Annotated in this window: 51 protein-coding genes and 9 pseudogenes (1 of these 60 only partly in view); 34 read left to right on the top strand and 26 right to left on the bottom strand. The window is 68.7% G+C overall.

All coding sequences use genetic code 11. The features are described from left to right. Positions 1–191: 191 nt before the first annotated feature. Together G3I60_RS04645 and G3I60_RS45105 are read right to left on the bottom strand one after the other, a co-directional pair. A complete protein-coding gene (locus G3I60_RS04645; protein WP_164292116.1) occupies positions 192–746 on the bottom strand; it encodes a hypothetical protein in 555 nt (184 codons plus the stop codon). 27 nt (positions 747–773) lie between these two features. Further along, the gene (locus tag G3I60_RS45105) at positions 774–1,235 is read right to left on the bottom strand and encodes a hypothetical protein (protein ID WP_239069472.1); all 462 of its coding nucleotides are present in this window, start codon (positions 1,233–1,235) and stop codon (positions 774–776) included. A gap of 729 nt (positions 1,236–1,964) precedes the next feature. On the opposite strand from G3I60_RS45105, the gene G3I60_RS04630 reads away from it, so the two are divergent. The 4 genes from G3I60_RS04630 to G3I60_RS04615 all read left to right on the top strand — a co-directional run bounded on the left by G3I60_RS04630 (position 1,965) and on the right by G3I60_RS04615 (position 5,023). Continuing rightward, positions 1,965–2,318, top strand: coding sequence for a hypothetical protein (locus tag G3I60_RS04630; protein ID WP_164292117.1), 354 nt, complete (start codon positions 1,965–1,967; stop codon positions 2,316–2,318). Positions 2,319–3,016: 698 nt separating this feature from the next. Further along, the gene (locus tag G3I60_RS04625; RefSeq protein WP_343240738.1) at positions 3,017–3,634 is read left to right on the top strand and encodes an expansin EXLX1 family cellulose-binding protein; all 618 of its coding nucleotides are present in this window, start codon (positions 3,017–3,019) and stop codon (positions 3,632–3,634) included. A gap of 97 nt (positions 3,635–3,731) precedes the next feature. Next, positions 3,732–4,262, top strand: coding sequence for a SigE family RNA polymerase sigma factor (locus tag G3I60_RS04620; RefSeq protein ID WP_164292119.1), 531 nt, complete (start codon positions 3,732–3,734; stop codon positions 4,260–4,262). After that, positions 4,259–5,023: a hypothetical protein gene (locus G3I60_RS04615; protein WP_164292120.1), complete on the top strand. Its 765-nt coding sequence runs from the start codon at positions 4,259–4,261 to the stop codon at positions 5,021–5,023. The genes G3I60_RS04620 and G3I60_RS04615 overlap by 4 nt, the downstream gene beginning before the upstream one ends. A gap of 52 nt (positions 5,024–5,075) precedes the next feature. Here G3I60_RS04615 and G3I60_RS45100 read toward each other — a convergent pair whose 3' ends face one another. The 3 genes and pseudogenes from G3I60_RS45100 to G3I60_RS04600 all read right to left on the bottom strand — a co-directional run. Continuing rightward, entirely contained in the window at positions 5,076–5,258 is a 183-nt protein-coding gene (locus G3I60_RS45100; RefSeq protein ID WP_343241916.1) for an RICIN domain-containing protein, read from the bottom strand. A gap of 498 nt (positions 5,259–5,756) precedes the next feature. Further along, the gene (locus G3I60_RS04605; protein ID WP_164292122.1) at positions 5,757–7,508 is read right to left on the bottom strand and encodes a cellulase family glycosylhydrolase; all 1,752 of its coding nucleotides are present in this window, start codon (positions 7,506–7,508) and stop codon (positions 5,757–5,759) included. A 169-nt stretch (positions 7,509–7,677) separates the two neighbouring features. Continuing rightward, positions 7,678–8,199, bottom strand: a pseudogene (locus G3I60_RS04600) (X2-like carbohydrate binding domain-containing protein); the annotation flags it as partial. Between the two features lie 263 nt (positions 8,200–8,462). On the opposite strand from G3I60_RS04600, the gene G3I60_RS04595 reads away from it, so the two are divergent. From G3I60_RS04595 to G3I60_RS04570, 6 genes are all read left to right on the top strand, one after another. Beyond that, positions 8,463–9,473 carry a GlxA family transcriptional regulator gene (locus G3I60_RS04595; RefSeq protein WP_203672283.1) on the top strand — a complete coding sequence of 337 codons (1,011 nt, stop codon included), beginning with the start codon at positions 8,463–8,465 and terminating at the stop codon, positions 9,471–9,473. Continuing rightward, entirely contained in the window at positions 9,470–11,188 is a 1,719-nt protein-coding gene (locus G3I60_RS04590) for a thiamine pyrophosphate-binding protein (protein ID WP_164292123.1), read from the top strand. Before G3I60_RS04595 ends, G3I60_RS04590 begins: the two co-directional genes overlap by 4 nt. Then, a complete protein-coding gene (locus G3I60_RS45095) occupies positions 11,160–11,813 on the top strand; it encodes an SRPBCC family protein (RefSeq protein WP_138357018.1) in 654 nt (217 codons plus the stop codon). The genes G3I60_RS04590 and G3I60_RS45095 overlap by 29 nt, the downstream gene beginning before the upstream one ends. After that, positions 11,810–12,826 carry a 3-oxoacyl-ACP synthase III family protein gene (locus G3I60_RS04580; protein WP_138357017.1) on the top strand — a complete coding sequence of 339 codons (1,017 nt, stop codon included), beginning with the start codon at positions 11,810–11,812 and terminating at the stop codon, positions 12,824–12,826. The genes G3I60_RS45095 and G3I60_RS04580 overlap by 4 nt, the downstream gene beginning before the upstream one ends. Positions 12,827–13,095: 269 nt before the next feature. Next, positions 13,096–14,193: a GDSL-type esterase/lipase family protein gene (locus G3I60_RS04575; protein ID WP_164292124.1), complete on the top strand. Its 1,098-nt coding sequence runs from the start codon at positions 13,096–13,098 to the stop codon at positions 14,191–14,193. Positions 14,194–15,151: 958 nt separating this feature from the next. Further along, the gene (locus tag G3I60_RS04570; protein ID WP_343240739.1) at positions 15,152–15,709 is read left to right on the top strand and encodes a GNAT family protein; all 558 of its coding nucleotides are present in this window, start codon (positions 15,152–15,154) and stop codon (positions 15,707–15,709) included. Here G3I60_RS04570 and G3I60_RS04565 read toward each other — a convergent pair. Continuing rightward, a pseudogene (locus G3I60_RS04565) lies at positions 15,710–16,647 on the bottom strand (transposase); the annotation flags it as partial. Positions 16,648–16,870: 223 nt separating this feature from the next. Between G3I60_RS04565 and G3I60_RS04560 the strand changes: the two are divergent. The 6 genes and pseudogenes from G3I60_RS04560 to G3I60_RS45085 form a co-directional block, all read left to right on the top strand. Beyond that, positions 16,871–17,458, top strand: coding sequence for a hypothetical protein (locus G3I60_RS04560; RefSeq protein WP_164292078.1), 588 nt, complete (start codon positions 16,871–16,873; stop codon positions 17,456–17,458). Between the two features lie 165 nt (positions 17,459–17,623). Beyond that, positions 17,624–17,713: pseudogene (locus G3I60_RS45090) on the top strand (integrase core domain protein); the annotation flags it as partial. A gap of 258 nt (positions 17,714–17,971) precedes the next feature. Continuing rightward, entirely contained in the window at positions 17,972–18,769 is a 798-nt protein-coding gene (locus tag G3I60_RS04555; protein ID WP_164292126.1) for a maleylpyruvate isomerase family mycothiol-dependent enzyme, read from the top strand. 778 nt (positions 18,770–19,547) lie between these two features. Then, the gene (locus tag G3I60_RS04550) at positions 19,548–20,744 is read left to right on the top strand and encodes a terpene synthase family protein (RefSeq protein WP_164292127.1); all 1,197 of its coding nucleotides are present in this window, start codon (positions 19,548–19,550) and stop codon (positions 20,742–20,744) included. A 62-nt stretch (positions 20,745–20,806) separates the two neighbouring features. Further along, positions 20,807–21,115 (top strand): carbohydrate-binding module family 14 protein, encoded by a 309-nt coding sequence (locus tag G3I60_RS04545; RefSeq protein ID WP_164292128.1) that lies wholly within the window; start codon positions 20,807–20,809, stop codon positions 21,113–21,115. A 922-nt stretch (positions 21,116–22,037) separates the two neighbouring features. Next, positions 22,038–22,121: pseudogene (locus G3I60_RS45085) on the top strand (IS3 family transposase); the annotation flags it as partial. A 128-nt stretch (positions 22,122–22,249) separates the two neighbouring features. Here G3I60_RS45085 and G3I60_RS04530 read toward each other — a convergent pair. Next, a pseudogene (locus G3I60_RS04530) lies at positions 22,250–22,449 on the bottom strand (transposase family protein); the annotation flags it as partial. A 685-nt stretch (positions 22,450–23,134) separates the two neighbouring features. Between G3I60_RS04530 and G3I60_RS04525 the strand changes: the two are divergent. Next, positions 23,135–23,497, top strand: a complete 363-nt coding sequence (locus G3I60_RS04525) for a helix-turn-helix transcriptional regulator (RefSeq protein WP_164292130.1) — start codon at positions 23,135–23,137, stop codon at positions 23,495–23,497. Next, the gene (locus G3I60_RS04520) at positions 23,494–24,588 is read left to right on the top strand and encodes a TIGR03086 family metal-binding protein (RefSeq protein ID WP_164292131.1); all 1,095 of its coding nucleotides are present in this window, start codon (positions 23,494–23,496) and stop codon (positions 24,586–24,588) included. The genes G3I60_RS04525 and G3I60_RS04520 overlap by 4 nt, the downstream gene beginning before the upstream one ends. Positions 24,589–25,087: 499 nt before the next feature. Here G3I60_RS04520 and G3I60_RS04515 read toward each other — a convergent pair whose 3' ends face one another. The 4 genes from G3I60_RS04515 to G3I60_RS04500 form a co-directional block, all read right to left on the bottom strand. Further along, a complete protein-coding gene (locus G3I60_RS04515) occupies positions 25,088–25,747 on the bottom strand; it encodes a hypothetical protein (RefSeq protein WP_164292132.1) in 660 nt (219 codons plus the stop codon). Next, positions 25,744–26,256: a SigE family RNA polymerase sigma factor gene (locus G3I60_RS04510; RefSeq protein ID WP_203671976.1), complete on the bottom strand. Its 513-nt coding sequence runs from the start codon at positions 26,254–26,256 to the stop codon at positions 25,744–25,746. Before G3I60_RS04510 ends, G3I60_RS04515 begins: the two co-directional genes overlap by 4 nt. Positions 26,257–26,549: 293 nt before the next feature. Next, entirely contained in the window at positions 26,550–27,485 is a 936-nt protein-coding gene (locus G3I60_RS04505) for an MBL fold metallo-hydrolase (protein ID WP_164292134.1), read from the bottom strand. 12 nt (positions 27,486–27,497) lie between these two features. Continuing rightward, positions 27,498–28,823, bottom strand: a complete 1,326-nt coding sequence (locus tag G3I60_RS04500) for an MFS transporter (protein WP_164292135.1) — start codon at positions 28,821–28,823, stop codon at positions 27,498–27,500. Between the two features lie 307 nt (positions 28,824–29,130). Here G3I60_RS04500 and G3I60_RS04495 point away from each other — a divergent pair, with 307 nt between their 5' ends. Both G3I60_RS04495 and G3I60_RS04490 read left to right on the top strand, forming a co-directional pair. After that, a complete protein-coding gene (locus tag G3I60_RS04495; protein ID WP_164292136.1) occupies positions 29,131–29,691 on the top strand; it encodes a TetR/AcrR family transcriptional regulator in 561 nt (186 codons plus the stop codon). Between the two features lie 714 nt (positions 29,692–30,405). Further along, entirely contained in the window at positions 30,406–31,068 is a 663-nt protein-coding gene (locus G3I60_RS04490; RefSeq protein WP_164292137.1) for a DUF6461 domain-containing protein, read from the top strand. 158 nt (positions 31,069–31,226) lie between these two features. On the opposite strand, the pseudogene G3I60_RS04485 reads toward G3I60_RS04490, so the two are convergent. Further along, a pseudogene (locus tag G3I60_RS04485) lies at positions 31,227–32,027 on the bottom strand (IS5 family transposase); the annotation flags it as partial. A 168-nt stretch (positions 32,028–32,195) separates the two neighbouring features. Between G3I60_RS04485 and G3I60_RS47030 the strand changes: the two are divergent. The 5 genes and pseudogenes from G3I60_RS47030 (at position 32,196) to G3I60_RS04460 (ending at position 35,533) form a co-directional block, all read left to right on the top strand. Next, positions 32,196–32,546 (top strand): SUKH-3 domain-containing protein, encoded by a 351-nt coding sequence (locus G3I60_RS47030; RefSeq protein ID WP_164292138.1) that lies wholly within the window; start codon positions 32,196–32,198, stop codon positions 32,544–32,546. A 255-nt stretch (positions 32,547–32,801) separates the two neighbouring features. Then, positions 32,802–32,948 (top strand): annotated as a pseudogene (locus G3I60_RS45080) (helicase); the annotation flags it as partial. 322 nt (positions 32,949–33,270) lie between these two features. Next, on the top strand, positions 33,271–33,660 hold the full coding sequence (locus G3I60_RS04470; RefSeq protein WP_164292139.1) for a hypothetical protein: 390 nt from the start codon (positions 33,271–33,273) through the stop codon (positions 33,658–33,660). 398 nt (positions 33,661–34,058) lie between these two features. Continuing rightward, entirely contained in the window at positions 34,059–34,256 is a 198-nt protein-coding gene (locus G3I60_RS04465; protein ID WP_164606501.1) for a hypothetical protein, read from the top strand. 80 nt (positions 34,257–34,336) lie between these two features. After that, complete coding sequence (locus tag G3I60_RS04460; protein WP_164292140.1) at positions 34,337–35,533, top strand: hypothetical protein; 1,197 nt, start codon at positions 34,337–34,339, stop codon at positions 35,531–35,533. A 484-nt stretch (positions 35,534–36,017) separates the two neighbouring features. Here the strand turns inward: G3I60_RS04460 and G3I60_RS04455 are convergent, their stop codons facing one another. The 3 genes from G3I60_RS04455 to G3I60_RS04445 all read right to left on the bottom strand — a co-directional run bounded on the left by G3I60_RS04455 (position 36,018) and on the right by G3I60_RS04445 (position 39,522). Then, positions 36,018–37,466: a WGR domain-containing protein gene (locus G3I60_RS04455; protein WP_138351638.1), complete on the bottom strand. Its 1,449-nt coding sequence runs from the start codon at positions 37,464–37,466 to the stop codon at positions 36,018–36,020. Positions 37,467–37,672: 206 nt separating this feature from the next. Further along, a complete protein-coding gene (locus G3I60_RS04450; protein ID WP_164292141.1) occupies positions 37,673–38,509 on the bottom strand; it encodes an ABC transporter permease in 837 nt (278 codons plus the stop codon). Then, entirely contained in the window at positions 38,506–39,522 is a 1,017-nt protein-coding gene (locus G3I60_RS04445; protein WP_164292142.1) for an ATP-binding cassette domain-containing protein, read from the bottom strand. The genes G3I60_RS04450 and G3I60_RS04445 overlap by 4 nt, the downstream gene beginning before the upstream one ends. Positions 39,523–39,643: 121 nt before the next feature. Between G3I60_RS04445 and G3I60_RS04440 the strand changes: the two genes are divergently transcribed. Continuing rightward, a complete protein-coding gene (locus G3I60_RS04440; protein ID WP_164292143.1) occupies positions 39,644–40,351 on the top strand; it encodes a TetR/AcrR family transcriptional regulator in 708 nt (235 codons plus the stop codon). 48 nt (positions 40,352–40,399) lie between these two features. Here G3I60_RS04440 and G3I60_RS04435 read toward each other — a convergent pair. Beyond that, a pseudogene (locus G3I60_RS04435) lies at positions 40,400–40,558 on the bottom strand (SAM-dependent methyltransferase); the annotation flags it as partial. A gap of 239 nt (positions 40,559–40,797) precedes the next feature. On the opposite strand from G3I60_RS04435, the gene G3I60_RS04430 reads away from it, so the two are divergent. From G3I60_RS04430 to G3I60_RS04410, 5 genes are all read left to right on the top strand, one after another. After that, positions 40,798–40,977: a hypothetical protein gene (locus tag G3I60_RS04430; protein WP_164292145.1), complete on the top strand. Its 180-nt coding sequence runs from the start codon at positions 40,798–40,800 to the stop codon at positions 40,975–40,977. Positions 40,978–41,236: 259 nt separating this feature from the next. Continuing rightward, positions 41,237–41,737: a SigE family RNA polymerase sigma factor gene (locus tag G3I60_RS04425; RefSeq protein WP_203671974.1), complete on the top strand. Its 501-nt coding sequence runs from the start codon at positions 41,237–41,239 to the stop codon at positions 41,735–41,737. A 17-nt stretch (positions 41,738–41,754) separates the two neighbouring features. Next, the gene (locus G3I60_RS04420; RefSeq protein ID WP_164292146.1) at positions 41,755–42,402 is read left to right on the top strand and encodes a hypothetical protein; all 648 of its coding nucleotides are present in this window, start codon (positions 41,755–41,757) and stop codon (positions 42,400–42,402) included. A gap of 258 nt (positions 42,403–42,660) precedes the next feature. Continuing rightward, positions 42,661–43,269: a hypothetical protein gene (locus tag G3I60_RS04415; protein WP_164292147.1), complete on the top strand. Its 609-nt coding sequence runs from the start codon at positions 42,661–42,663 to the stop codon at positions 43,267–43,269. A gap of 178 nt (positions 43,270–43,447) precedes the next feature. Then, positions 43,448–44,344: an aminoglycoside phosphotransferase family protein gene (locus G3I60_RS04410; RefSeq protein WP_164292148.1), complete on the top strand. Its 897-nt coding sequence runs from the start codon at positions 43,448–43,450 to the stop codon at positions 44,342–44,344. A gap of 416 nt (positions 44,345–44,760) precedes the next feature. Here G3I60_RS04410 and G3I60_RS04405 read toward each other — a convergent pair whose 3' ends face one another. The 7 genes from G3I60_RS04405 to G3I60_RS46695 all read right to left on the bottom strand — a co-directional run bounded on the left by G3I60_RS04405 (position 44,761) and on the right by G3I60_RS46695 (position 52,822). Then, positions 44,761–45,054, bottom strand: a complete 294-nt coding sequence (locus tag G3I60_RS04405; protein ID WP_164292149.1) for a DUF1330 domain-containing protein — start codon at positions 45,052–45,054, stop codon at positions 44,761–44,763. 112 nt (positions 45,055–45,166) lie between these two features. Beyond that, complete coding sequence (locus tag G3I60_RS04400) at positions 45,167–46,621, bottom strand: MFS transporter (RefSeq protein WP_164292150.1); 1,455 nt, start codon at positions 46,619–46,621, stop codon at positions 45,167–45,169. Between the two features lie 26 nt (positions 46,622–46,647). After that, positions 46,648–47,106 (bottom strand): MarR family winged helix-turn-helix transcriptional regulator, encoded by a 459-nt coding sequence (locus G3I60_RS04395; RefSeq protein WP_239069471.1) that lies wholly within the window; start codon positions 47,104–47,106, stop codon positions 46,648–46,650. A gap of 207 nt (positions 47,107–47,313) precedes the next feature. Next, positions 47,314–48,081, bottom strand: a complete 768-nt coding sequence (locus G3I60_RS04390) for a phosphotransferase (protein WP_164292820.1) — start codon at positions 48,079–48,081, stop codon at positions 47,314–47,316. Between the two features lie 306 nt (positions 48,082–48,387). Then, positions 48,388–48,828 (bottom strand): hypothetical protein, encoded by a 441-nt coding sequence (locus G3I60_RS04385; protein WP_138351650.1) that lies wholly within the window; start codon positions 48,826–48,828, stop codon positions 48,388–48,390. 182 nt (positions 48,829–49,010) lie between these two features. After that, positions 49,011–50,063 (bottom strand): hypothetical protein, encoded by a 1,053-nt coding sequence (locus tag G3I60_RS04380; RefSeq protein ID WP_164292151.1) that lies wholly within the window; start codon positions 50,061–50,063, stop codon positions 49,011–49,013. 1,328 nt (positions 50,064–51,391) lie between these two features. Further along, positions 51,392–52,822 carry a polysaccharide deacetylase family protein gene (locus G3I60_RS46695; RefSeq protein ID WP_164292152.1) on the bottom strand — a complete coding sequence of 477 codons (1,431 nt, stop codon included), beginning with the start codon at positions 52,820–52,822 and terminating at the stop codon, positions 51,392–51,394. A 792-nt stretch (positions 52,823–53,614) separates the two neighbouring features. On the opposite strand from G3I60_RS46695, the pseudogene G3I60_RS04370 reads away from it, so the two are divergent. Further along, positions 53,615–53,752: pseudogene (locus tag G3I60_RS04370) on the top strand (protein phosphatase); the annotation flags it as partial. On the opposite strand, the gene G3I60_RS04365 reads toward G3I60_RS04370, so the two are convergent. Beyond that, the gene (locus G3I60_RS04365) at positions 53,739–54,131 is read right to left on the bottom strand and encodes a hypothetical protein (protein WP_164292153.1); all 393 of its coding nucleotides are present in this window, start codon (positions 54,129–54,131) and stop codon (positions 53,739–53,741) included. The pseudogene G3I60_RS04370 and the gene G3I60_RS04365 sit on opposite strands and share 14 nt — an antisense overlap. Beyond that, positions 54,122–54,325: a hypothetical protein gene (locus tag G3I60_RS04360; RefSeq protein WP_164292154.1), complete on the bottom strand. Its 204-nt coding sequence runs from the start codon at positions 54,323–54,325 to the stop codon at positions 54,122–54,124. Before G3I60_RS04360 ends, G3I60_RS04365 begins: the two co-directional genes overlap by 10 nt. An 82-nt stretch (positions 54,326–54,407) precedes the next feature. On the opposite strand from G3I60_RS04360, the gene G3I60_RS04355 reads away from it, so the two are divergent. Next, positions 54,408–55,229 (top strand): class I SAM-dependent methyltransferase, encoded by an 822-nt coding sequence (locus G3I60_RS04355; protein ID WP_164292155.1) that lies wholly within the window; start codon positions 54,408–54,410, stop codon positions 55,227–55,229. Between the two features lie 164 nt (positions 55,230–55,393). Here G3I60_RS04355 and G3I60_RS04350 read toward each other — a convergent pair whose 3' ends face one another. Then, the gene (locus G3I60_RS04350; RefSeq protein ID WP_203671969.1) at positions 55,394–56,146 is read right to left on the bottom strand and encodes a hypothetical protein; all 753 of its coding nucleotides are present in this window, start codon (positions 56,144–56,146) and stop codon (positions 55,394–55,396) included. A 465-nt stretch (positions 56,147–56,611) separates the two neighbouring features. On the opposite strand from G3I60_RS04350, the gene G3I60_RS04345 reads away from it, so the two are divergent. Beyond that, on the top strand, positions 56,612–56,619 hold the 5' end (the start) of the coding sequence (locus tag G3I60_RS04345; RefSeq protein ID WP_343240740.1) for a class I SAM-dependent methyltransferase. The gene runs 844 nt beyond the window's last position; the window shows 8 of its 852 coding nt (coding positions 1–8); it begins with the start codon at positions 56,612–56,614; its stop codon lies off the right edge, out of view.

Raw genomic sequence — 56,619 nt, 5'->3', positions numbered from 1 at the left:
GCAGATCAGGGGCCCCTCCATGGCGGTGGTGAGGACCAACGCCGGGTTGATCAGTCCCGTTGCGCCTCGTGGGAGACCGGCTGTCCGCGTCGGCGGGAACTTCGGCGGGTGATTCGCCTGGTCATGAGCGTGATCGCGGCCCAGGTGATCAGTGATTCCGATTCTCTGAACTAGGCCTGGCTGCTTGCCGCTCAGGGAGTGCCCGTCGACGTGTCGATGGATGCTGCGAAGGCCGCGAGGGTAGTGAAGTCGTCGTTCCGCAGACCGATCCGCGGATTGACGTGATGGAGCAAGGAGGGTGCGCGGTGGTTGGCAGCCACGTGTGCATGATCCGCGTCGCCCTGTTCGTCGTCCACCCAAGCGAACGGTCGGCCGTTGGCGTACCCCACCAACGGCTCGGACTTCCAATGAACCCCATCAGGGCGCTCGTTGAGCAGAGCGTTACCGAAGTCGACGAACGGCAGTTCAGGCAGACCGAGCACAGGTCCGATCCACCTGTTCGCGTCACTCATCCAGGTTGTGGCCCAGCAGATCTCGTAGCCGAGAGCCAGCAGCGCACGCCCGTGATCGGGGTTGAGCCATACACGCAGTGGCCTCCTGTGGGTCCGCAGTCTCCCGGGCTCCCCAGCTGCCCCGCTCTCCTGTGGGACGCGGAGGGTGGTGTAGCCCTCGGGGCGCTTCTCAGGCTTTGCCGCATACGGATTCAGGGGTCCGTCGACATCGAGGAACAGCAGCGGCCGACCCATGGCACCCCCCGAATCTTCGCTCCCGATCTACTCAGTCGCCGAAGCATATCCGTCTTCATGTATCGCTGGCGCGTCCGGCGATCTGGGTGAAGCCGGGCATCCCGAGATCGACCGCTGTGGCCGTGCGGGCTGTGGCGGCGTCCATCTGGGCGAGCTTCTCCTCGGCTCCAGCGAGGCTGGTTTCGAGGCCTTCGACTTCGCCGAGCCAGTCTTCCTGCTTGGCTTCGGCGATGCCTCCATGAGGTTGTCGCGGATCTCGACCAGCCGGGGCCGCTCGACGGGGTCAGGTCGGAGCATGGCGCATCGCAAACAGGCGTGCTCATGAATGCAAGGCGTGGAGAAGGCCCGGCCGCAGGTGCCGATGGAGAGCTTGCGCTTCTCGTTGTAGAGCAACGGCAGATACCTGGCGAACAGCTCCTCGCGCGCCCGGTCGTCACCGGCCTGCGCCGCGACAACCAGCCCCGCGTGGTCCGCATCCGTGAGTTTCATTGCCACTCCCTCTGGGGAGCGATCCGCTCCGTACGGCGCCACACCTTGGCGTCGGCAAAGGTATCCTCTGCGCCAAAGGCAGGTAAACGGGAGGGCCGCTGGAGCATCGGTTCTCTCGATGCTCCGGCCAGCCAAGGCGCCAACGCTGTCACCGTGGATGAGACGCTGTTCAATCGCCGCTGACTCCGGACTGGCGCGGCAGATGTCTTCATTGCCCCGCTTGGGTAGGCAGGCGACTGCGGCGAGGGCCTGAGGCGTGCGCGGCTTCAGACGCCCTGGGTGCGTCCGTCCGTTCCGTGCCCTGGGCCGTCCAGGTCCACAACGGCGGCAGATTCTCCTGCAATGGCACGATGCCCACCGACCGCGGCGCCGACGTGAAAGGCATCGGCCCGCCGGGCTGAGCCGGCGGGCCGATGCCCGATCATGTGTCGTTCCCGGTGGTGGGGCCGGTCGGTCCTCGCCGGTGAGCCGCCGGATCTGGTTCTTCTTGGTGGTCAGGGTGCTGCCGGTGTCGCACGTCCACTGGTGGACGCCTGCGCCGCGTGCGGTGGAGATTTTGCTGACGTCGACGCACTTGCCGCTGTTTCCGGCGACCAGTTGGAAGTCGTGGCTGTTGCCCGGTGCGGTCACCGCGCGGACGCACTCGGCTCGGCCCAGTCCGCCGTCAAGTAACGAGGATCCCGGCCAGCCGATGAAGCACACGACACAGTTGCCGGAGCGAAGATCATCGTGGCTGACGGCGCCCCTCTCGGAGCCATCAAGGGAAACCGTGTCACCTTCGGCGCAGTCGCCTTCACCGCCGGCCACGCCGCAGGCGGCCGTACGGTGCTGACAGCCACCACCACCTCTTGCCCGGCCCAAGCCCCGCCCGGCCCGTCCCCGGCCGCGGTCGGCAAACCCACCTCCGCCCCGTCGGCTCCCGCCGCCAAGGCCGGTGACGACATGGCCAGGAACGGCAGCGGCGGCTCAACGACCGTGTGGACGGCCGCGGGCCTGGCCGCTGCCCTCGCCGTCGCGGCGACGGTGTTCACCGCCACCCGCAGCCGTACGCGTCCCCGTCGCACGGCGCGCCACGGCCGCTGACAGTTGCGCACCGAACGGCCGCAGCACCGCCCTGACAGGGACTGTCCTCAACATTGCGTATGCCCCGGTGTGGCCTGGATGGCGTGAGACGTGGCCTCTGCCGGGAAGGATCACTCACGGGGATCAAGGACGAGCTCCCCGCTACAGCTCGAACATCGTACGAACGGGGCGGAGTGCCTCCGCGTCCGCGACACGCATATCGTGCTTCAGCAACTACGAGCTATGCGTGACCCTTCCGGGCGTTGCGGCCCCCCGTTTCGGAGTCACCGGTGTCGCCGCCCGCCCCGGTCGCGGAGATGCCGGCATCGGATCGGCAACCTTTTCGCCGCCGGCGGCCACTGAGAGGTACATCGTCGACTCGATCAACCGAACGGATGGGCATGAGAACAACGAACCACCGCGCTCCGAAGCCGCGGCGCGGGCGCGGGCCGGCCATCAGCATTGCGTCGGCGCTGATAGCCGTCGGGGTTCTGGCCTGTCTGGCCATCGCGCTTCTCCCTGGGAGCAGGGCCGATGCCGGGCGTCGCGCCGGCGCCTCCGTTGCAGCTGCCCCAGCGAGCGTCCCGTCCGGTTCCGGGTCTTCGGCCGCGGCGGCCGGCGCCACGACCGCATCGGCGCGGCCGCCGGTCACAAGCTCGCCGCCGTCAGCCGGCGGTACCCGGACACCCGCGGCCTCCAGTACCGCGCGAGCGACATCCTTGGCGGGACGGATCAAGCCCGCGGTCAGCTACAAGGGAGTCGCGACCTCCTATGCCGCAGGTGACGGCAATGGTGCCTGCCTGTACGGCCCGTCCAGTGATCTCATGATCGCGGCGATGAACCACACCGACTACGAGTCGGCCAAGGCGTGCGGGGCGTACGTGCTGGTCCACGCCGCCAACGGGGCCTCCATCACGGTGCGTATCGTCAACGAGTGCCCCCTGCCCTGCGCGCCCGGGCAGCTCGACCTCAGCCAGCAGGCCTTCGTCAAACTCGCCAATCCCTCGCTCGGCCGGATCCCGATCACCTGGACGCTGCTGAGCCCCACCGCGCCCAAAACGATCTCCATCCGGTACAAGACCGGGTCCAGCCGCTGGTGGTGCGGCGTCCAGGTGATCGGCCACCGGAACCCGTTGGCGGTGCTTGAGCTCCGCACCGCCAACGGCTGGCGGCGGCTGCCCCGCGCCGACTTCAACTACTTCCTCTCCACCGACGGTGGCGGATGCGGCGGGGCGATCAGGGTCACCGACATCTACGGAGAGCGACTGACCGTTGACGGGATCGCCTTGAAACCGGACGTCGCGCAAGCGACCCGCGTTCAATTCGCCCGGCATTGACCGTATGTCAACCCACCGTCGGGCTGCGGTGACGGGCACTGTTACGCTCCAGGCGGTTGTTAACGCGCACATCGCAGGGAGAGGGCGAACGAGGGAGATGCTCCTCGATGACGCGTCCGCGGAGTTCCACGACTTCTTCGAACGCCACCACGCCGAACTGGCCCGTCTCGCCCACCTCCTGACCGGCCAGACAGACGCCGCCGACGACCTCGCCGCGGATGCCCTGGTCGCCCTGTGGCAAAACTGGGACCGGTTCCGTACGGCACGCCACCCGCTCGCCTACGCTCGCGGCGTGGTGGCCAACCTGGCGCGGGAACGGATCCGAAGTGCAATCCGCGAGCGACGCCGGATCGTGCTGTTCTGGTCCCGCACTCCCGAAGGGGTGGAGCCGCAGGACGTGGCGGCCGTGCTGGACGTCCGTGCGGCACTCGACCGACTGCCGTTCCGCAAGCGAGCGTGCGTGGTGCTGCGCCACGCCTTCGACCTGTCGGAGAAGGACACCGCGATGGCGCTGGGCATATCGATCGGCACGGTGAAAAGCCAGACCTCGAAGGGGATGGCCGAACTGGAACGGATCCTTGGCGCACGAGCGGCCGGGGAACTGGCGGCGGGAAGGAGGGCTCGGTGAACGACGAGATCAGCCGACGGCTGCGCGAGGCCGCCGAGGCCCACCAGCCCGACCGCGCGAGGATGCTGGCGCGCACGGAGCGCGGCGCGGCCGGCGCCACCATCCGGCACCGCTCGCCGTCGATCACGTGGTCATGGCCCAAGGCGGCACTCGCCGGCCTCGCTACCGTCGGCATCCTGGCGTCGGGTGGTTTCGCCGTCGCCGGCATCGTCGGAAAAGCGTCGCCGGCGCAGACCGCCACCGCTCCCGCCGTCCCGACCTCGGCCGGCACTTCCCGTCCGGCGCCGTCGACCCACACCACCACCGGTCCGAGCCCGACCACCACCCCCGGCAGCTCGCGCCCCACTCCGTCGACCGGCAACCGGATCCAGAACGGCCCGCTGTGGTCGAAGGGCTCGGTGGACCCGCACAGCACCGTGTACTGGACCCAGAGCAACCTCGCTCTCAAGACCACCCGGCCGCTCACCTCGCTCACGGTGGAACTGCGCATCGCGCAGACCGGCGGCGTGCGGAACACCGGCAATTGGCGCACGCTGCCGAGCGACGACTTCACCGTCACCGTCCGGGAAGCCGGCGGTGCGCTGGTCTACCGCTGGGTTCTCAAGCCCGGCCGCACCGTGCCGGCCGGGCAGCACGAGTTCGCCGCCCAGTACAACCACACCACCGGCGTGCGCAGCGCCACGGACGACAGCTACCGCGTCGATGGGCGGACCGCGGGCGGCTCCGCCGCGGTCTGGGGAGGATTCGCCCCGGCACATTAGGGTTCGGGGCCGGGGCCCCGCCGCTGCCCCAGCCCCAGCCCCGAATTCCGTGTCAGTTCTGCGCGCTCCACCGCTGGTTCGCTCCGCCGGAGGAATTCCACAGCGGGATCTTGGTTCCGTTGGCGGCACCTGCACCACTGGCGTCAAGGCACAGTCCCGACTGCACCCCTGTGATCGTGCCATCGGAGTTGATGTTCAACTGTTGGCTCGCCTGTCCGTTGCAGTCCCGGATCACCACCGCGGTGCCGTTACCGGTTCCCTGGCCCGAGGCGTACCGTCACCCGCACCACGTTCGTGAACGGGTCGGTGTTCTCGTCCCACGCCTTCTCCAGGAGCCAGGCACGTGTTGCCGTAGACCATGAGCTGCTTGCCCACGGTGTAGGCCGTGCGCTTGATCTTCACTCCGGCCTGGCGCCGTACCGGCTGGGCAGCCTGCCCCCAGTCCGACGCGCCGTCGAACTGCGGGTACGGATCCCAGACCGTGTACACACCAGCAGCCGCGGAGGCGTCGTCCGAGCCTACTGAGGACGACCCTCCGCAGGCGGCGGCCGTGAACATGACCAATCCGATACCCAGCGACGCGACGGCGATCCGCCACCGTATGGATGTCTTCCTGGCGTCTGTCCTTGTCGCCCCAGGGCTTCTCCCTTCGAAGAGGCACCGGGCACGGTCGTGGCCAGGGCTCCGCCGAAGCCGGAGTGAATCACGCGCAGGCGCCGGCCCCAGCCTGCCTTCAGGAGGTCTTGCCGGTCACGGTGGATCCCGACTTCGTCACGTAGTACGTCACCTTGGCGCCGCTCCAGAAGTGGAAGGTGACCGTCACGCGCGCATCGGCCTTCACCGCGTCGAGGAAGGCAGGAGTGAGACGGATGACCTGCTTCGCGTAGTCGGGCACGAAAGCGGCGTTGAACTGCTGGTACGGGGTCCAGTCGGTCGGGCCGGCGCTTCTGCCGTCGGTGTACGTGGCGCTCATCGTCGCCAGCACGTCCCCGCGGAACTGGGTGGGGATCCGGAACGCATCGGCCGCTCCGGTCGTGGCCGACTGCACCGGGGTGCCGTAGGTGATCACCTGGATCCGCCAGGGCACGCCTTGGGAGAACTCGGCCTGGAGCGTCGCATTGACCCCATCGGCGCGCTGGCCGACCAGCCGGGTGAGTGTGGCCGCCTTCAGGGTGAGCCGGCTACCGGAGAGGGTGTAATCCTTACCGTTGACCAGCTTGGTGGTGCCCTGCTTGAGAGCCCTGAAGGTGGTGCCGTTCAGGTCCAGGGTGAGCGTTTGGGCCTTGACCGGACCGGACTTCGGCACAAAGACGTTGTCCGAAGCTGCCGTTGCCGAGCGCGTCGCCCAACTCGATTGGATCTGACGGAACAGCCCGGCGTCCTTCCACTGGAGACGGCTGCGGTCGAAGAGCGACCCGTTGTCCCACAGGACGGTGGTGACCTTGCTGGTGCGGGACGCGTGGCCGAGCGCCTCGAAGTACTTCAGCATCTCGCCGCGTTCCACACCGCCGGGGCCGTGGTCGTCGCCGAGCAGACCGTACTCGCCGAGGATGACGGGGATGCCTTGGGCGACGAAGGTGTTATGCATCCGCTGGAACGCCTTGTCCAGGTCGCCTTGAGCCATGGCATCGAAGCGGGTGGAGCCTGCGAGGTTCACACTGAACGGCCAGTAGCCGTAATAGTGCACGGTGGCGATCAGTCTCGCGTCGTGCAGAGACTTGATCTCGGTGGCCAGGTTGTTCATCAGCGCCTGGTCGGGCGTGCAGCCTTCGGTGGGCAGCATGAGCAGACGGTTCTTGTTGTTCCCACCCGATGCGCGCACGATCTGGTCGAAGGAGGTGTTCAACTCGTTGAGCAGACCAGCCTTCCGGGTGGCGTCGGCGTTGTCGAATTGGGGCTCGTTGATGCTCTCGAAGACGAGCTTCGCGGGCTCGTTCTTGAAGGCGGTGGAGATCTGGGTCCAGGTGGAGTTGAAGCGGGACAACACCTTGTCGTGATCGGTGGACATGGCCTTCGTCCATTGCCATGAGTCATGATGGACGTCGAGGACCACATAGAGGCCGTCGTCGATCGACCAGTCGATCACCTCCTTGACCCTGCTGATGTACTCCGGGTCGATGGTGTAGTTCGGTGCCGCTCCCTGGTGGTCGCTCCACGTCACGGGGACGCGAATGCTGTTGAAGCCCTGGGCGCGGACCTTGTCCACCAGGGACTTTGAGGTTCGGGGCTGGCCCCACGCCGTCTCATTGGGGACGGCGTCGAGACTGTTGCCCAGGTTCCAGCCCGGCTGCATCGCGGCTACGGCCGCCATCGCGTTGGCGGGAACCGGCGCTGCCGCCGCGGACGCCTTGGGCGTGGCGTCGTCTCCGAACGTTCCGAAGACCGTGCCGTACGTGAGCGCGCTCGCGACGACCGCCGCCAGCGGCACCCCCACGGTCAGCCGCAGTCTGCGGCGGCGGTGCTGTGGGGCCTGCTTGTTCTTCATTGCTCATCCGTTCTGGAAGATCGGGCGGTGTCTCCCTGTGAAGTTGCCGCCGACCAACTGGAGGTTGCTGTGTTTCACCGTCCAGTTCTCCGTTTCGCTAAAACGTTTCGGGCGCGGAAAGGGCTGGTTGCCCGGCGGAGCCGGGCAACCAGGGCGAGGGGCCGTTCGGTCAGGATGTCGTGCCGGTGACCGAACCCCCGGACTTGGTCACGTGGTACGTGACGGTGGCGCCGCTGTAGTAGTGGAAGGTCAGCTTCACTGGTGCGTTGTCGTGCTGCGCGGCCAGGAAGGCGGGGGTGAGGATGGTGGTGCCGCCCGGATAGTCGGGCGAGAACGCCTGGTTGAACTCCTGGTACGGGTTCCGGGAGATCGGGCCGGCGTTGCTGCCGTCGGCGTACGTGGCTTCCATACCCGCCAGCGCGTCACCGCGGTACTGCGTGGGAATGGTGAAAACGTCAGCCGTACCAGTGGAGTTGGAGAGCACCGGAGCGTCGTTGGTGACGATGTCGATGCTCCAGGGCAGACCGCGGGAGAACCGCGCCTGGAGCGTCGAGTTGACCCCGTAGGCCCGGTTGCCGGTCAGCCGGGTCAGTGCCGTGGTCGTGAGGGTGAGGCGGCTGCCGGAGACCGTGTAGTCACGTCCCGCCAGGAGCTGGGTGCTGCCTTGCCACAGGCCCCGGAAGGCGGTGCCGGGACGGCTCGCTCGGCTTCCCGCGATGCACTGCAATGAGCCACCGCGGCCGGAAGCTGCGTGTTTGATTCCTCGCAAGTCCTTGGGGACTCCGCGGCAGAGTCCTCCACGGGCGTGACCTGTCTCACCCGTTGCCGGCTGAACCTTCGTCAGTTTCCTGTTCAGCGGCGTCGCGCCGGGTTATCTCGGTGAGCCTGGCAGGATCCGTCAACAGACTGTCATTGCGGCCGTCCCCGCGGCGGATACAGGCTGTGACCGTGCTGATGCGACGTGTTGTGGTGGTTGTCTATTCCGGGGTCCAAACGCTGGACATCGCCGGTCCGATCGAGGTGTTCGACACCCTCAACCGGCTGTTGGCCGAGCCGGGGACGGGCTACCGGATCGAGTGCGTCTCCGCCCACGCTCCTATGGTGTGCACCTCCTCGGGAATGGTGATCCAGGCCGAGCCACTGGACGCTGGCGAAGGCCCGATCGACACCCTTCTGGTCCCCGGTGGCTCGGGGTTGAAGGAGGCGTTGGCGGACCGGGCGCTGATCTCGTGGATCGGGCAGGCCGCCGCCCGGTCCCGGCGGGTCGCGTCGGTGTGCGGTGGAGCGTTCCTACTGGCCGAGGCGGGGCTGTTGGACGGGCGGCGCGCCACCACCCACTGGGCGTACTGCGAGGAGATGGCCCGTCGATATCCGCAGGTCACGGTGGATCCGGGACCGATATTCGTCTGGGACGGCCGGTACGTGACCTCCGCCGGGGTGTCCACCGGTATCGACATGGCCCTGGCACTGGTGGAGGCCGATCACGGGGCGGTGATCGCACTGGAGATAGCCCGGTACCTGGTCCTGTTCTTCAAACGGCACGGCGGGCAGCCGCAGTTCAGCGCGATTCTGGACGCTCAGCTGGCCGACCGGGCGCCGGTGCGGGCCGCGCAGGAGTGGGTTCTGTCCGGCCTCGAACGTCGGCTGCCGGTCTCCGAGCTCGCGCAGCGGGCCAACATGAGTCCCCGGAACTTCGCCCGCGTCTTCCTGCGTGAGGTGGGCACGACGCCTGGCCAGTACGTGACGCGAATGCGTATCGCGCGTGCCCGCGAACTGCTCGAGACCACCGATCTGCCGGTCGGCCACGTCGCCCGCCGCTGCGGCTTCCCGAACGCCGAGACCTTCTGCCGCTCGTTCGGCCGTGCGGTGGGGCCCACCCCGGGCGAGTACCGACAGCGATTCCAGGCCATTTCGCCGTCAGGTCTCATGGTCGAGCCGGACCGGGCCGAGAGGAGCGCGGTATGACAGCCCGAGTGCGCCTCGTCGACTACCTTGCCGCGGAGTTGGGCCGGATGGGTGTCACGTACATGTTCGGCGTAGGTGGTGCGAACATCGAGGACCTGTACGAGGCCGTCCATGGCGCGACGGAATCCGTCCGCGGCATCGTGGCGAAGCACGAGTTCTCCGCTGCCACCATGGCCGACGGGTACGCCCGTGCCACGACGCGTCTGGGCGTCGTCGCGGCCACCTCGGGCGGCGGTGCGATGAACCTGGTGCCCGGGCTGGCGGAGGCGTACGCCTCTCGGGTTCCGGTGCTGGCGTTGGTGGGGGAACCGCCGACCGTTCTCGCCGGTCGGGGAGCGTTCCAGGACTCCAGCGGTCAGGCGGGCTCCCTCGATGCGCTCGAGCTGTTCGGGTCCGTCACTCGCTTCTGCGCCCGGGTCGTCGAACCGGACTCCATCATCTCGTTGTTGGCGCGGGCGGTCGCGGCGGCGCGGACGGATCCCAAGGGGCCGGCGGTGTTGCTTCTGCCCAAGGACGTGCAGCAGGCGTTTGTCACGGTTCCCGGGCCGCGCGTGGCGGCGCACACCCCGCCGGCGGCGCTGCCGGAGGCCGCGGCCCTGGACCGTGCGGCGGCCGTGCTGCGGGGCGCGGACCGCGTGTTGCTGATCGCGGGTGAAGGGGTGGCCGCGGCCGGCGCGCGGGCCGAGCTTTGCGAGGTGGCGAGGCGGCTCGGCGCCTGGGTAGCGGTCACCCCGGACGCCAAGGACGTGTACGACAACCACGATCCCCGGTTCGTCGGAGTGGCCGGGGTGATGGGACATCCGAACGTCGAGGACTGTCTGCGGCGGGCCGAGGCGTGTGTCCTGGTGGGTACCCGGCTGCCGGCAATGGCACGTGGCGGATTGGACCGGGCACTGGCAGACACCCCACTGATCTGCGTCGACCCAGAATCGCCGTTCGTGCCGGGCATCGCGCTGCACGGCAGTGTGCGCGACACACTGCGCGCACTGACCCGGCGGCTGGAACCGGCTGCGCGCGCCTGCCCCGCGCACATGGGCCCCACCCGGCTGCCGCTGCCGCCGCCACTGCCGCCGGCCAACAGTGGCAGCACGTCCCACGCCGATGCGTTCGCCGCAATCGCTGCGGCGTTGCCGCAGGACGCGCATGTCTTCGTGGATGCCGGCAACACGGGAGCCGGCGCGATCCACCTTCTGCCCGCCCCACGGCATGGCCGCTTCGTGGTCGCGGTCGGCATGGGCGGTATGGGCTACACCTTCGGCGCCGGCATCGGCGCCGCGCTGGCCACCGGGCGGCGCACCTACGTGCTCGCCGGGGACGGGGCGTTCTTCATGCATGGGATGGAAGTGCACACCGCGGTGGAATACGCCGTGCCCGTCACCTTCGTGATCCTCAACAACAACGCGCACGGAATGTGCGTCACGCGCGAGCACCTGTTCCAAGGCGGCGCCCGCGAGGACAACGTGTTCCTCTCGTCCGACATCGCCGCCGGCGTCGGCGCGATGTTCCCGACTCTCGACGTGACCCGGGCCCGCAACGCGGCGCAGCTGCGCCAGGAGCTGCTGCGGAGCAACACCGGCGACGGTCCGGCATTCGTCGCCGTCGATGTCGACCGCCGCGAAATCCCACCGTTCCTTCCCTTCCTGACCGCCCCTGGTGGCAAGCCGAACGACACTGAGGAGACTGCAGATGAACGCGGACCGGTCCATGTTGGCTGATGTCCCCGGACTGATACGGGTGGAGAACACCAGTACCGAGCAGATGGCCGCCCGATGCCTGGAGATGACCCCTGCGGTCCACCAACACCAACAGGTCTACGGGCAGTACTGCACCATCCAGGCTTACGCCGACTGCCCGCCGGAGCAGACCTACGAGTACCTGAGCCAGGGACACCACCTGGAGGAGTGGACCTTCAGCCTGCGCGGCTTCGCGCCGACCGAGACCCCGGGGCTGTGGGCCGGCTGGGACCTGCTGGCGCAGGACACCCGAATCTACTGCACGGTGGTGGCCAACCCCGAGGCCATGACCGTCGACTACCACTGTGCCTGGGACCAGGGCGACAAGCTCTGGATGATCTACCTGATGCGTGTCCTGCCCGCACAGTTGGTGCTCGACAAGCCGGGTTCGGTGATCACCTGGACCAACTGCCGGCACCCGTCCTACGACGACAACCCGCGCCCCGACCTCGCGCCCAGCGCGGACCGGCCATGGGTGGGCGACTACTGGGACCTGTTCTACGCCGGCCACACCGTGGAGATGGCGAACCTCACAGCGATCCTGGAGCACCGGCACCGAGGCGGCCTGCGGGTCAGCGTGGCGCCGGGCAGGACGGTGACCCGGTGACGACGGTGAGCCTCATCGACGTCGCCGGCTACCTGCCCGGTGAGCCGGTTCCCGCCGAGTTCTACACCGGCTACCAGGGCGCGCAGGACACCCTCCGCGACAACCCGATGTTCCGGATCCCGCCAATGCGCCACCACGTGGCCGCCGACGAGACCAACGTCGACATGGTCGAGCGTGCGGTACTTCCGCTGATCGAGCGGCACGGCCGGGACGAGATCCGGTCCGTGGACGTCCTCCTGGTGCACAGTCAACTGCCGGACATGCCGTTCGTGGGGGCCGGCACGGAGGTGGCACGCAGGTTGGGTCTGCATCCCGAGTGGCTGATCGACGTGGCCAACGCCGGCTGCGCGTCCTTCGTCTTCATGCTCGGACTGGCCCGGCAGATCCTCGCCACCACGGATGCCAGGTCCGCTCTGGTCTGCAACGCGCAGAGCGCTGCCGGCCGGCTCTTCACCCGGTCCGAGGTGCGCGGGCTCGCCCAGGCAGCGGTCCCCGGCGACGGGTGCGGCGTGGGATATCTGACAACATCACACGCTGCCCCGCTACTCGGCGTGGAAACCCTGCACGTCGGCGAGTACGCGGGAGACATGACAATGGTGCGGGACGACGGCCGCAGGTACTGGGAACCCGGGCCGTCGGCGTTGCGGATCGGGTTCACCGAGGCCGGCCTCTCGCAGGTGCTGGCCCGCGGCAACCGGCTCGTTCCACAGGTCGTCACCACCCTGTGCGGACGGCTCGGGAAAGCCACGACCGAGATCGACGTGCTGGTGACTAATCAACCCAACCGGACCTTTCTGCGGAACTGGCGGGACGCGCTGGAACTGGCCCCCGACCGGCACCCGGACACCTTCGACCGATGCGGCAACCTGTTCGGAGCCGCCATCCCGGTCACCCTGGACCACGCCATCCGCTCCGGGCACGTCAAGGACGGCAGTCTCGTGGTGCTGGGCGGGTTCGCCCACGCCGGGGACTTCGCCGGAGCCGCTGCGGTCCGGTGGCACGGGCAGGGGTAGCTGATGGTTCCACCCCGGCCCGCGGTCGGCCACGGCCGGTGTCGGAGCCCTGACGGCTGCCGGCTGGCTCGCAGCTGCTGAGAGCCATCGCCCAGCCAGCCGGGACGGACCGGTTTCCAGCCACTGCGACGGACGCACTTCCGAGACTCATCGGTGTGTCCGCATTCCGCCCTGTCGGCCCCCGAACACGGGCAGGTAGCGTCCCGGACTCCCACGCGGAGAGTCACCGTCGCTCACTTCACCGACCACCGGAAGAGGAAAGAGCCCAAGTGCCCACCACTTCACGCGATCACGCTGGTCGTCCTCGGCGCCTGTTCGCCGTGCTCACCGCCGGAGCTCTCGCCGCCGCCGCGCTGTGCGCGCCCGCACCCGCCGCGGCCGACGGCCCATCGGAACGTCCGGCCGCCATCGTCGCCATGGGCGACAGCCTGACCGCCGGTGAGGGAGGCGGCGCCTACGAGCCGGGCCTGCCGCCGTTCGGCAGTTACTGCCATCGGTCACCCAACGCCCAGGTGCCGCAGGCCAGGCCGGCGGGACTGGGCGTCGCCGTGAACCTGGCCTGCTCCGGCGCCACCTCGGATGACGTCCGTATCGGCGGCACCGGCCGCTACGGCGAACCACCGCAGGCAGAACAGCTCAGGACCGCGGCTCGCACCTACGACATACGCACCATCGTGCTGAACGTCGGTGCCAACGACATCCCCGCAGCCGGATTGACGATCACCTGTGCCAGCGCCTACCTCGTACCGGGGCCGCCGTGCTCCCGCGCGTGGAACACCCTGCTTCCCGAGCGGCTGTCGGCCATGGAACCGCGGATCGAGAAGGACCTGCGCGACATCCGCACCGTGATGCGGCAAACGGGATACGACGACGAAGCCTACGACCTCGTCCTGCAGTCCTACCCTTCGCCCTCCAGCGGGCTCTCCCGCTACTCCAGCGCACAGCGCGGCCTGCAGGGCTGCCCGTTCCAGGACGCTGACTTCGCCTGGGTGCACGACGTGGCGTTCCCGCTGCTCTCGCAGTACCTGGAAAGGGCGGCGGCCAACGTGAGCGGCGTACGGTTCCTGGGACTGTCGGCGGCCTTGCAAGGCGGTCAGGTCTGCTCACCCGGCATCACCCACGGCGGTGAGCTCTCGTGGGGCCTGTTCCTGGACGTGTCCGCCCTCAGCCACGGCATCGGCCCCGATCTGGTCTCGCAGTCCCTGCACCCCAACGCCGGCGGCTACCGGCAACTCGCCCGGTGTCTGCAGGCATTCGAGCAGTCGCCGGTACGCAGCGCGGAGTGCGAGCGCGGCACGGACGGACAACCGCGTCTCACGGCAACGCGGCGAGCCACCGGTCGATCGCCACTGAGCCGGAACCGCTGATGGAACCGTTTGATCGGGCCGGGTGGGATCCGCAGGTGTCCGCCCGGCCGCATCAACGCAGCTTCCACGTTCCGCTGAGAGCCCTCCGGCGTGCTGGCCCCGCATAGCTCACGACGGCGCGGGCAGCAGAACTACCACCTAACCGCTTGATCCCGGCGGTAACTTCAGAGGATCCGCACCCGACCGCCAGGTGCGCCTGAGCCGCGCGCAGGGTCAAGGGCAGGGGCACGATGACAGCGTTGGCGCCGTGCCGAGCGAGTATACGGAGCCGCCTCATGGCTCTGCCGGCCACCTTCCGCTCGTCCACCGCCGCCGACCGGCCTGTCGTGGTGGCGGGATGCGCCGGTCGGGGCGTTCCATGGTCAGGCCATCGTGAACGTCGCGTGCAGGCGGCGCGTGTGGTCGAGGGGACGGACCGGGCCGGTCAGCGTGAGAGGGACGCTCAGTCGGGTGTCGGTGCTGGATGCGGCGATATGCAGTACCAGCGCGCCGGGTTCGACCAGGCGATGGCCCGCGGAGGTACCCCGCGAGCTGGTACAGCGCGCCGGAATCCAGGCGGTGCGGGTGGAAGGTGGCTTTGCAGTCGATCAGGTGCCCGCGACCGATGAAGTCCGCGTTCGTGCGGGCGCCAGTGCCGCAGGGGGCTGGCGCCGCCGGGGGTGGCGCCGCCGGGGGGTGGTTCGGTGGGGGGTGGTTCGGTGGGGGGTGGTTCGGTGGGGGGTGGTTCGGTGGGGGGTGGTTCGGTGGGTGTGATGTCAGGGTGAGGTCGTGAGCAATTGTCAATAGTTGTGGATCACTCGACTCCGGACGTCCCAAGGTCTGGGTGATCGGGCTGGCTCGGGGCTGGCCAACCGGGCTCAGCGCCTACCTCTGAAACTCCTCGCCGCCCGGCATGACGTTCCGTCGGTGGCCTGGAAAATCGGTTCCGGGCAGGTGTCTCCGTCACTACAGTGCGGTCGTGGAGATCACCTACCAACGCTTCACGTCGACCGACGCAGAGGAACTGGTCGACTTCCTCTCGGGCGACACGTGGCCGTTCCACGGCTCGGACGTTGTTGACCAGGCCGAAGCCCGGCAGTGGATTGGAGAGGGCCGCTATGACGGCCAGGACAACCGGGCGTTCTGGATCACGGTTGCCGGTGAGCGAACGGGCGTTGTCCGGCTGATGGACCTGTGTGACGACACGCCGCTGTTCGATCTGCGGATCCGTTCCGAGCTCCGAGGGCGGGGCCTCGGAGGACAGGCCCTGACCTGGCTCACCAGGTACGTGTTCACCGAGTTCGCCCAGGTCCAGCGGATCGAGGGCACCACTCGTCAGGACAACGTAGCGATGCGCCGTGCTTTTCAAAGGTGTGGTTACGCGAAGGAAGCGCACTATCGCGACGCGTGGCCGGCAGCCGACGGCACGGTTCGTGACGCCGTTGGGTATGCGATTCTGCGACGTGACTGGCTCTCCGGCAACACAACGGTTCCTGATTGGCACGACGAGCGCATCTTTGGATCAGGTGGCGTTTGATCAGGCTGCCGCGGTCTCTTCGCGCTCGACCAGGACACCGTTCTCGAACCTGACGCCGGAGCGGACCAGGGCAATCAGATGGGCTCCGGTGATCGCGCGCCAGCGGTCCTGGGCGGACTCGACCAGCTTGAACAACATCGCGAGCGCCGCGGCCGGGCTGCCGGCCTCGCGGGTGACCTCCGTCCGCAGTTTGACCGTGGAGAAGGTGGACTCGATGGGGTTCGTGGCCCGAAGGTGGACCCAATGCTCGGCCGGGACGTCGTAGAACGCCAGCAGTTCGTCCCCGTCGTCGACCATTTTCACGACGGCTTTGGGCCACTTGGCGCCGTAAGTGCGCGCGAACGCCTCGATGGCCTTCGGCGTGCGCGCGGTCCTCGGCGTTGTAGATCTCCCGCATCGCCTTCGTCGCGCCCGGCTGCGCAAACTTCGGCAGGCAATTTGTGATGTTCCGGGCCTTGTGGACCCAGCAGCGCTGGTGTCGGGCAGCGGGAAAGACCTCAGCCAGCGCCTTCCACGGGCAGCTCCTTGGTGCCGTCCAGCCGCACCCCGAGCAGCACCAGGACACAGCTGTCGGTCTGCCCGAGTTGAATCCTCGGGTGCACCCCATCGGCGCACACCTAGACGAAGTCCCGGTCGGACAGGTCCCGCTCCTGGAAAGCCGCGTGGTCGTCGCTCCACTGCTTCGCCAGCCGGTTCACCGTCGCCGGCGACAGGCCGGCCGCGGAGCCGAGGAACTGCTCCAGCGCGGGTACGAAGTCCCCCGAGGACAGTCCGTGCAAATACAGCAGCGGCAGTACCTCGGAGACCTTCGGGGACTTGCGGCACCACGGGGCCAGGATCTTCGAGGAGAACCGTTTGCGCTCGCTGGTGGCCTCGTCCACTCGACGGTCGTTCACCCGGGGTGCGGTGACCTCGACGGGACCTGCCGGGGTGGTCACGGTGCAAAGCCGGTGTGGCCGTTGCGGAGTCGTGTCGTTCCGTCTTCGTTGATGAGGATCTGCGAAAACGGCTCTGACCGGAGTTCCGTGAACGATCTTGAGCTTGGTGTCATGCCAGGGTGATGCTGAGCGCCGGGAATCGGCGCGGCTCAGTGTGGACGGGAAGACGGGTGGAGGGGTGGCGGCAGCAGAGATTCGAGGTGCCGCGAAGGGGCCAGCCCGGTTGGGCTGGGAGTTGCTGCCCCTGGAAGGCGTCGGGCCGCTGTGTTTCGGCATGCGGATCGCTGAGGTCTCCGCGGTGCTGCCGGGCATGATCGAGATGCGTCGGTTCCAGGCTGACCCCTCGTTCCGGGAGACCCTCGGCGTGGAGTTCGGCACGGGGCGCGCGGAGCCTGCTGTGTACGCCTACTTCGTCGAGGACCGGTTGTTCTGCGTCGCGGTCGATGCGGCTTACGGACCCCAGGTGACGCTCTGGGGAAGGGAGTTGACGGCCTGCGTCCCAGCCGATCTGGAACGGTTCCTCTTGCACGCTCACGGGTGTGAGGTGCTCGATGTGTCCTACGGTCCACGGGGGAATCCTGGAGTGAACGGGCTCGGTCTGGTTATGCGGGTGCAGGAGGTCGCGAGCGGCGTGGTGAGCCGGCCGGTGATGGTGGGTCGGGCCTGGGCCGACCGGTGTACCGACGACTGGGAAGGCGCGATCCCGGAGTGTGAATGGGTGGGCCGCCTGTGGCCCCTTGCAGGCGAAACGGGATCCTGGCCTCCGCCCGGCCACAAGACGCACTGGGGCGGCTGGCAACCTCCTTTCTAGCCCTGTCACTTCCTGCGGCGAGCCTCCGTCGCATGCGGCGTTCCCTGGAGTCCGGCCTGCGAATTCACGGAACTCCGGCCAGAGCCGCGAAAACGTCCAGGTTCGCTCTCGATTCCCCACTTGATTGCGCGTGCATCGAAGGCCGGAGTCGCCCGTCCCCGTAGGGTCCGGCGGCACGTCGCCCCCGGTGAGGCGGTCCCGCTCCACCCGGAGGCGGTCGCGTTCGCTGGCCACTACGACTTCGACATCGACGTCAGGAGATCCCCGAGGAGCGGCTGGCGCGCGTCTACTCCTACGACGCGCTCGGCTCCCTCGTAACCATCCCACTCGCCCAGGCGTCCGTCGGCACCCACAGGCACGACGCCGGGCGTACCGACCCCACCAGCGTCCTCGCAGCAGTGCGCAGCTTGTCACCCGAGCGGTGGGAGGCGAGGACGACGTCCGCAATGGCCATGCGGCGGCGACTGTGAAAATCGCTGTCCGATCACCGGAGGACGGTGATAGACATCCGGCGTGGAAAAGAATCTTGAGTTCCCTGACCTGCTGCGACTGATCGATGAACGGTCGACCGCCTTCCGCGCCGTGGTCGCCGCCGCGCCCAGTCTCGACGCACAGGTGCCGACCTGCCCCGGGTGGACGCTGTTCGATCTGGTCAAGCACCTGGGTGGGGGAGACCGTTTCTGGGCCGCCATCGTCGGCGCGGGGCCTGCCGACGCTCCCCCGGCCGAGGCCGCCGCTGCGCGCGCCGCTCTGGAAGTGCCGCGGGAGCGTGAGGCACTGCTGGCCTGGCTGGCCGCGTCGACGCAGGTTCTGCTGAACGCCCTGCGCGAGGCAGGACCGGACGCCGGCTGCTGGGCGTGGTGGAGTGCCCTGCAGACGCCGCGGACCTCTGGCGGAGTCGCCCGGCACCGGGTCCAGGAGACCACGGTGCACACGTACGACGCCCAGCTCACCGGGGGCGCCCCGCAGCCGCTGCCGCTCGAGGTGGCACTCGACGGTGTGGAGGAGTTCCTGTTCACCGTCTGCGCAGCGCAGAGTGCCTGGCCGCACAAGCCCACGGCCTTCGACTTCCACGCCGCCGAGGGCCGCTCCTGGCGCCTCACGGTCGACGGCGACGGCGCACGCACCACCCGCATCCCCGTGCCCACTGCCGCGACCGGCGAGGACTCGGACGCAGCCGGCGCCTCCATCCATGGCACGGCCAGTGAGTTGGTCCTCTACTTGTACGACCGTATCCAGGCCGACTCCTTGCAGGTTGACGGAGACGCGGGGCTGCTCGACCTGCTCCGCGCCTGGGAGCCGGAGGAGTAGGACGTAGCGGGGGCGGTTGGCCGCGCCTCGAGCCGGTAGGACACGACTCTTCGCCAGGTTCGTCAGTCGCGGCACCGGGCTCAAACCCGAGAGGCGGCCTCGGGGCGTCACCAAGCCGACCGTCCACCTGGTCAGAGCTCGAACTCACGACCGCCGCACGATCAGAGACGAGTACATCGACAGCCGGGCAAACCGCCGACCGGCTCGCTCTCCGTATCCAGCGAGCCGGCGGTTCTGCGTCGGGACCGCCCCGCAGCCCGCCGCCGTGCTTGACCGCTGGTCTGACCAGGCGTCGATGGACGGAATCAGGAGCCGGGTCCAGTCCTAGAGTTACGGCCAGACCCGTCCAGGAGCAGACGATGGCACCGAAGAGGGTCGAGCCGTCAACCGGCGCGGCGTCCCAGGTGGAGGCGGACGCGTTGTGAACCCTCGACCGTGACGATGAGCCCCGGGTTGGTAGTGGCATGAGCAGCCTGGGCGCCTGCGGGTTCGCGGTCGCCGCGGCGGCTTCGACCGCAAACCTCGAAGCGGTCGTATTCATCGCATCGAGTGGTAGCCAGGAAGTTGCAGCGCTCGGGCGAGGTCACCAGCTGTTGAATGCGTCAACGGGGCCCCGGAGGCTCCAAGTTGTCCCGCCTCGTCTCCTGAATGCTTTAGTCCGCTCGCCCGTTGATCCAGATAGTGACGTTCCCCAGCCCGTGTCCAGATCGGCTGGCCTGACCATGGTGCGAAAGAGGTCCCGAGCGGGCCGGCTGACTGGTCCAAAGGATGGTCCCCCGTGGCACGCGTACTCACGCTCGATGACCTGAGTTCCCCCGCCGTCCGCGACAGTTTCCCCATCCCCGCCGTACGCGGGCTCGCCGTGCCGAGGGCGAGCCGGGAAGTCCCTGAGATCGTCTGCCCGTTCCCGGAAGTCGGGATCCACCCCGAGGCGGAGCGGCTCAAGAGCGACAATTTCGGGTGGATCGTGGAGACCGGGATGGCACCTCCCTACCCGGCCGTGAGCGAGGAGGAGGTTCTGGGGCGGCTGCAGCGGCAGTGCATGCCGGACCTCCACGCCCGCATGTGGTGCGACGCCCCGAAGTACGACTACCTGGCGCTCGCCGACAAGCTCCTGACGTTCTTCTGGATCCTCGACGACTTCATGGACGAACCTCGGGGCGATGAACACCGTGCGCAGCAGATCGAGTATGTCGAGGCGTTCAGGCCGATCCTGTGGGCAGGGGTCCCCGGCCCCTGCCGGGAACCGTGGGGTGCGCGCACCCTCAAAACATTTGCCGAGCTGTGGGCCCAGGTGCGGGCCATCTCCCCGCTCGATCAGCTGAAGCGCCATGCGAGCGTCATCGACGCATGGCTGAACGTCTCGCTCGATGAGAGCGGAGCGGTGCGCCATCAGCGCCGGATCCCCACCACGGCGCACATCCTGGGCAAGTTCATCCAGGTCCATGGGATGGACATGTTCATCCCATGGAACGAGATCGCGTTGGACGCGTTCCTGCCCGAGGAGATCTACGGGCACCCGTCCGTGGCGGACACCCATGTGCGCTTCATGAACGCCGTCTGCTGGTACAACGACATCTTCGGCTTCAACCGCGACATGGCATCAGGTGAGGTGTACAACCTGATCGCGGCCATGATGGCTCACGAAGGCAAGAGCTCCGTCGAAGCCGTCACCTTCCTTGTGGACCGTATCAACGCCGACATGACGGCGCTCGACTACATGGCGCAGTCCGCGGGCAAGGACGGCATCGCGGACGACCGGTTGGAAAGGTACACGGCCGGCATCAAGAAGGTCGTGCGGGCCATGCTCGAATGGCACGTGACGTCAGGAAAATACGACTGGCACGAAGTCTTCACCTCCGACGCACCCGCGGCGACCGACCAGCCCCATCCAGGGCCGGCCCTCGTTCCGGCCGGCCCCACCGGCCTGGGCACCTCCGCCTCCCGCCTGACAGCCCACCTCGCTGCCCAGTAACGCCCGCCCGCTCGGGTGACGACCCGCGACCTCTCGCCGTCTGCGACGTTGTACGGGGCGTGATGAACAAGATCCTTACGAGCCTCGCCCTGAGCGGTATCGCCGTACTCGCCGCCGCTTCCGCCGCGGGGGCCCAGCAACCAGCCGCGCTCCAGGACCCCGTCCCCTTCTCCTGCGAGGGCCGGGCCGACGGCAACTACCCCCACCCCAGCAACCCGACCAAATTCATGGCGTGCGTGGCTCAGGAGTACGCCTACGAACAGAACTGCTTCCCGACCCAGCAGGGCGAGACGACGTACTACGTCGCTTCCGCGGACGCATGCCTGACCGCGGCCGAAGCTCGGGAGCAGTCCCTGCCCATCCCGTTCTGAAGATGCTGCCTCCCGGACAGCGAGGAAACCCTCGGTTGCCCGCAGGTATGGGACCTGCGGGACATACGGGGGTGCCCAGAATCGAGGAGTGGGTGGCCGTGAAATCCTGATCATGGGACGCTGGATCGCTGTCCGTAGCAGAGCGAACACGCCTGGAGGAACGCCCATGGCCGAGATTCCGAACGAGTCCCCGAGCGGCGAGCAAGCCACCGACACCGGCCCGGCGCCCCGAACCTGCTGGTGCAGGACATCACGCCGGAGCAGAGAGGAACGCTCGCCCTGACGTACTCAGAGGACGGTGTGCCCACCCTGACCCTCAGTGGCGGAACGGCGATCCCCTCGGGAATCAAGGTCGTGGACGAGACGGGCACAGCAGTGGCGGTATACGCCGTCAGCGCCGTCGCCAGCGAAATGCCCACTACACAGACGGCTCCGCGGACCCGCAGCATCCTGATCTACGCCGACGTAGACCCCACCTTGGAACTACTGCAATCCGATGGCTCATCCCTGCCATCCTCCATGGAGATGGCCTACCTTCCCGGGTCGGGGATCCGGCCCACAAGCCTTGGCACCAAATAGACAGACACCCGGCCACGCCCGGTATGGGCCATCGGCGCCCGTACCGGGGCGGGGTGCATGTCCGGCCTCACCAGCGTCGCGGCACCCTGGCCCCGAGCAAGGGGGCAGAGCTTAGACGAGATAGAGGGCTCATCTCCCGAGGGTTGGCCGGCAGCCCAACACGACCCGACCGGCTGCGTTTACACGCCCCGAATGTTCGCACCTTGACCTCGACCAGCCCGACGTCCGTCAGCACGGTCTTCGCCCGGGACGTGGAGGGCAGCGTCGGGCCGCAGATCGTGCGCAAGCGTCAGCGTCGGCTGACGGGCGTGGACGAGATGTGCTGTCGCTGTCCGCGAAGGGCCTGACCCACGGGGAGAGGCAGGTCTTCGCCGACTCGCACGAGACCTACGGGTACCGGCGCGTCCATGCCGTACTCCAGCGCATGAATGTGCAGGCCGGCCCGGAGCTGGTCCGTGCGCTGATGCGCGAGCTCGACCTGGTCCCGTGCCAGCCGCGGTCCTGGCGGGTGACCACGATCGCCGACGGGGCGGCGGCGGCGGAGATCCCGGTCCGAGCGTGGGCGGTACCAACAGAGCTGCCGAAGCCGGCAGCGATCTGGGCCAGGGTGTCGTTTGCGCAGGTACACCAGGGCGACGAGCGCGCGTTGGTGCGGTGGAGCTTGCAGCGACGGTCACCCTCTCGGGTGACGATGGCATGGTGACCCACTCGACCAGCGCGTGAGGCAGAGCGAGTGCGGCAGGATGGGGAACCAACGAGGCACCTGCGCTGATGAGTTGAGACTTCGAACACATCCCTTCACGGAGCCCTCCGCTCCCCGCCACGGTGACGCGTCGGAGCCGTGCCGACCGACGGGGCTCTGACGACGGCGATACCCCGGTCTCGTATCCCGGTCATCCGGCTCGTCGAGGAGTCATGTGAGACGTATGTAGTTCATGGTTCAACCGCCTTCCTCCGGAAGTCGCCATGGACGTTCTAGTACTCGTCGGACGCATCCTCTTCGCCGACATGTTCCGCTGCGCACCCCCCCTGTCCGCGTCGCGCTGCGCAGTTACTGTCGGCACCGACGACGCGTCTGCGCGACGGAGGCGATGGGGTCGGTGGGAGGTGCGGTCAGCGCCGTGCGCATGGCGTCCTGCGCACGGGCCGCTTGCGCAACGCGCAGTGGCTGCGCATTGCGCAGCGCGGAGCAAATCGGGCGGTGCGTAGGACGGTTGCGTAGAGGCCCGTTGCGCAGTGCGGATCCTAACGGAGTCCAAGCCGTAGCTCACATGCGCAACCTGGCCCTCGCGGCCTGATCAGAACCACCGAGACGACGCCCGGGACTGCCCACACACAGCGCCATCCGGTGCGTCGACCGCTATTCAACCAGTCGGTTGACAGCGTCCAGGCTCGGCCGTAGGCTTATTCAACCACTTGGTTGAGGATGTGAGGTGCGAGATGGCCAACGACCGGCTGTCCCGGGTGTTCTCGGCTCTGGCCGACCCGACCCGGCGCGACATCGTGGCCAGGCTGGCCGCCGGGGATGCCACGGTCAACGAACTGGCCGCGCCGTACGACGTGACCGTGCAAGCCGTGTCCAAGCACATCAAGGTCCTGGAAGACGCCGGTCTGGTCAGTCGCAGCAGGGACGCTCAGCGGCGGCCCTGCCGCCTTGAGGGAGAAGTCCTCGACCTGATGACGAAATGGATCGAGCGATACCGGCGCGAGGCGGAGGACCGCTTCCGTCAGCTCGATGCCGTCCTCGAGCAGATGGAGGAACAGCCGGTGACGGGCACCACGACGAAGGCGGCGGCATCATGAGCACCACACAGGCGAACCGCCGGCACGAGACGCAGATCGTGGCCGATCCGGCTCTGCCCACCATCCTCATCATCCGGGAGTTCGACGCTTCGCCGGAGCGCGTGTTCCGGGCGTACACCGATCCTGATCTGGTCGTCCAGTGGCTCGGCCCGCGTCGGCTCACCATGCGGATCGACGAGTACGACACGCGCAGCGGTGGAGCGTACCGCTATGTGCATCGCGAGAACGACGGGACCGAGTACGGCTTCCGCGGCGTGTTCCACGAGGTACGCCTCAACGAGCGCATCGTGCAGACCTTCGCCTTCGACGGCTTCCCGGACGGCGTCAGCCTGGAGACAACCGTCTTCGAGGACCTCTGCGGTCGCACCAAGGTCACCACCAAATCGCTCATGGACTCCATCGAGGCTCGTGACTCGATGATCAAGAGCGGCATGCAACGCGGCGTCAGAGAAGGCCACGAGCGGCTTGACGAGCTGCTCAGCGTCCGCCAGGACGGCAACACTGACCGACGTACCGAAGCGGAAAGGCTTGAGATCATGACAAGGGCAGCCGATGAACATCGCACCGTCGCAGGGACATTCACTGACCGCGTGCGCGGAGTACGCCCCGGGGCATGGGACAACCCGGCGCCGTGCGAGGGGTGGGTCGCCCGGGATGTGGTGCGTCACCTTGTCGAGTGGTTCCCGGACTTCCTGAAGGCCGGCGCCGGAGTCGAACTGCCGAAAGGGCCGTCGGTGGACGACGACCCGGTGGCGGCCTGGACAGTACACAGCGACGGGGTGCAGTCCCTCCTCGACGATCCGGCCACGGCGCAGAGGACGCTGTCGAACCCCCACATCGGAGAGGTCCCGCTGGACCAGGCGGTCGACCGGTTCTACACCGCCGACGTCTTCATGCACACCTGGGACCTGGCGCGGGCCACCGGCCAGGAGGAACACCTCGACCCCGACAGGTGCGCCCAGATGCTCGACGGGATGCTGCCGCTCGACAACGTGCTCCGCGAGAGCGGGCAGTACGGACCACGTGTCGAGGTACCCGAAGGCGCCGACGTACAGACTCGCTTGCTCGCCTTCATCGGCCGTAGGCCCTGAGCGGGTCTCGTGCTGCCCAAGAGGCAGGTGGAACGGCGTAACTCGTTGACGATGCGGCCTGGGCGCAATAATGGACCACGAGCGAGGATCAGTCCTGCCATGCCGAAGCCCACATCCAGTGGGCGTTCATCACGCTCCTGTCCCGTCTTCTGGCAGGGCCATACCGGCAGCCCCAGCAGTCGTCAGCGTCCCTGGCCGCGCGAAGATCGGGGCTCTCCCGCTGCCGTTCGACGTTCCGTCCATCGACGCCGAACGGAACGGCAAACAGGTTCCCCTCCTCGCCTCATGGGCTTCCAATGCTCCTGAGGGCCTGCCCGCCGGAGCGAGGCCAGTCCCGGACATCTATAGCGCGCCCCCGCCGTCTCGGCGACCGGAGCTGAGGCTGGGGCGGCAGCGGTTGTCGACGACGTGTGCGACGAGCTTGGGGACGGCGTCGCGCCTTCGTTCCAAGGAGACGGCAGCGGCGGGTGAGCGGCCACGCCGCTGCCTAGCGGAGCGCTCAGTTGTAGTGATGCTCAGGCGGCGGCGTGGTCGTGCACGTCAGCGGCCCGTCCGCCGGGACGATCCGCTCCACCGAGCCGGGGTTCATATGGACCGAGGCCAGCTGCGCGGCGTTGAGGTAGCCGATGAACAGTTGCTTCCCGGCCGGCATCGCGGCGGGGGTGAAGGTGAATGTCACCTTGCCGTCGCGGTCCTTCTCGCCCTTCATCACGTTCGCGACCCCGGGCCCGGACCCGCTGGGACTGAGCTGTCCGTCGTCGTGCGGGCCTTTGCAGAACACACCCTCCTTGATCAGGACCGGGAACCCGGCCCTGCGCAGCGCCCTCTCCAGACCCGCGTGGTCGCTGAAGTACGCGGCCTTGTCCCAGGTGGCGACGACGGTGCCGTCCTTTTTGGTGTCGATGGTGTACGCGGCCGTCTGGATGTGCACCGACCCCGCGCCGGTGCTGTCGCCGGCCGACGGTGGAGCCGTTGAAGGGTTGCTCAGTGCAGGCACCGCGATCGCGAGGGTTGCGGCGGCCGCGATCCCGGCCGTGCCGAGCAGGCGACGCCGCTTGCGACGGGCGCGGCCGGCAGCTTCGATCCGCTCCACCGGCGTGGACATGGTGATGTCGTCGAGGCAATCCCTCAGTGCGTTGAGCACCTCGTGCTCGCTCATGGTCGAACCTCCTGATCATTGGCGGTGCCGTCATCGACGGTGACGAGTTGGCCGCGCAACGCCGATACGGCCCGCGACAAATGGGCGGTAACGGTGCCCTCCGCGATCCCCAGCACCTTGGCCGTGGCCCTAGTGTCCAGATCGAGGAAGACCCGTAGCGCGATCACTTCCCGCTGCCGCTGTGGCAGTTGACGCAGCGCCGTGAGCAGACCGGGGTCCAGGCCGGGTTCGGCTTCCCGCGGATCGGGCACATCGGGCACGCCGTCCTGCAGCCCGACCTCCTTACGTTTGCGCCTCCACCACGACACCCCGGTGTTCAGCGCCGTGCGCACGATCCATGCGCGCGGCGCCGGGTGTCGGCTGACCTTCGGCCAGGACACCCACGCCCGGGTGAACGCCTCGGCGACCAGATCCTCAGCCAGCTGCCGATCGCCCACACTCGCCAGGACCGCCCGCAGGCAGACGTCCTGGCTGGCTTCGTAGAACTCCTGGAACTCCAACTGCTTCACACCCCCTATACGCCGCAGCGCCCCCACACACTTACCTCCCCGCCCGGTGAGCGACGGCCTGGGGGCCGTACGGACCCGCCAGGCGTCGGTCCCGCCGGCGCACCGCCGGCGCGCGGGACCGCCCGGGCGGGACGGACTTCGCGCTAGGGGTCTCCTCATTGGCGAAGACGGCGTCGTCCCGTGAGCCGCTCCATGCCTGCTGGTTCGTGGCGTCCGCGGGGCCGGCCCGGGGCCCCGGGCCGCCGCCCGCACCGTCTCGGTGTGTGGGCGAGGTCCCCGGTCTCCGGCCCGGTTCAGCCGCGCACGGGTATGACCACCGGGGTGGCCGGGAGCAGCCGGTAGGCGCCGTTCTCGCGTCGCACGTGTCCGGCGGTGGGTGGCGCGAAGTGGCTGCCGAGCAGAAGCGTTGGCGTATCGGCGAGGGAGTCGAGCATGGTGTTGCGGGTTCTGGCGGCGAGTTCGGGGGCGATGTCCACGCAGCTGCCAAGCGTCGGATGCGTCATCTGGATTGGGTGGTGGATGCTGTCGCCGGTGACGAGCGCGCTCTCGCCATGGCTGCTCAGCTCGACCGCTACCTGTCCCGGTGTGTGGCCGGGGGTGGGCAGCAGGCGGATGCCCGGGGCGATGTCCGTGCCGCCGTCAGGGACGTCGATGAGGTCGAACAGGCCGGCGTCCCGGACGGGGTGGACCGAGTCGTGGAACATCTGGCGGCGCGCCTGGTCCATCTCGACACCGGCCCAGTAGTCCCATTCGGTGCGTGTGGTGAGGTAGCGCGCGTTCGGGAAGGTGGGGACCCAGTCGTTGCCCTCGGCGCGGGTGTTCCACCCGACGTGGTCGGCGTGGAGGTGGGTCAGGACGACGAGGTCCACGCTCTGCGGTGCGAAGCCCGCCGCCTGGAGCTGCGATGCGTAGTCGGTGTCCAGGTCGTGCCAGGCGGGGTTGGCGCGCTGCTTTCCGTTTCCGATACCGGTGTCGATGAGTATCCGCATGCCGTCGGTCTCGACAGCGAAGCTGTGGCTCGCCAGGCGCAGGACGCCCTTATCGTCGGCGAAGTCGGGGCGTAGCCAGGGTGTTTTGGTCACGAGGTCGGCGGTCGCGTCGGGCAGTAGCCACGGGCCGGTCTGCGGGGGCAGGGCCACTTCGTCGATGCGCCGGACGGTGTGGTCGGCCACCGTCCAGGACAGTTCCTGGGGAGGGGTGGTCGTGCTGGTGTGTGAAGGCGTGGGCATGGGTCGGTTTCCTTACCTGTTGTGGGTCGTCCGGGCGCGGGGAGTGTGGGTTGTGGTGCCTGCGGCGATGGATGCGGTGTTCATCGCCTCGGGGCCGTAGTGGGTGAGGTGGGGTGGGGTCCGGTGGGGTCCGCGCAGGGGTACGGACAGCGTCGCTACCGCGATGGCGGCCAGTGCCGCCACGCAGCCGGCGTATGCCAGAGCTGCGGTGCGCAGTCCGAAGCCTGTGGTGAGGGCGCCGGCTCCGATGGCGGGCAGGCTCATCGCCAGGTAGCTCAGTACGTAGTAGGAGGCGAGGGTGCCGCCCTTGTCCCCTGCCGGAACGGAGCCGACGACGGTACGCAGCGCACCCTGGGAGACGGCTCCGAAGCCGAACCCTGCCAGCGCGGCTCCGGTGAAGAGCAGGACCAGGCTGCCGAGGAAGAGGGCGGCCAGCGACAGAGCGGCCGCCGGTAGCACCGCGCAGCTTCCCAGGAGGGCGGAGATGTCGGCACGCATCTTGCGGGTGCAGTACACCGTCAGGGCGGCGACGGCGGTCAGGGTGAAGAAGACCATGCCGCCTGCGGATTGGGGGCCTTGTGGGGAGATGAGCCGGGTGAAGGCCGGGCCCAGGGACGAGTAGAAGCCTCCGAGCGCCCAGATCGCGACGACGCCGGCGCCGTGGAGCAGGAGCGCGTGGGCGGCTGCGGGCGGCAGCGCCAGGTGAGGCCGCATCGAGCGCAGTCCGCCGGGACGGGGACGGGCGGTCTCGGACGTCCATGCCAGGGCGGCGGCCTGCGCGGCGAACAGTGCGGCCAGGACCACGTACAGCGTGATCGTCGGCGCGGGAGCGAAGCGCACCAGGACCGTGGCCCCCAGGACGCCGGCCGCCATGCCCGTCACCGGAGCGATGCTGTTGGCCAGGGCGGAACGGCCGGGCCGGGTGGGGCTTTCCAGGTCCAGGAGAGCGGCGCCGGCAGCACTGGTGGCCGCGCCGGTGGCCAGGCCCTGCACCACCCGGGCGCCGATCAGCGTGCTCAGGCCGCCGGCCGTCGCGAACAGGGCCATGGAGGCGACTTGGACCGCGAGTGCGCCCATCAGGACGGGGCGCCGCCCCAGGTGATCGGAGAGGGTGCCGGTCGTCAGCAGTGCGATCAGCAGGGCCAGGGCGTAGGCGCTGAACACCACGGTGATGTCGAGGGCGGACAGCTGCCACTTTGCCTGGTAGCGGGAGTACACCGGGGTCGGTGCGCTGGATGCGGCGAGCAGCGCGATCAGGATCGAGGCGTGCAGCACGAACGGCAGACGCCCTGAGATGGAGGTGCGGGCAGAGGCAGGGCCCGCGGAGACGCTCGGCATGAGGGCCCTTCCCGCACTAAAAGCAATCGGTTGGCTTTAAGCCACCGTAGGCCCTGGCGCCACCTAAAGCAAATGCTTCGCTTTTAGGCAATCGGTTGCCCTGAGCCCGTCCCCCGCCCCTGGCCCCACGCCCCGCACGGATCCGGCAGGACGCCAGGACCTGCGAACTCGCTCCATGGGAGGCGACTTGAGGGAAGCGGCTCAAGGCGAGGCCACCCGAGGGGACGCGGCTCGAGGGGAGCCCCAGACGGCCGGGTCCGTCGGCCGGGACGGCTAGAAGCAACGGATTCGCATTAAGGTGGATGGTATGAGCCCCCAGCCCATGACCCGCCCCGGCGGGCGCAGCGCCCGCGTACAGCAGTCCGTCCACACCGCGGTGCGTGACCTCGTCAGCGAGGTGGGCCGCGAAGGGCTGACCGTCCCGCTGGTGGCCACCCGGGCCGGCGTGACGCCCTCCACGATCTACCGCCGCTGGGGCGACCTGCAAGAACTCCTGTCCGACGTCGCTGTCGAACGGCTGCGCCCGGAAACCGACCCCGCCGACCTGGGCAGCCTTCGCGCCGACCTCGACGCCTGGGCCGAGCAGTTCCTCGACGAAATGGCATCTCCCCCCGGACGCGCCTACATCCGGGACGCCCTGCTCGGCGACCCCGACGGCAGCAACGCCGGCCGCTGCTCGGCCTACGCCGCCCAGCAGATCGACACCGTCCTCAACCGCGCGGCACTGCGCGGGGAACGGGCACCCGATACCGAACTGGTCATCGACCGCATCGTGGCACCGATCATGTACCGCATCCTCTTCCGCCCCGACAACCTCACCACCCACTACGCGCGCGAGCTCGTCACCAACGCCCTCCGACAACCCTGACAAACAGCCCCCGTGCACACCAGCCACAACGACGACCGTCGCCGTCGCTGCGGAGCACCGAGAGGGCTATGGACGGGAGTTGCACAAGCGCTGGAACCGACGGCTGAAGCTTCGGATGCGTGCGCAGTCGGGGCCCTGGGCACATTCGTCGTTGACGGCGCCGGACAAAGTGCCGCATCGTCGGGACATAGGATCCGAAGGCACGCAGCGGAGCCAAACAGAGGCTTGGGCAGAGCTCCTGGAGGCGTACCGTCCGCAGTCTGTCGAAGGTGACCAGTCCTCGCGCCGTCGCTGTGGCTGTTGCTCCAGGCGGCCAGGCATGAGCCGTTGCTGAGCACGAGGGAAAGCTGGCCGCGCTGCCCGGAGTCGGTATCCGTGGGTCTCGATGCAGCAACTCAGCGTTTCGGCATCAGACAGCTGGGAGGAGTGGGGCCATGAACCGCTCCCCGCGATGTTCGCCCGTCCCGATACCCATTTGGTAAGAGCTCGTAACAAGATAGTGTCGAGGTGTCCTGGTCGGGTGTGACAGGAGAGCTGATGCAGCCGCTCGCGACCCCTTCCGTATCGAGTTCACCGGGCAGGGCCCCACCGGGCGTCCTGCCCGGTACCGATTCCACCGCATGAACCAGGCATCATGATCCGGGCTCCCCCGTGCTTGGCGCACTGCGGAGAGCCCGGAAGGCTCGACCCTGTCAGGCGATGCGGAGGCAGATCATGGAAGCAGACACGGACGCGGGTTCGCTGGACTGGGCGAGGGCCTGGATGTGCGTCACATTCACCCGGGGCCTGGCCGCCGAGGAAGTACTCGCCCGGTACGGGGCCGATCCGTCCCGGGCACGTCTCCTTGACGCGGACGAGGCATCGGAGCTGGTCTCGGGCGACCTCGCCGGCGGAGCGGTTTCGCTGTTGCGGTCGGGCCGGATCGGCGCCTGGGCTTTCTGCGTCGAGGAGGACGGCGTCCTCGGTTCCTGGGCCGAGCCCCTCGCGGAGCTGTCCCGGGGCACCGAGACGTACAGCGTGCTGACCACCGAGGGGCTCGACGTTTTCCAGTACTGGCGCGACGGCGAGTGCGTCGAGAACTTCGAACCGGGCATGGAGCACACTCGGCCCGAACGGCCCGGATCCTGGTGGAGCCGGGTCGAAGCGGCGCTCGCCGCGCACGAGGGCGAAGACGCCGGGATGGTGCCAGTGGTGGCCCTCCTACTCGACCACCTCGGTATTACCCTGGACGACGCAGCCCTCACCGGGTCCTGGCCCAGCCTGACACTCGCCGAGAACGACGCACCAGCGGCACCGCTGGGCGATACCTACGCGGGCGAGGGGCCGGTTCCGCCCGGGACTGTCCTGGATTTCGGCCCTTCAAGAGGTCTGTCCTGAATGACAGGATCGCCTTTCGCAGCCCTGGGCCACGACCAGCGCCTGGCCAACGTGACGGGTGGCGACCGGAGAACGACAGCGGCACGATGACCGATCTGAGGGCAAGGCCAACGCCCAACGCGGATCAGCCCGGAGAGCTTGTGACGCGATCGTGATCTGGCCTTCTTGAGTCGCCTCCAGCAGATAATGCTGCAGGACAACGTGAGGAAGGCGTCGTGGAGCTCGACTCGCCGTTCCCAGCGCAGGGCCAGGCGTTTGAACTGGTTGAGCAGTGCGAAGGTCTGCTCGACGACGTAGCGGAGCTTGCCCAGGCCCTTGATATTCGGGGACCCCTTGCGGGAGATGACCGGCAGGATTCGTCGGTGTCGCAATGCACGCCGCACGGCTCGCGAGTCGTACGCCTTGTCTCCGAGAACGGATTCGGGGCGCCGTCGTGGTCGGCCCGGCCGCCCGGCCACCGGCGGGGTGCCGTCGACCAGGCGGAGGGTCTGCGTGATGTCGTTGACGTTGGCCGCAGTCGTGATGACGTGTAGCGGGGTGCCCTTGCCGTCGCAGATCAGATGGTGCTTGCTGCCCGTCTTGCGCCGGTCGACCGGAGACGGACCGGTCGCGGCACCCCCCTTCTTCGCGCGCACGTGAGAGCCGTCCACACACGCCCGGGACCAGTCCAGCTCACCGGCCGCGTTCAGCTCGGCAAGCAGGAGGCGATGCAACTGGTCGAAAACACCGGCCTGCTGCCAGCGGTCCAGGCGCCGCCAACAGGTCTGCCCGGAGCCGAACCCCAGTTCTAGAGGCAGGAGTTGCCAGGCGATGTCCTGGTGCAGGACATTCAGGATGCCCTGCAGGCACAGCCGGTCCGGCACCGGGTTCGGCCCTGGTGCTCGATCAGGCCAGGGCGGCAGCAGCGGTTCGATCCACCCCCACAAGTCGTCGTCCACGATCCACGGTCGAGTCGTCACACAACGCGAACGGTCGCATCATCACATCGGTCACGCCACAGCAGGGCACCTCAACAAGATCCTGTTACGAGCTCCAAGGGGCCGTCCGGTCGGTGGAAAACCTGTCGCTTTGGAGACGGTTCATCCCGCCGAGGCTGCCGCGTTCGCAGCCCAATTAGTGCTCGCCCAGTGGTCAGCGCACGGAAGGAGCCGCACCTTTGGTCGGTTGAAGTCGAAGCGACGTTGCGTGGTGCCGGCTGGTATCCGGGGCGAAGCATCGACACAACCGCGTGGCGAGAGCGCCTGGAAGCGGACGGCTTTCCTATTCATTCAGCCGCCGAGGAGTTCCTGCGAGAGTTCGGCGGACTGACAGTAGGCACTGGTGGCGCCGGGATCACCAGCTCGCGTGCAGCGTTCGAACTCAACCCGCTGATTGCCCGGGCGAAAGCGACCGCTTCGGCGAATGGGGCGAAGAGATCGGACGTCACCTCTCTCCGCTGGGGGGCTCGACCACGACCGCTTCCTCCTCGGTTTGGATGAGCACGGCGAGCTGTATCTCGTCGTCAACTGGCTGCCCGGTTCGGCCGTATGCCCGAGGCAATGGAAAATCTCTTCCTCGGAGTGATGGCAGTCCGCATGCCCGACTCAGCCCAGCCCTAAGCAGCCGCACCCATGTGCGTACCTTGTGCCAAGGCGAAGCCGGAGCCACCGAAGAACTGCGTCGTCGTGTCGCGCTCGGCGCGCGCAGCGCGACTGTCCTCTACGCTCTGCCCACCATGCGTCGTACCGCGATCGCGAGAACCGGCCACCCTCGCGGCGTTCCTCCGCACACGCGTCCACCGGCCCGAATCACTGATCCGACTCGAGGGATACCAAGCCCTGCACCGCTGGCGCGCCCACCGCCACATCCACGGGCTCTACGCCGTCCCCTACGGCACCGAGAAGTCGGCGTCACGAAGGCCTGCCGCGGGGGCGACCCGGACTGGAACTCCCGCTCCGCACCACGCGGAGATGATCCGACGACGGGCAAACACGTCGGGCCGTTCGGTGCACGCGGATGCACCACCGCCAGCACTCGCTCAGCCGTAGCGGAGACCGGACGGCCCCGGGACACACCCCCGAGGGCCCGCCCCCGCTCTCACCCCACCACCAGACAACACACCGCCCGCCCCCCGGGACGGGCGGGCAACGGGCGGGAACCGCCTGAACGTCGTTCACCCTCTACATGAGCGTCAGGAGTCGGGCCGCAGGCGGGGGAAGCACTGTGCACAAGACCGATGCCGTTCGCCGCCCGGGCCAGGCCACCGGTGGCCTGTGGGCGTCGGCCGTGGCGAATCTCCTGCTGGGCGTCGTCGCGATCGTCCCGGGCTGGTTCCTCTGGTGGTGGGCGACCCACCCGACCACGAACTGCGACGCATCGGGATGCGACCAAAAAACCTCCGCTCACGCAGCCGAAGCATTGCTGGGAGCGGCAGGCAGCGGAGCCCTGCTGCTCGCACTGGCATTCGTGGTGGATGTCCTCATGCCACGCCAGGAGGCATGGCGGATCCAGCCCTGGCTCGCCATGACCATGCTCATCCCCGTCCCCTTCGCTCTAACCTGGCCGCGGGCTGGATCTAGAGACCCACCGCGCGCCCACCGCCGGGCCCGGTAGCAGCCGCCCAGACGCACCAGTTGCCCACGCAACACCCCGGCCGCCTCTCGCACCCGCGCCGGCCCTTCGGCGCCCGCACCGCCCGCACCGCCCGGGCCGGCGGAACCGAAGTCCGTGGCCCAGGAGTTCTCCACGGCGCCGGCAGAAGTACCGACGAGCGGCAGCGGCCGGACGGCGGCAGGCCGGAAGGGGACGCGGCCGGAGCGCAGCAGCCGGCACGGCGGCCGAGGTGCACGGGCCGAGGTGCAGCTGGCCGGCGGCCGCCCGCGGCGTGCTACAGCCGGGCACAGACGCAAAACGGCGCCGGACAGCCGAGACGGTGGGGCCGTGGGGGCGGCGGAAGCCGAGCTGCGACCGGTGACGGGCGCGGCTGCACCACGAGCACCGACACCCTCACCGTGACCAGGCTCGGAACCGACGCGGCGGGCCATATCGACGCCCTCGCCGCCACCTTCGACCAGCACGGCGAAGGCCGCCCCCACCTTCCATGGCACGATCCACCACTACGCCTGACCGGCGCGGCCCGATACACAGCGGGGCCGGCCGGACGGTCGTGCGGCAGACCCCGCTTCCGCGTCACCCGGGCGCCGACCTGACGCAGGATGAAACATCCGCCGTCGGCTGGGACGTCATAAGAGCAACGGGGTGCCGCACCCCGAGCCTGGGGGGTTACGACGTGGCTGTCGGCATACAAGTCCGAACTCTGCTCATCGGCGCGGTATCCGCGCTCGTCATCGGCGGGGGGCTACCCGCGACCGCCGCAGCGGCCCCCGCCGCCGCGCCGCGCTGGAGCGCGGCCGAACTGCCGGACGGCGACACCGTCCTGAGCGGTTCGATCCGACCTGACGCACACACCACGTGGACGGCCGGCTTCCGGCTCGGCGACGAGGACGGCAGCGGCTCGTTCCACCCCGTCGTCTACACGCACGACGACCGCACCGACGGGCCCTGGACCGCCATGCCAACCGCGCCCGGAGCGCTCGGCCGTGTCAACGCCCTGGCGGCGACCTCGGCCCGCGACGGGTGGCTGGTCGGCGACACCGACCGCGAGGGCGATCCCGTCATGACACAGCACTGGAACGGGCACACCTGGCGCGTCGAACCGGCGCCCGTGCCCCAGGACACGATCAGCGGCGGCCTGCTGGGCGTCGACGCCCTCACGCCGGACAACGTGTGGGCGGCGGGCTGGGCCCAGGTCCTCGACGAACGGATCCCCGACCCGGACGGCGGCCCGACCCAGATCATCGACCATTCCGAGGGCCTCGTCGAACACTGGGACGGACACGCCTGGCACCGCGTGCCCCTGCCCAAGCAGTACGCGAACTGGGGGCTCAACGCGATCGCGGCATCCGGCCCGAACGACGTCTGGGCCGTCGGCAGCGGCTACGGCGACGACGACCGGCCCGTCGTCCTGCACTACGACGGGCGTTCCTGGACAGCACTGCCGACTCCGCCCTACGGCGGCCTGTACGGCGAGTTCAACGACGTCATCGCCAAGGGCCCGCACGATGTGTGGGCGGTGGGCCGCACCCTCCTGGACGAGGACGACCGCGGCCACGCGCTGATCATGCACTGGAACGGCCGGACCTGGACACTCCTGGACCGGCCCGCCGACGCCGGCCCGCTGACGGGCGCGGCCGCCACACGCGACGGCATCGTCGCTGTCGGCATGACCCACGACCGCGAGAACGGCTACGCACTGCGGGTCGCCGGCACCCGTGTGGCGTCGCTGGGGTTCCCCGCCGGGACGGACGGGACGGCGTACTCGCCCTGGAAAATCTCCGCCGCCGGACGGGAAGTGACCGTCAGCGGCTCCCTGACCTCGCCCAAGGAACAGTTCCCCCGCCCATTGCTGCTCAGCACCCACCTCTGACACACCCACCCCTGACCCGGCCGCCGTACCCCTGACAGTCCTGACAACCCCCGCCGGGGGCAGGAGCGCGGGTACGGGCGACGCGACGGGCGGCGGTCAGCAGGCTAGGGTCGGGCGCGGGCGCCCGGCCCTACCGTCGATGCCGGTCGACGAGGAGCACCGCGCCCTCGCGGAAACGTCCACCCAACAGCCGCAGCCCGCACGAAAACCTCGTCACTCACGCCCGTAGGTACGCCCATCGCCGGAAACCCAAGGACCCGTACGGCATGCACCGGCCACCAGGCAGCGAGCAGTTCCAGCACACGGGGCGTTACCGGCCAGGCCGGCGGCCCTCCAGGAGTGGTAGCCGTCGCGACTCCGCTGGCCGTACGGCGGCGCAGTAGCACTGCATGGCCTGCAACTGGTCCAGCCACGGGCCGCTGGGGGCAGGCAGCGCAGCCCGGCCGGGAAGGGGAGCAGGAAGCCGGGAGCACCGTCCGCAGCCTTACACCAGCTGCTTTATCTCGCCCCGCACCCGGTAGAAACCGCCGGATGAGGTGTGCAGCGCGTCCACCACATAGCGGGCGCCGATCTGCCGCATTGAGCGCGGGAACTGAACGTGCCACGTCGGCTCAAAGCCGTCCGAGACGACGTGGACCCGCAGCCGCCCGCCGACCTGCACGCACTCCACGACGATCCCGGTCCCCGGCGCGGGCACCGCGCTCACCGTCGCCACGGTCGCCGCCGGGGTGTAGGTCGGCAGCGCGGCTGCTTCCTTGACATCCCTGGCCACCGGCACCGTGCCGGTCTGCGCCGCCGCGATCGCCGCCGCGCTCGCGTCGATGCAGGCCAGCGAGCCGTCCGTCGTCACGATGTACAGCTTCTCGTCCCGGTACTGCATCGAGAGCGCCGAGCCCCCGCCCGTGCCCAACTTCCACAGCCGGGTGCCGTCCGCGTCGAAACAGTAGACCGAGGAGGCGGAATCGCCCGCGAAGACGTACTGCCCGCCCTGGGACGTGGCGCAGGAGTACACCGCGGTGTCACAGGCGTACGTCGCCTCGATCCGGCCCGTCCCCTTCGACAGTCGCTCCACCACACGCCGCCCCGTGCCCGCGTACACAGCGGTGTCCTCCTGCCACCCGAACAGCACGTTCCCCGTGGTCCGGGTGTGCCACAACTCCCCGCTGCCGTCGGCCGCGTAGGCCGTCACCCCCTGGTTGTGCCCGTGGAAGACCGCACGGTCGTCCGCCCGCACCATCCACGCACTCGAACCCGCCGACTGGCGTGACCACTGGAACTCGTCCTCGTGGTCGATGACGGTCAGACCGCCGTTACGGTCGGCGACGTTCAGCACGCCCTCGTGGATGTCCAGCCAGAAGATGTCCACGTCGTCGGCGATCTCATAGGCGGCGAAGGGCACCTTCGACGACAGGTCGTACACCTTGCCGTCGTCACACCCCGCATAGATCCAGAAGTCGTCCGCCACCAGGCACTTGACCCCGTCCGGCAACGAGAACCGGGCCAGCACCTCGCCGTCGTGGCCCAAGGTGTAGACATCGCCGCGCTGGTTCCCCACCCAGCAGCGGTCCTCGTCGATATGGATCCCGAAGGCCGAAGCGCCCGTACGGAACCGCCACAGCACCGGCGCCGTCGCCCGCGCCGTGGAGGGCGCCGAGGTCACCTGGCGTCGCGTCACCGCACGCGCGGCGCGCTGCCCCGCCACCGCCGGCGCGTATCCCTTCCGGACCTTCTCGCCTATCTTCTTCGCCGCCGCGGCCTTCGCCTTCTCCGCCGTGGGGAACGTCGAGACCTGGTGCTGTCCGCCCGCGCCGATCCGCCCGTATCGCACGGAAACCGTTGTGCCGTCCACGGTCACCTCGTAGAACTTGTGCGCCCCGCCGTCGTCCTGCGACAGCTCCAAATACGTCGTCACTTCCGCATGCGCAGCCGCCATGGCACACCCCTCCCCACGGACCGGCCAGTGCGGCCGATCTTCAATGATCTCAACGTAGCCGCCACCACTGACAAGCGGTCACACAAAGTGGTTACCACAGGCCAGGCTCAGCAGTGCGGCGTCGTTGCCCACGACGTCGCCGCCGACCGACGCCGATGACCTCGACGATCTGACCCGCTCACCACCGGTGGCTGCCGAGCTGCGCGTCAGCTCTTGGTCGTGAACCTGTGGATGGCGATAGGCGCCATGAGCAGCGTGAGCCCGGCGCTCCAGGCGAGCGTGACCACCAGGCCGTGGGCGATCGGGCCGCCGATCATCAGGCCGCGGGCCGCGTCGGCCAGGCCCGACATCGGGTTGTACGCGGTGAAGGTGCGCAGCCATCCGGGCATCGACCGGGTCGGGGCGAAGATGGAGGAGCCGAACTGCAGCGGCATCATGACCAGGAACCCCATGGCTTGCACGGACTGGGCGTTCTTCAGGGTGACGCCCAGCACCAGGAAGATCCACATCATGGCCGAGCCGAACAGGACGGCCAGCCCGACGGCGGCGAACAGGCCGGCCCAGTTGGTGAACTCGAAGCCGACCAGGGCGGCGACGATCATCAGGATGGTGGTGGCGACCAGCATCCGCAGGAGTTCCACCGAAATCTTGGCGATCAGGACGGAGGAGCGCCCGATGGGCATCGTCCGGAAGCGGTCCATGATGCCGTTGTGAAAGTCCTCGTTGAAGCCGGTGCCCACGCCCTGGGCGATGGTCATGCTCATCATGGCAAGCATGCCGGGGATCACATACTGCACGTACTGGTGGTGGCCGCCGCCGAGGGACTGGCCGATGGCGCCGCCGAAGACGTACACGAAGAGCAGGGTGAAGACGACGGGCATCAGGACGGCGTCGAACATCGACTCCGGGTCCTTCTTGATCCACAGCAGGTTGCGCCGGACCAGGGCGCCGGTGTGCCGGAGGCCGGCGCGCAGTCCGATGCGGTCGTCGGCCTCGCCCTGCTGGACGGCGGGATGGTCTCGGGTGGGGATGGCGGTGCTCATGCGGCGACCTCCTGGTGAGCGGGGGCGGCGTCCTGGGAGATGCCGGTCCGGTGGCCGGTGATGGACAGGAACACCTCGTCCAGGGTGGGTAGTTCGGTGGTGATGTCGGCGAGGGCGACGCCGCGGGCGGCCAGGGTGCCGACGAGCGCGGTGAGCTGCTCGTCGCTCTGCACGGGAACGACGACGGTCCCGGTCTCGGGGTCGAGGGCGGTCGCGGCGAGCCCGGTCAGGCCGGCGGCGTCGAGCTCGGTGGCCAGCGAGCTCAAGTGCAGCGGGTCGGCCGGGCGGATGCGCAGGGTGCGGCGGCCGACCTTGGCCTTGAGCTCGGAGACACCGCCGCGGGCGATGATCTTTCCACGGTCGATCACGGCGAGTTCGGAGGCCAGCTGCTCGGCCTCCACCATGTACTGGGTGGTGAGCAGAACGGTGACGCCTTCGCCGACCATGCGCCGCACCTCGGCCCACACCTCGTTGCGGGTGCGCGGGTCGAGACCGGTGGTCGGCTCGTCCAGGTAGAGGACGGCGGGTCGGCCGATCAGGGAGGCGGCGAGGTCGAGGCGGCGGCGCATGCCGCCGGAGTAGGTGCCGGCGGTGCGCTGGGCGGCCTCGGTGAGGGAGAAGCGCTCCAAGAGCTCGGAGGCGCGGCGCCGGGCATCGGGCCGGGACAGGTCGAGCAGCCGGCCGATCATGTAGAGGTTCTCGATGCCCGAGAGCTTCTCGTCGACCGAGGCGTACTGGCCGGTGAGCCCGATCGTGCGGCGTAGCTGCCGGGGTTGGCGCAGCACGTCGTAGCCGGCCACGTAGGCGGTGCCGGCGTCCGGCCGGACGAGCGTGGACAGAACGCGGACCAGGGTGGTCTTGCCGGCCCCGTTGGGGCCGAGCACGCCGAGGACGGCGCCGGGGCGAACGTCGAGGTCCACACCGTCTAGGGCTGTGGTCGGGCCGTAGTGCTTGATCAGTCCCCGTACCTTGACGGCGAGGGCGCCGCTGGCGGGAGCTCGGGACGTGGGCATGGCGTGTCAGTTCCTTCCAGGAGGGGGTCGGGACCGGAGGCGAGAGGCGAGCATCCGGTTGCGTACATCGCGTACATCCAACCCATGCGTACAACGTACGCAGAGCGTACGATGAAAGCAAATGGTGAACTGGGAGAAAGCCGGACGACCGGCACGAGCGGCACGCGCTGCGCTGTCCTACGACGCGATCGCCACTGCGGGCATCGAGGTTGCCGACGGCCAGGGGTTCGACGCGGTGACCATGCGCAAGGTCGCCGACCATCTCGGCGCCGGCGCCATGTCGCTCTATCGCTACGTCGACAGCCGCGACGATCTGCTGGACCTGATGGCCGACCGCGTCAGCGCCGAAGCCATCGCTCCTCCGCGCACCGGTGACTGGCGCGCCGATCTGACGCGTGCGGCGCACATCCTCCGCGACGTCACGCTGCGCCATCCCTGGCTGACCCGCCACGCCATCACCGCGGGCGGCTTCGGGCCCAACACCGTCACCATGACGGAGTCCACCCTGACCCTGCTGGACGGCTACGGTCTCGACATCGACGAGATGCTCGACGTCTGGAGGACCCTCGTGGCCTTCGTCCAGGGGTACGCCTCGGCGGAGGCCCAACGTCTGGAGGCGCACCGGCGCCGTGCCGAGCAGCCCGCAGCGGACGGGGACGAGACCGGACCTTCCTACCTCGACACCGTCGCCGCCTCCGGCCGGTACCCACTGGCCTCCCGGGCGCTGCTGGGTCCGAAACGCCCCGTCGACCCCCAGCAGACCTTTGACCGACGCCTGGGCTACCTTCTCGACGGTCTCGCCCACACCTTCTTCGCGGGCCCTCGCTAGGACCGCCACCGGCCGGCGACCGACCGGCCGGCACGTGCGCGCTTGCCCTCAGGCGCGGCCTGCCGCTCGGACGGCGCGCTCGGTGCGCACCATCAGTTCGTCGCGGCGCAGGACGCTGTGCAGGCCGGTGGCGTCGAGGAGTTGGTCGAGCGCCGTCAGGTCGTCGTCCGCTGGTGCTTCGGCGACGCTGCCGCGCAGGCGGCGCAGGTGAAGCGCAATGCAAGCGTCGGCAGATGACACGGATCGGCCGATGCAGGAGCTTGATGGGCAACCCGGCGCGGCCTGTGGTCCATGAGCGGCGAGCGGCGCCGTCGGTATCCTGACCGGCGCCGTGCCCACCTGGGCCGCCTGGGACCTGATCACCTCCGGGACACGGCGCTGCAGCGGCAATGCTGCGCGCCTTCCCCCTGGCTGTACCTACAAGGACCTGGAAGCCTCCAACGTCGGTGGCATGTTCGTCCCTCGTCGCCGGATTCCTTTACCCCCTCCTCGTCCTCCTGATCTACGTCCTCGTCCCCGCAGCCCGCAGCATCCGCCTGCGCCGCCGGCTCATCGCCGCACCCCTGCCCGCAGCGCAGCCGGCATTGATCGCCGTCGCCGCCTTCGCCGTCGCCATCGCAGGATGAGCGGCACACACGCAAGCCCGGCGCTGCGGCACTCCCCCGTTGACGGGATCCACCCAACTGGCCGCCGCGCCCGCCCCGGGAACGAGATGAGGTGCTGGGCCCCGGGGCGCGGGTGACCAGAGGCCCGGCCCTGAGGCCAGTCCATTTCGGTCGCGGGATTCCGGATCGGCCAAGGGCAGGGCCCAGTGCAACAGAACGGGTCGGTCACGACGTTCTTCGGTGGAGCCGTCACGAAGTGCGGCCGGGGAGGGGAACAGTGATGAGACCCATGGAGGGCTCCTTTGAGGAGTACGTGCAGGCACGTGGTCCGGCCCTGCTCCGGCTTGCCTTTCTGCTGTGCTCGGATCGGCATCTGGCCGAGGACCTCACGCAGGACGTACTGATTCGGGTGTACCGGCAGTGGCGGCGCATCAGCGGCCTCGGTCATCCCGACGCCTACGTCAAACGGATGCTGGTCAACGAACATCTGAGCTGGCGCCGGCGCAGATCCAACGGTGAACTGCCTACCGCCGAAATGTCGTCCCCTGCGGAGCGGGGGGATGCCGCAGACACGGTGGTGCGGCGCCACGCCGCCGTGCACCTGCTAGCCGGACTACCGAAGCGGCAGCGCGCGGTTCTGGTGCTGCGCTTCTACGAGGACCTGACCGACCAGCAGATCGCCGAGGTGCTGCGCTGCTCCCCCGCGACGGTGCGCAGCCAAGCCTCCCGCGCTTTGGCGACGCTGCGCACCTCCCGCGGGCTCACCAGACAGGACGTATGAGAGTGAGGGACGAGAGCATGAACGACGAGCAACTGGGCGCCTTGGTGAGTGGGTCGCTTCGAGCACAGGCGGCAGACGCCCCCGGCGGGGCGCACTTGCTGCAGGCCGTGACCACGGGCGTACGGCGCAAGGCAGTGACCCGCCGGCGGTGGGTCGTCTCCTCAAGCGCGGCGATCGCGCTGGCAGCGGTGTCGCTGGGGCTCGGGCTGTGGTCCTCGGCCCGGCCGGGGGACGGCACCCAGCAGGCCGCCGCGCCCAGCCTGCGGCCCTCCTCCTTCCACCATTTGCAACTGGAGGTCCCGGCGAGCTGGGCGTTGAATCCGGAACCGTGCAGTCCGCACGGCCGGGACCGGGTCATCGACCATCCGGACCTGCTGCAGGTCCCCTGTCTGACGCCGCTCACCGAGGCAACGAGACTGGGACAACAGGTTCTGTTCAGCACAGGCAGAACGTTCTCCACAACCTATCTCGGCCCCGCGGCCACCACCCGCCCCATCACCATCGGCGGAGTGAGCGGAACGCTGTCCTCGAGCACCAACGAACAAACCGGCATGACCGAATTCGCGCTGGCGCTCCCGTCCCTGGACGTGAGCGTGCTGATCGACGTACGGTCCCCCGCCCTGGCTGAAACAATCCTCCACTCCGCCCGCGTCACAGGCCAGTGAACTGACCCCCGCTTCCCTCCGGAACCACAACCACCACCGCACGCGCACCGGACCGGCTCGTGGATACCAGCCGATCCGGTACGCGTGCTCGGCGGACAGCATGTGCGTCAAGCCCAGGGCCGGGTCGACCCTGCCGCTGCCCAGGACGGTGACCGGCTCGAGACGGTGCGGTCGAGAGTGCCACGCCGCGCAGCTACGCGAGGCTGCTGCAGCCGTTCCGGAGTCGGCCCTGTCGGTGCTCAGTGGTAGGACAGCCTGATGACCCATAGCTTCGACAGCGCTGAAACCTTCTTCCAGGATGGCTGTCAGCTCCTACGCAATGACGCCGAGAGCAGAGGAAGAGCCGAACGGTACTTCGAGGCGGCCGCGCACGCCGATCCAGAAATCGCATGGCGGGTCGCCAGTGAGTGGGCAGCCGTCGCCGACGGGCGCGCGGCTCCCTGGCTGAGACGGGCGATCACCTCGCTACCGACCCGCGCCGGCATCACTGTCGCGCCAGGGACACTGTCCATCGTCACCGAGCACGGCTTCGCCGTGCACCAGATCTGGCGGATCACGGTCGCGGCCGACGACCGCATCCGCGCCGTCGCCGCACTGGAGTCCGCCCGACCCCGCCTGATGCGTACCACTGACAGCGGTCAGGAACTGACTGCCACAGCATTCGAAGCGGCGCTGGCCCACGTGCACTTCTACAGCCCCAACAACGTCACGGTCCACGACAAGCGCACCGGCGACCCCGTCATCCAGCTGAACTGCAAGGACGCCATCCTGCCGCTCATGGCCCGCACGGTGATCTGCATCATCACCGACGAGCTGGCCCGCGCGGGAGTCACGGCCTCGCTGTCCACACCAACCGAACCGGCATAGACGAGACACCTCCAACAGGCACTCAACTTGCGTCCTTTCTCTGAACTTGGGGGTCGGTTCGTCCCAAAGCCTCTGATCTGCCGCTCTCTGAAACCAAATCGGTGATGCCAGAGGAATCACAACGAAATGTTCAGGAGCGAGAGCCCCTCCGCCTGCCGCCTCAGTACTGTGACTTCGCATGACCGACGCCGAGATCGAGATCACCGCCGACCTGGTCCGCGACCTGCTGCAGGAGCAACATCCAGACCTTGCAGGGCTGGCCGTCCGCGAGGTGGCGGGCGGCTGGGGCAACCAAATGTGGCGCCTCGGAAACGAGTTGGCCGTGCGCATGCAGCGCATGGACCCCACCCCGGAGCTCCAGCTCAAGGAGCGACGGTGGCTCCCCGTGCTGGCCCCGCGCCTGCCGCTCCCGGTGCCGATCCCGGTGCGGTTCGGCGAACCGTCCGAGCGCTTCCCCAAGCACTGGACGGTGATGACGTGGGTACCCGGCGAGCCGCTGGACCACGGCTCGATCAGCCGCGGCGATCACGCGGCCGACACGCTGGCGGGTTTCCTCCGGGCGCTCCATGTGGAGGCGCCCGCCGAGGCGCCGATCGCTACGGACCGCAGTGCCCATCCCAGGAACTGTACGGAGGGCTTCGAGAACTTCTTCCAGGCCGTTGCCCCCGACGACATCACTGCCGACGTCCGGGCAGTCTGGGAAGACGCCGTTGCCGCCGACGCGTGGGAGGGCCCGCCGGTGTGGGTGCACGGCGACCTGCATCCCGCGAACGTCGTCGTCTCGGACGGAACACTCTCGGGCATCGTCGATTTCGGTGACATGTTCGCCGGGGATCCGGCGTGGGACCTCGCCGCCGCATGGGTGCTGCTGCCCGCGGGCACGGCCTCACGGTTCTTCGACATGTACGCGCATGCAGACGAGGCGGCGATCCGGCGCGCCCGCGGGCTGGCCGCTTTGAAGAGCCTCTTCCTGATGGTCATGGGGCAGAACGGAGATCGGGGCATTCCCGGTGGCAAGCCGAATTGGGGACCTGCAGGCCGGGCGGCACTTGATCGCGTTCTGGAGGGTGTTTGATGTGCGCTTCTTTGAACTTGTTCTCGATCTTGACTACCTGCAGCAACGCTGGGACGAGGGCGAACACAACGCCAAGATCCTCCACCAGGAACTCGTCGGCAAGGGCTACCTGAGGCACTACCAGCGCGTGAAGATGGCTCTCGCACCCCTCAGGCGTGGCCTACCCCTGGACGCGCCCGCGAACGACCGCCGTCCCCACGCGAAGCCGCACGCTGGATCATCACCGCCCCCGACCGGCACGGCCCGCAGACCGCCGAGCGTCTGCGCCGGCCGCTCGAACACTGCCCGGAGCTCAAGCGCACCCACGACCTGGTCCGCGAGTTCGCCGCCATGCTCGACACCCACGATGCCACCCTCACGAGCCGGGGCGATCCCCGCAGTCGGCTTCTTGTCCGTCGCCGACGCAGCCTCGATCGTCAGTCGAGGCCTTCGATGATGCGGAAGTCGCGCTCGACGCCGTCAGCAAGTACGGTCAGCGCCTCCTGGTAGGCCGCACTCGCGCGTGCGGCGACCGCCTGTTCGAAGCTGTCGAACTCGATCAGGATGGTGCGCTCGGTGATTCCGGCGTCGTGTGCGACGACCCGGCTGCCGCGGGAGAGCAGCCGCCCGCCCGCGGCCCTGACGGCCGGACCGGCCAACTTGTCGTAGGCAGCAAGCCTCTCAGGGTCTGCGATGGTGCGGTAGACGCTGACCCAGTAGCCCTTGGCCACGGTACCTCCTGTGTTCGGAATTGATGACCGGAAGCATGCTCAGATCCATGGCCGGGGCGCTGTGGGTCAGCGAGCCGACGGAGACGGCGTCGAAGTCGGACGGCTTCGATCCTCAGCTTCCGGTTCGACGAGACCGGCCCAGGCTGGGAGCACCGACTGGGGCTGTGATCGGATTGGTCTCGGGTGAGCGTCGGCGGGCGAGGGCGAGGCTGGCCATCGTCGTGATCGCCATCGCGGCGACGCCGACCAGCGCCGCGGTCGTGTAGGCGTCGTCGTTCGGGAAGAGGCGGCCCGTGGCGGTGCCGGCGGCCAGGACCAGACCGCCGATGGCGCTGCCCAGGGAGTACCCGACGCTGCGGACGACGTAGTTGAAGCTCATGGCGCTCGACGTCTCGCTCGTGGGGGTGACGGCCAGGATGACGCCGGGCATGGCGGCCGAGAAGCTGCCGACGCCGAAGCCCAGCACGCCCATGGCCGCGAGCAGTTCGGCCAGGTTGGACCGGACGGTGGCGAACAGGACGAACCCGCCGCCGACGATGGCGGCGCTGCCGGCCAGGAGCAGGGGGCCGTCGATCCGTTCGCGGACCCGCGGCGTGAGCTTGCCGGCGACGAACCCCAGCACGGAGAACGGGATGAGGACCAGCCCCGCCACGAAGGTGGTCAGTCCGAAGCCGTAGCCGGCGCTGTGCGGCGTCTGCGCGTAGCGGGTGATGAGCGTGAGCAGGAGGTACATGCCGCTCCCGCCGACGAACATGACGATGTTCGCCCCGGCGACCGCCGGGTGCCGTACCGCCCGGACGTCGACCAGGGGCGTCTTGGTTCGCAGTTCGGAAACGGTCCAGACGCAGAGCAGGAGTACGGCGGCGACGGCAAGGGTCACCGCCACGGCGAGGTGTCGGCTCCACAGGCTCCTCTCGCCGGCCAGGAACAGGACGAGGAGCAGTCCACCCGCCAGGACGAGCGCACCGGCCACGTTCACGTGAGCGGAGCGGCCTTCGGGAGCTGCGGGCATGGAGCGCCACGCGGTCACGAAGGCGATGGCGGTGACGAGCAGGCCGAGGCCGTAGGCGGCCCGCAGTCCGCCGAACTCGGCGAGCAGCGCGGCCAGCGGGTAGCCGACGCCGGCTCCGATGATGGAGACCACTGAGATCAGGGCGATCGTGGCCGCGCTGCGTTCCTCGGGAAGATGGTCGCGGGCCACGCCCATCATCAGCGCCGTGAGACCGAGTCCGACGCCTTGGGCCGCTCTGCCCACGAGCAGCCAGGCGAACGGCAGCGGCAGCACGGTGAGCGCGCTGCCGACGACGACGATCGCCAGCGTGGCGAGAATCGTGGCCCGCCGGTGCGGACCGGCGCCGAGCCGGCCGAGGACGGGTGTGGCGACGGCGCCGCTGAGCAGGGCGATGGTCAGCGTCCACTGCGCGCTGTCGAGGGAGACGTGGAACGTGGTCGCCACGCTGGTGATGAGCGGCGTCCCGAGGCTGGCGACCGCCGCCACGACCAGGGCGATGAACACCAGGGCGGGGACCAGCAGACGTGCCTCGGAACGTATCAGGGCAGTGCTCATGGGCTGGTCATGAGCCTGAGCCTCGGTCACCGGTCCGACTCCTCTCGGGCGTAGCTTTCGAGCTCGGCCAGATGCAGCAGCGCCGGAAGGGCTGCTGCCAAGGCCTCGACCTCGTCACCGGTGAGTTCGTCGACCAACCGCGCGTACGCGTCGACGCCCGCCTGGCGTCGCGTCCGGACGTACGACGCGCCGGCCTCGGTCAGGCACACCAGCGTGACCCGCTTGTCGGACGGATCGCCCTTCCGCTCGACCAGCCCGGATTCCTCCATCACCCGGACCAGGACGGTCATCGCGGGCTGGGTGACGCCCTCGGCCACCGCCAGATCGGTGATCCGTCGCGGGCCGGTCTTGTCCAGGGTGGCCAAGGTGGCGGCGGACGTCAGGCTCATGTCGCGGGGAAGGCGTCTCACTGCCCTGGTGGCCAGACCGTAGAGGGCTGACCCGATGGCATCGGAAGCGCCGTGCGCGGCGTCTCGGTGACTCATGCCTGAAGCATAGCAGATTTATATGAATCCTTTATACATATCCCGATCGGGTTTCGGCGATACTCGACTCACAACGCGTTCGCGTCAAGGGTGACTCTGATGTCTGCCACGGCTGGCGTGCTCCCCTCGGTGTGGTTGGCGACGGCGCAAAGACGATCTTCGCTACGAAAATCTTGCCAGTGCCAGATACGGGTGTACGCCGACAGTTCAGGCCAGCAACGCCGCCGTGAACCTTTCCCGCTGGGCCGCGAGCCAGGTCTGGAGGCGGTCCCAGCGTTCCCAACCGCCGTGCTCGGCCAGTGCGTGAAGGTAGACGGGGTCACCGTCAGAGACGCGGCCGGCGACGAAGGCCCGGGCCACCTCGGTCGCCTCTTCGATCACTCCGGGCAGCTCGGCTCGGTCGTGGGGAGACATTCCGTAGCCGTCAGCCAGCAGCCGCAGCCGCGCTGGTGCATCCAGGCCGTCGGGATAGTTGAGGGCAGCGGAGGTGGGATCCAGCGTCGGGACCCAGTAGCGCGCGGTCATCGCAACGTCCCAGACAGGCCGGCCCGGAGCGGCCAAGTCGAAATCGATCAGTGCGACGGCTCTGCCGTCGCGGAAGACGACGTTCTCCGGGCATACGTCGTTGTGGCACAGCATGGTGCCGCCCAGCCGGTCGGCCAGGTCCCGAGCCCAGTCGGCCGTGGCGTCCAACGGCACCAGCGCGCTCGCCTCGTGCAGGCGTCGGAGCAGACCACCAACCGATCTCAGGGCGGTTGCCGTCATGACCCATCGCGGAAACGGCGGCAAGGCAACGTCGCCGGGGACGAAGGTCAGCTCCTCACGGCCCTCGGGGATGAGGCTGATCGGCATCGGACCACCGTCGAACCCGCGTTCCCTCAACGCAATGAGGTAGGCGTGAATGGCCTGCGCATTCCGTGGCGCGGGCCGTTCAACCAGCGCACCCCGGCGGAAAACCGCGCCCGCGTTCGCCATGCCACCGATCAGCGCTTCGCTGTCCGCCACTCCCCCACCCCATTCCCAACGGCGACCTCGCTGTCCCAGGCGGTCGCTCCTCGAAGCAACACCACGAGGACAGACGAGTCACAGGGACACCTTGGGCACCCACTCGGGCGGCGGTTACCGTCTGCACCGCAGCCGGCGTGCGGTGCCGGGCACCGCGCGGTCCAGGCAGCCGAGCGCTCCGGCGACCCGTCATCGTGCCCTGCGCCGCGCGGCAACTGGCCGACGCGACGTGGGCGTCGGTTCAGCTGGTGGCGCGGGTGCGCCGGTGAGACCCGGTCAGCGGCGGCCGGCGGCCAGCACGACGAGGAACTGACCGCCGCCCGCCTCGATGTCGGCGGTCACCGGCAGCCCCGGCACCAGTCGGGAAAACCGGTCCACCAGCCAATCCGCCGCCTCCTGGGCGTCCCGCTTGGTCGGACAACGACCTACCATCTCGCGGCCGCCCTTGCGCTCCAGCCTCCCGGCAACGGTGATCAGCGGCGCGGGCTCGACCACATACAGGCGCTCCGGCCAGGCGATGACCACCTTGACCGCGCCCTTGCGGCTGTTGCACCCGCGGTGCGCGAGCCGCTCGGCGACCTTGGCCTTCCGGTCGGCAGTCCGGCTGTCGACACTCGGCCCCCGCGGGTCGTTCACCGACTCGTCGGGATCGACCGGTTCGTCACATACCCAGCAGCGCCAGCCATCGCGCTCAGCCACATCATCAAGAAGACTCACCCCAGCAAACTAGCCTGCCCAGCCCCCACCCCACACACCAGGGCGCGCCAGCGCGCTTCAGCACTCTCTCGACCGTCTCCATCCTCACCGTTGACGGCGTCTCGTGTTGAGACGCCGTCCCCCCACACATTTCTGATCTCAGCAGCGGCTGTCGAGTGTCGGCGCCGGTGCTGGTGCCGACGTCAGTGGCTGCGGCGCCTGCCGCGCGTGGCCACCAGCAGGCCGCCGCCCACTGCCGCGACCGCTCCTGCTGCGAGGAGCGCGGGTCCGGGGTCGGCCGCTCCGGTGTCCGCGAGCTGGTCGCCGGGCGGGGTGGCAGGCGTGGTGCCGCCGGGGGCCGGGTTGGGGGCCGAGGTGGTCGGCTTGGCGGTCGGCTGCGCGGCCTTGTCGGAGACGTGGACCACCAGCGCCGTGCTGTTGTCGTTGATGTCCTGCTCCGACGGCGCACGGTCGGAGGTGACGCGTGCCTCCCGGCGTTGTTCCTTGCCGAGTGCCGCGGGGAAGACAGTGAAGCGGAAGGTGAAGGTGATCGATCCGCCAGGCGGTACCGATGTCTTGGGGGTACACATCAGGCCGTGGCCCTCGGTGGCGGTGCCGCAGCTCTTGTCCTGTTTCCCGTCGAGCTCCATCTGTGCCGGGTAGTCGGACGGGCCGCTGGTGATGATGTACGGGACGCCGGCCTCCGCGCCGTGGTTGGTGACGACCAGCTTGGTGGTCACCGGTGTGCTGCCGGGCTGCACCGGGGCGGTGGGCCCGGTCCACTTGACGCTCCAGTCGGCGCCCGGCTTGACCAGCACCACCTGCCGGGCGGTGTTGTCCTCCGGATGGCTGTCGACCGCGTCGCCGATGTCGGCCGACGCGGTGATCGTCAGCTCGGTGCCGACCGGCACATCGTCCGCCACCTGGATGGTCGCTCCCGGCGCACCGGGAGTGCAGGCGATCTCTCGCTGGTTCGCCGACGTCGCCTTGCAGTTCCGGTCCGCGTTGGGGACGAGAGTCATGCCTTTCGGCAGGTGCACCAAGGTGCGGTATGTGTCCAACGTGCCTGACTTCAGGTGGCCGAAAACGCCCAGATCGAACTGCCGGCCGGGCGCAACCTGCGGGTTGTAGAACTGCAGACTGACCGTGGCGTCCACCGGGTCGGCAGCCGCCCGCGCCTCGACCGCCGGACCGGCCGCCAGCAACAGCACTGCCAGCCCGCACCCGGCCAGAAATGCTTGTGTACGCCGTCCCATCGGAACTCCCTTGCCCGTTGACCACAGGGCCCACGCGGCCGTGTGTTCACTGCAAGACACCCCATGGCCAAGGAAAGTTGTACGCGACACCTCCTTCCCGTGCCCACCGGGGCCCCACCGTGCAATGGCGCGGAGGCAGCTGCCGATGTGACGTCTTTCGTGGCCGCAGCACAGTAGAGCGTGAGCCATCTGGTCATCAGCAGCAGTCACTCGCACGATGCCCAGAAGGCGCGATGGGAAGGGAATTCTGGCGGACGATCCAGATGGGTGATACAAGCCGACCACCGGGCGCCACAGTTGAGGCTGCGCGCGTTCCCCGATCGGGAGCCGGAAGTCGAGGCATAGCGCACGCCAGGAACAGATGATCTCCGCCAGCACAGCCTCCGTGAAGCACCGTCCAGGGGAGATGGCGAAAGGCCGTGGGTTCACGTTCCCCGAAGGGGGATCGAAGTCGAACTGCATTGATCGGAATGGCTTCCCTCTGTAAGGATGTCGTCCATGACGAACCGACGAAAGGCCGATGGCGCGTAGACCGCCAGGCCAGGTGCGCGCCAAGCTGTCGCGCAGGCTCCGCCCGGAGCATGGCAGGAAGACCGTTTCTGGGGTCTCGGCACGCACACAGAGCGAGATTGCCACGTTCGAGGATTCACACCTGTGGCCGGGGGCCATCGCCGATGCGGTGACGCGATGGATCGGCACCGTTCACGGGCCGGCCCGTGGGCTGACAGATCCTCAGCTCCGTGGCTGCGGAGTTGAGGCGTGCTGCCCCTCTGACCCTCATCCACGGGAGTTGCTGGAGCAGGCGCTGTGCGGACTTCCGCCAGGATCGTCGCGGGAGCTCCGGCGACGCGTGCATCCGCTTGACGAGTTCTACCGTTCCCGCACGATCGTGGACTCCTATGGCGATCCGTCTCAGCCATGGTGGATGCGGAGATGCTGAACCTCGTACAGGGGGATGCCACGTAAGCGCCCCTCCGCCGTCCGGCCGGAGTCCGGATCATGCCAGCGGTGCGGCACCAGGCAGGAGTACTGCGAACGGTATGACGCAGCGCTGTGCGTGGTGTGCGACCGGTGGTGTGAAGGCGTCTGCGATGATCCTCATTGCACGTATTGCCGACGACGGCCCGAACGACCAAGCCTTGCCATGGAACACGTCCCTGCAGAGGCCGTCTTGCGTCGGGCGGCCCGGCTGGCCGCCCGACGATCACTCTGGTCCCGGCCGAGCGGGCCGTGAGGAGGCGGTCGGTCTCCTGGTCCGCAAGGCTCCAGGACAACCTTCTGCCGCAGTGATCAGCGCGTCGGGCCGTTGAAGGTCCCGCCCCGGTCCCTCACGTGAACTGGGCCACCGTGACGAGGGAGTAGCCGCGGGCGCTCAGAGCGGAGAGGACCGTGGGCAGTGCGTCCGCGTCCAGGGTGCTGCCGTCGTCCGGGTTGGAGCCCACGTGCATGAGCACGATCTCGCCGGGCCGCAGGTTGGCCAGCACCCTGTTCACGACGGTGGACACGCTCTGGCCGCCGGAGGTGCCCTTCCAACCGAGCGTGTCGACGGTCCAGTTGATCGATGCGTAACCGAGGGCGTTGACGATGGAGAGGGTCCGCGCGTCGCTGGCGCCGAAGGGGAAGCGGAACATCGGCCGCGGATCGTAGGAGGCGCCGGCTTGGACGGCGACCTGGTTGCGCAGGATCTGATCGCGTACGGCGGCGTCGCTGAGGGTCGTCAGGTCGGGGTGGGAGAAGGAGTGGTTGCCGGTCGGGTAGCGCAGCCGGAGCAGCCGGGTGTCCTGGGGGAAGGCGTTGGTCCACGTCCCGGTCAGGAAGAACGTTGCCGGCGCGCAGGCGTTCTGCAGGGCGTTGAGGATCTTGGGCAGGCCGGCGCCGTTGGCCCCGGCGTCGAAGGTCAGTGCAACCACCTTGGCTCCGGTCGGCAGCACGGTCATGTGCCGTCCCGCGAGCGACGCGGCAAACGGGCGGCCGCCGCGCTCGCGGACGAGGGCGGAGGCGGTGGACAGGCCGATGTCGCAGGCGTTGCCGAAAGCGAACGTCACGTTCGCCACGCCGCTGGTGTTGCTGTTGCGCAGGTACCAGTTGGCGCCGCGCATCACGCCTGGGGTGAACGTGCCGTTGCCGTCCCAGTCACCGGCCACGGGGCGGTCGCCCGCGCTGCCGTAGGTGAGGGTGGTGTTCGCTATACCGCTGGTGTTGCTGTTCCTCAGGTACCAGGTGTCGCCCCGCACCACACCCGGAGTGAACGTGCCGTTGCCGTCCCAGTCACCGGCCACCGGGCGGTCGTCCGCACTGCCGTAGGTGAGCGCGATGTCGGCCACACCGCTGGTGTTGCTGTTCCTCAGGTACCAGGTGTCGCCCCGCACCACGCCCGGAGTGAAGGAGCCGTTGCCGTCCCAATCACCGACGATCGGTATGTCCCCGCGACTGCCATAGGTGAGCGTGATGTCGGCTATGCCGCTGGTGTTGCTGTTGCGCAAGTACCAGGTGTTGCCGGCCACCACGCCCGGTGTCAGAGTGCCGTTGCCGTCCCAGTCACCTGACATCGGCAGGTCCCCGGAAGTGCCGTAGCTGAACGTCGTGGTGGCGGGGTCGCTGCTCAGCGAATCACGCACATACCAGGTGTTGCCCCGCACGATCAGTGGACGGGTCGCGGTCGTAGCAACTGCCGCCTGCGCACTCACCTTCAGTCTGCCGGTCGTCCCCCGCGACGCCGCGCCGGGGTCCATGCCGACCGCTGTGGGTACTGCGAACACCGCTGCCAGCGCAAGAGCTATGACACCCGTGCCAGTCCGCATCCCAATCACCTCTCGGGGAAGCGCCCGGCCGCCCGGAGCCGGGCGCCCAGGCGCTGCTCTCTCGGATCCGACGGGCGCGGCACGTCCGGACCGTAGGAGCGTGGCTTGTCATCCGTACGGGCGGCCGACCGCCGCCTCGGGTTTCGCTCGAACGCCGACCGTGCTCGGGAACAATCACCGGTACTGACTCCGGAATAGCTAGTGCGGCGCTACTGCAGGCGCACTGGACCCAGAAAGATCAAAATTCGCCTACCTTCCCGCCCCTTCCCCGGCGACGCGGTGGTGTCGCCTGGGCCCGGCCGTCGTCCGGGGCGCCGCACCCTGGTCCTCAGCCGGGACGCCCGCTACCGCCGCCCGTCACCTGATTAATGTAGTACCCAAGCTGTCGGGTGGGGGGATTCCCATCACGCCATTACCGAGCAAAAGGCGTCACCACCACCGCCACCGCCACCGAACCGCTTTCGCGTATCAAATGTCAGTTCTCATTCATAGGATCACGGAGCATGTCCGCCGACCGTGCATAGAGCAGCCAGGTCAACGCAATCCGTGACGGCCGCACCGGCGGACAGGGTGGGGGGTGCCCGGTGCGGTGCACACGCCACCGTTCGTCACGGTCGCCGAAGGGGCCTACTCACGCGCACCGCACCGCACGTGCGTCCGTCGCACCGCCCACGCAGGGCCGTCTCAGGCAGTGCTGCCGGCCCAGCTCACCGGGTCCAGGCCCCGTCGTCAACGACCGACTACGCCACCCGCCCGGAACACGCCCCACGCCCCCAGGCCGTCACCGGCTTCTGCGAAGGCGACACCCTCGCCGACGCCATCCTCCTCGACCTCCTCCCACCCGGCGGCGCCACCGACGACACCGCCCTCCTGATCATCCGACTCTGATCACCACACCACCGACCAGGGCCAAGACGACCGAGGTCGAGACCGTCGAACCGGCCGAACCACAGCAGCCGGGGGAAAGTGCCGGCCCCAAACCGAAGACCGTCACCTGAACTGGAAAAAACGACCACGAGCTGCTGCGGGAAGCCGGATACGAACACACCGAACAGCGCAACGACCCGGCAAAGGCCTGTTGATCAACCGTGGAGCCGAGCAGCGGATGCGTCTGCTTGCCGCGTGGGGTCAAGGCGTGCAGCTCACCAACCCCTCCCCGGACGGCCTCACCGAACCCGCAGGAGCAACCAGCGCCCGGCACGCGGGCGTCCAGCTCCAGACGCCTGTTCATGTCCAACTCGAACCGGCCGTAGGTATTCACGTACATCCAGAACAGCCATCGCCGCCGCGCGCACGGCCGGCGGCCTGGGTGGTGACGGTGGGCTGTCGGCCGTCGACGTCGTAGCCGAAGACGTACGTCTTACCGTCCGGGTCAGTGCGGTTGGCCCAGATGCCCAGCACCTGTGTGGCGCCGCGTCGCTTCAGTACCTCTGCCTTCGGGTGCCGGATTTTCGGAGACACGAATCAGCCGGATCGCGCGGGGCGGCCTTGGGGCGGTGAACCGTCGTATGATCGAGAGGGGTTTCGGCAGAACGGAGACCTTGTGGACGGGCCCGGTTCCGATGCGGTGTTCGCAGGCTCGATTCCCGAGTTCTACGACGACCACCTCGTGCCGCTGATCTTTGAGCCTTACGCCGAGGACCTCGCCCGCCGCGTGGCGGATCTTGTTCCGGCCCAGGTTCTGGAGATCGCTGCCGGCACGGGCGTCGTCACGCGCGCGGCGGCACGAGCGCTGCCCGGCTCTGTGGAATTGGTGGCAACCGATCTGAACCAGGCGATGCTCGATCATGCCGAGGCCGTCGGCGCCATGCGACCGGTGCGGTGGCAGCAGGCCGACGCCATGCGGTTGCCCTTCGCGGCCGCGAGCTTCGATGTGGTCTTCTGCCAGTTCGGCGTGATGTTCTTCCCGGACAAGAGCCGCGCATTCGCCGAGGCGCGACGCGTGTTGCGTCCCGGCGGAACCCTATTGTTCAACGTGTGGGATCGCATCGAGGAGAACGAGTTCGCGGACATCGTCACCAACACACTCGCCGGCGTGTATCCGGACTGCCCTCCGCGCTTCCTGGCACGCACACCACACGGACACTCCGATCTGAACGCCATCTCCGCCGACCTGGCACGTGCGGGCTTCACCGCCGCACCGCGCCACGAGACGATCACCGCGCGCAGCCGCGCGGCGTCGGCGCAGGTGCCGGCAACCGCGTACTGCCAGGGGACACCGTTGCGTGCCGAGATCGAGGAGCGCACCGGCGCAGACCTTGCCGAGGCAACTGCGGCGTGCGCCGCGGCGATCGCGAAACGATGCGGCCCGGGCCCGGTCGACGGCAAAATCCAGGCGCACGTCGTCACCATCGGGAACGTGTGACGGTCCTGACCGCTGATCACCGCGTGCGCGAAACGATGGGGTGTATTCCGACCCGGCGTATTCCTTGGGCCAGGTGATCAGCCCGGCGCGGGAACGTCCCAGCGCGTGGTCGTCCGGTGCTGCCCCGGGGCCTCTTGCAGCAGCCCGGGCTGCAACCCATCGGTTCAACGCATGCTCTCCGCGGTATCGCGTAGCTGCTCAATCTGGTCCAATGTCAGGCGGCGGACGTCCCACATGAGGCCAGTCACATCGGCAGCGACCTCGGACGGGGGCGCGGTCCTGTCTGGCGGGTCCACGCCGGTCAGTGCGGCTAGATCGTCCGCGCGGATGCCGAGCACGGTGGCGTAGTCCGCCAGGAGATCGGGTGTCAGTTCCATTAGGCCGTGGCCGACCTGCCCGTACGTTGCCGCAGACCAGTACCGGCCGGTCAGGTGCAGGAATGTCTGTGCCCCCGCCAGCCACCCCAGGTTCCGGTTTGCGAGCAAGCGCATGAGCAAGGCGCCAGGACCCGGCGGGTACTGCAGATGCGCGCGCGGTTCCGGGACCGGCTGGGTACGGTGCTCCTGTGGCAGCCGCTGCGCGAGCCGACGCAAATGGTCTCGTCCATCCCTCGGCGACCGGGCTGCGTGCCGGGCCAGGCGCGCCACCTCCATTCCGGCCCGAGGGTCCAGGGGCGTCATCTCCAACGGCAAAGCCACCGCGGCAAAGACACATAGGTCCTCGGCCGCCAACTGGAAGACAGGGGACAGCCGTCGCAGCAACGGCAGGCCAGGTGCCGCACCCTCCAACACCGCCCGTAGCTCAGCCTCAGGGACGGCGGACAAGCGGGACAGGTCAGCAACGGGCAGCCCACGGTTCTCCGCCAACCGACTCAACAGCACATCGAATCCTGGGAATCCCGTCACCTGGGTCAGCATAGGTCTCCCGTACGGCGGACCTATCTGATCGGCAGGAGGCGCAGGTGTCCTCGCAGCACAACCCCAGCGACAGGCAGCACGTTGCACAACTCGGCGTGCGGCAGTCCGAGCCGGCGTGGTGACGTAGGGGAACCTACCGTCGAAAGCGATTCGCACCATTCAACCGGACGACGTCAGCCTCGGCTCGGGAAGCGGCGCGCGTCAACACCTTCTCCCAGGCGGCTAGAAGAGGCGGGCGCACAGGCGTTGTGCGAGGTTCTCGAGAATCTCACAGAGCCTGGCTTTGTCCACGGGATCGGGCTCTGGCTCACTTCGTGTGGCCGCGTCCACAGGGTGACTGTTGATCTTCGCCAAATGGTGCCTTTCAGTGGTCGCAGGTGGTCAGTGCGCGCATGGCTGCCTGGCCGCGTATGAAGCCGGCTCCCTTCATCGGGCTCCTTGGAATCGATCATCTAGGCTGGCGTGGTGACTGA

The organism is Streptomyces sp. SID13666 (assembly GCF_010548325.1).
Lineage (GTDB): Bacteria > Actinomycetota > Actinomycetes > Streptomycetales > Streptomycetaceae > Actinacidiphila > Actinacidiphila fildesensis.
This window is presented reverse-complemented; position numbering and strand designations above follow the sequence as displayed.

What these genes read in the sequence shown, in the direction of transcription:
- G3I60_RS04645 (WP_164292116.1), bottom strand. Translation starts at nt 746, where the DNA reads ATGGGTCGGCCGCTGCTGTTCCTCGATGTCGACGGACCCCTGAATCCG.
- G3I60_RS45105 (WP_239069472.1), bottom strand. Translation starts at nt 1,235, where the DNA reads ATGAAACTCACGGATGCGGACCACGCGGGGCTGGTTGTCGCGGCGCAG.
- G3I60_RS04620 (WP_164292119.1), top strand. Translation starts at nt 3,732, where the DNA reads ATGCTCCTCGATGACGCGTCCGCGGAGTTCCACGACTTCTTCGAACGC.
- G3I60_RS04605 (WP_164292122.1), bottom strand. Translation starts at nt 7,508, where the DNA reads ATGAAGAACAAGCAGGCCCCACAGCACCGCCGCCGCAGACTGCGGCTG.
- G3I60_RS04595 (WP_203672283.1), top strand. Translation starts at nt 8,463, where the DNA reads ATGCGACGTGTTGTGGTGGTTGTCTATTCCGGGGTCCAAACGCTGGAC.
- G3I60_RS04590 (WP_164292123.1), top strand. Translation starts at nt 9,470, where the DNA reads ATGACAGCCCGAGTGCGCCTCGTCGACTACCTTGCCGCGGAGTTGGGC.
- G3I60_RS45095 (WP_138357018.1), top strand. Translation starts at nt 11,160, where the DNA reads ATGAACGCGGACCGGTCCATGTTGGCTGATGTCCCCGGACTGATACGG.
- G3I60_RS04545 (WP_164292128.1), top strand. Translation starts at nt 20,807, where the DNA reads ATGAACAAGATCCTTACGAGCCTCGCCCTGAGCGGTATCGCCGTACTC.
- G3I60_RS04525 (WP_164292130.1), top strand. Translation starts at nt 23,135, where the DNA reads ATGGCCAACGACCGGCTGTCCCGGGTGTTCTCGGCTCTGGCCGACCCG.
- G3I60_RS04520 (WP_164292131.1), top strand. Translation starts at nt 23,494, where the DNA reads ATGAGCACCACACAGGCGAACCGCCGGCACGAGACGCAGATCGTGGCC.
- G3I60_RS04515 (WP_164292132.1), bottom strand. Translation starts at nt 25,747, where the DNA reads ATGAGCGAGCACGAGGTGCTCAACGCACTGAGGGATTGCCTCGACGAC.
- G3I60_RS04505 (WP_164292134.1), bottom strand. Translation starts at nt 27,485, where the DNA reads ATGCCCACGCCTTCACACACCAGCACGACCACCCCTCCCCAGGAACTG.
- G3I60_RS04500 (WP_164292135.1), bottom strand. Translation starts at nt 28,823, where the DNA reads ATGCCGAGCGTCTCCGCGGGCCCTGCCTCTGCCCGCACCTCCATCTCA.
- G3I60_RS04495 (WP_164292136.1), top strand. Translation starts at nt 29,131, where the DNA reads ATGAGCCCCCAGCCCATGACCCGCCCCGGCGGGCGCAGCGCCCGCGTA.
- G3I60_RS04490 (WP_164292137.1), top strand. Translation starts at nt 30,406, where the DNA reads ATGGAAGCAGACACGGACGCGGGTTCGCTGGACTGGGCGAGGGCCTGG.
- G3I60_RS04455 (WP_138351638.1), bottom strand. Translation starts at nt 37,466, where the DNA reads ATGGCGGCTGCGCATGCGGAAGTGACGACGTATTTGGAGCTGTCGCAG.
- G3I60_RS04450 (WP_164292141.1), bottom strand. Translation starts at nt 38,509, where the DNA reads ATGAGCACCGCCATCCCCACCCGAGACCATCCCGCCGTCCAGCAGGGC.
- G3I60_RS04445 (WP_164292142.1), bottom strand. Translation starts at nt 39,522, where the DNA reads ATGCCCACGTCCCGAGCTCCCGCCAGCGGCGCCCTCGCCGTCAAGGTA.
- G3I60_RS04440 (WP_164292143.1), top strand. Translation starts at nt 39,644, where the DNA reads ATGGTGAACTGGGAGAAAGCCGGACGACCGGCACGAGCGGCACGCGCT.
- G3I60_RS04425 (WP_203671974.1), top strand. Translation starts at nt 41,237, where the DNA reads ATGAGACCCATGGAGGGCTCCTTTGAGGAGTACGTGCAGGCACGTGGT.
- G3I60_RS04420 (WP_164292146.1), top strand. Translation starts at nt 41,755, where the DNA reads ATGAACGACGAGCAACTGGGCGCCTTGGTGAGTGGGTCGCTTCGAGCA.
- G3I60_RS04415 (WP_164292147.1), top strand. Translation starts at nt 42,661, where the DNA reads ATGACCCATAGCTTCGACAGCGCTGAAACCTTCTTCCAGGATGGCTGT.
- G3I60_RS04410 (WP_164292148.1), top strand. Translation starts at nt 43,448, where the DNA reads ATGACCGACGCCGAGATCGAGATCACCGCCGACCTGGTCCGCGACCTG.
- G3I60_RS04400 (WP_164292150.1), bottom strand. Translation starts at nt 46,621, where the DNA reads ATGAGCACTGCCCTGATACGTTCCGAGGCACGTCTGCTGGTCCCCGCC.
- G3I60_RS04395 (WP_239069471.1), bottom strand. Translation starts at nt 47,106, where the DNA reads ATGAGTCACCGAGACGCCGCGCACGGCGCTTCCGATGCCATCGGGTCA.
- G3I60_RS04390 (WP_164292820.1), bottom strand. Translation starts at nt 48,081, where the DNA reads ATGGCGAACGCGGGCGCGGTTTTCCGCCGGGGTGCGCTGGTTGAACGG.
- G3I60_RS04380 (WP_164292151.1), bottom strand. Translation starts at nt 50,063, where the DNA reads ATGGGACGGCGTACACAAGCATTTCTGGCCGGGTGCGGGCTGGCAGTG.
- G3I60_RS04365 (WP_164292153.1), bottom strand. Translation starts at nt 54,131, where the DNA reads ATGTACGTGAATACCTACGGCCGGTTCGAGTTGGACATGAACAGGCGT.
- G3I60_RS04350 (WP_203671969.1), bottom strand. Translation starts at nt 56,146, where the DNA reads ATGCTGACCCAGGTGACGGGATTCCCAGGATTCGATGTGCTGTTGAGT.